This window comes from Pseudomonas sp. G5(2012) (assembly GCF_000408945.1).
Taxonomy (GTDB): domain Bacteria; phylum Pseudomonadota; class Gammaproteobacteria; order Pseudomonadales; family Pseudomonadaceae; genus Aquipseudomonas; species Aquipseudomonas umsongensis.
The window spans coordinates 57132-112249 of sequence record NZ_APIO01000063.1 but is presented as its reverse complement, the minus strand read 5'-3'; the positions used below and the strand labels follow the sequence as shown (position 1 = coordinate 112249).

The window sequence follows — 55118 nt, the reverse complement described above, 5'->3', positions numbered from 1 at the left end:
GTCGCCGCCGGGGGAATGCACATGCAAATTGATCTGTGACACGTCACCGAGGGCTTTCAGATCGCGGGCAAACTGGTTGGCCGAGATACCCCAAGCGCCAATCTCGCCGTACAACATCAGATCGACCACGCTGCGCTGACTGGATGCGCGCAACGTGTACCAAGTCTGAGCGGCCGGGTCAGTCGTCGTCGCCACCGCCCCGCGTGGACCCAGGACGGGCGGTCTTGGCCGTGGTTTTCGTTTTCTCATTGGGTTGGTTTCTCCCGTAATACTCGTGGTAGGCATCCGAACTGAACACCAGATCGTCTGCCCGGTTGGCGGCAATCTCAGACTTGCGAGACGCCTTAAGCTCGGACGGGTTGCGGCCACGCGAGCGCGCCATTTCCGCCTCGTCTCCGCCGCCGGCCTTGATGATCTTTTCCCAGGCGTCGGCCTCATGGACCGGGTTAATCCACGGCATCACTGGCCCTTGGTAAAAGGCGCCGTAGATGGTCCGTTGATCCACGTCCGCCGGCACTTTGAGCTGACCACTCAAGATCGCCATGCGCAGCCAGTTGCGGTACACGCGGCGGCACCAGTAGTCGATGAACTCATGCTGCAGCTGGTCGTAACCCAGCTGGCCCTCGACCAGCTCCTGGCGTTGCGCCGAGTAGGTGCCGTCGTAGCTGCGCGCCACGCTGGAATAGGTGCTGCGCGTACCGGCGGCCACCGCCTTGAGCTGTCCATTGCGGAACCCCTCAAGGAACGGGTTAGGCCGGTTGCTTTCGATCATGCCCACGTCTTCACCCGGCAACAGGGTGTCGACCACGATGCCAGGGGCAATGGGGAAGGTCCGTTCTGCGCGCGTCTCGCCCGGTCCGGCCGGCACGTAGTCGTCGGGCGTGCCCTTCTTGATGTACATGGCCAGCGCAGCACTGATCCGCGCTGCCACCCGCTCGCTTTCCTCGTAGTCCTTGATATCCGCCAGGCGCATCAGGACCGCATGCAACAGCGGCTGGCCACGGCTCTGACCAATGCGCTTGCGGTAGGCAATGTGAATCACCTGCTCGGCCGGCACGCGCTTGGTGTTCTGCGCCAAGCTGCCGCGAAGGCCAGCCGGGTGCGCTTTGTACAGGTGGTAAGCCAACACGCGACGCCACCCGTTACGCTCGATGCCCTGGACAATGCCCCTGGAGTCGTCGGTGTACTCGATCGGCAGATAGTCCGCCTCCAGCAGCTCCAGCGCATACGGCACGCCGTGCAGGTACTGATAGTTCGGCACCTTGCCCATCAGTTCCTGGGCTAAGGCCTCGCCATCGCGCAACCAGCTGCGCACCACCAGACGCTCCATCTGCGGCCGGCTCAGTTCGCCCGATGCCTCGGGCTTAAGCGACCACTCCCTCCACAGCGCGTTAATGGCGGCGGCAAACTCGCGGTGCACCGTGCCATCCAGGTGCAGCGGGATCGGCTCAACGGCAATACCCGCCCCACCCACCACGCGCTCCTCCAGGCGGTCAAACACCCCGGTGACAATGTCGTGGTCTTCGTCCAGCTTGCGGCTCTGCTCGCGCATCGACTTGAGCGTGTGATTTAGCGCGCGATCCGCGTTACCGGTCTGTTTTTTGGCCTTGTGGGTCCGCGATGGCTTGGCGGATTCAAACGCCATGATCACGTTACGCGCCCGCAGGCGCTCGGCCACCATGCCCGGGAACAGCGGCGCAAGCGCCCGATCCAGCAGGTTCATGCCGCTCAATCAAAACTCGCCAGGGCAAAGCCCGGGCGCCCCCCGCGCGCTTGAGCCGCCACCCGGCGCTCCCAGTACACGCGACCATCACGGATCTGGTTCAGCTCGGCATACACAAAGCGCCGACCGTTTAGTGTAACGTCCTTGCCGCCGGCCACCAGATCCGCCTCGGCCTGCATGTACAGCGCGACCATTTGCTGGGGGGTCAACGCTTCTTGGGCATCTATAGCCATCCGTTTGCTCCTGTCTCAATCCAACCGCCGGCGGCTGGCTGGTGATCTGATGGCGGCGCCACAGGCGCCGGCGGCGGTACTTCGGACGGCACTTCTGGCTCGTCCGGCTCGGCCGCAGGTGGTGGTTCTGCCGGCACCTCCCACACCCCCGTTTCGGGGTTCTGGCTGGCCAACAAGTCGAGGTCTAAACCGAACTTTTCTTGACTGATCCGCAACGCGGCCAGGGCGTACACAAAACAGTCGAGCGCTTCGTTACGCTTCTTGCTGGCATCCCAACGCAGCACGCGCCGACCTTTCGCCAAGATCCATTTCTTGGTTTCGCTGGTCAGCTGCTTAAGCTCGTCGTCATCACAGATCAGATCGTTGGCCGGGAAGTGAATCAGGCCCGGCACCGGACGATTGGCGTCCGGCTGCAGCTTGAGGCGGTTGTAAATGACCTCTTTGGCGTTGTCGGTGCCGACTTCGGTCAGGTAGGTTTTGGACTTTTTCTCTTTCTTGCGCGGGAAGCTGGCAATCGGCTTGCCGTAGGTGCTGGCCCCGAAAATCGGGATCACCCAATGCAAACCATGCTTGCGGCTCTGTGCCCTGACAGTCTCCGAGTGGTGACCGCCGGAGTCCCAGCACCAACGCATCACGCCCATTTTCGTGCCGTCGGCTCGAGTGAACTGCCTATGCAGCTCCAAGCCAACTTGGCGCAACAGCTCCAGGCTGGCCGGGTCACCCGTCAAAATCCGGCGGTAGACCAGCCAGGCCTCTTCATCAGCACCAAAGCCCCACACCCGCAATTCGTAGCGGTCGTCCTGGGTGTCGATGCCACCCATAAGCGCAACGCAACGTGCCGGCACCTGGGCGGCGTAGACTTCGCGGCGATCGCGCAACTGCTCCCAGTCGACTTTTTCGGTTAGGTCTTCTTCCCAGGGCTCGCCCAGCGTCGTGTTGACGAAGGTTTTCAGCTTGCCCCGGTCCTTGCCGGCCTTGACGCGTTCGTCGGCGATTTTCACCCAGGTGGTGAAGGTCGAATATATCGTCCAGATATGGAACGTCAGGCGGCGCGGCGTGCGAATCGGTGCGTCATCCGCCCCAAACCACTCCATGCCGTCGCGGGTCCAGACGCCGGTTTTCTCGCAGATGTAGCGGCCCGATGGCCCCGCCTCGATCATCTCGTGATGTTCAAAGGTGCAACCGTGGCCGGACTCGCACAGATACCAGGCCTTATCGACTTCGCCGAGCGCATCCTTGGACCACTTGAGCCCAAACGGCTCATCCGGCCCGCCCCACTTCAAGGTTTGTTCGGTGTGGCAATGCGGACAGCGGATATGGAAGCGCAACAAGTAGGCCGATTCCTCGGCGGCCCGCGTGATCTGGCAGCTACCCGCTAGCTTGGGGGTAGAGCCGCGAATCGACTTAGGAAAAGTCGCCCCTTCCAGGCGCTTGTCACCCAGGAAGGTCGGCGAGCCCTCATTGTTAATGTCCGCGTCGAAGCTCGACAGCTCGTCATAGCCGACCTCGTCCGGGCTCTTTTCCCGATAGTTGCCAGCGGCTTTGCCGCCCAACCACCACAGCACCTTGCGGTTTTCGAAGGTCTTTTGATCCTCGGTATTGTCCTTGTGCTTTTTCCCGAACCAGGGCGCCATAGCCTTGATCACCGGCACGTCACGGATCATCGGATCGACGTGTTTTTTCATGATGCCTTTGGCGTCGTCGTCGGTCGGGCTCCACATGCAGATACTGCGTTTTTTGTGCTTGAGCTTGTAGGCAATGTTCGCCATCAGCATCTTGGTGTAGCCGATCCTCGCCGACTTCGGCAGGTTCAGCTCATGCACTAGGTCGTTACCCATGGCATTCAGCAGCGCCACCTGAAAAAACTCGGTGGTCCATTTGCCTTCGCCATAGGACGACTCGGACGACATGTAGAAATATTTGTCGGCCCACTCCACAGCAGTCATGGGCGGATCAACTTCAAGGTTTTTCAGCCCGCGCCGGACAGCCTCAACCAGATCCCTCATCCAGGGTGGTGATGTACTCATCCAAAAGCTCCGGTATGCGATCAGCCAACCCGGCAGCCGCGTTACGCGTAACGGCAATCTCTCTCTCGACGGCCTCCAAGTGGCGCACGGCGATATCAGGATGTTTGCGCTTCACGTTTTTGTGAACGGTGTTTAGCGTTGAGGCCAGCTGCGCGGACAAACTGGCCAGCGCAAACACCATGAATCCGACCGGTACCAGCTCCTTTTCACCGACCTTGTTTTTGCGTGCCTGGGCGTCGGCTTGCTCCTTGGTCAGGCGCCACCGCTCGAGATCGATCTTGTAGCCAATGAGCGGATCGACCTCATCACCACCAGGTTGGTGTTTGCCGCTCTGATGCTGCAGGCGGTTATCCAGCACCGACCGAACGTCGTAGAACGACTCCCGGCCGATCTTTGCAACCGGCTGGACACCCCATTTATCAAGGGCCTGCACCGTAATGCCGAGGCTATCGGCCATGTTCTTCTTGTTCAGCCAGTACGGCTGTCGCGTGATCGTTGTGATCTTCGAAGACATAACAACAACCAACCCCTAGAAAAAGGTCATACGTAGCGAATGAGCGGGGCCCGAATTACCCCCTAGCCCCGGTGGGCCCGGGAGGACCCATAAGCCGGGGGGGATGGGCGGATCCGAGCGGGTCCGAGCCGTCTGCCCGGCCGGTGCCGGGGGTGTCCGCGCCGCACGCGACCTCACTTCGCTGTCAGGATCGAGTCACGCAACGCGTTTGCCAGCTCAGACTGTCCGTGCGCCTTACCGATGTTCTCGCCGATCTTGTAGAACGGGAAAATGACACGATATTGCGGGGCACCGTCGGTGTAGAGAAACACCGGCTTAACTTCCTTGCGCGCCTTGCGCTCCCACACGCCCGACTCATCGCCGATCGTGCCGGTGAAATAGCGCTGAGCATTGCCCTTGCGCTGACTGCGCTTGCTGTTCGTGGCGTTGGCTTGGTAGCCAAGCTCGGACTCGGCCGCCCCCAGACCCGACAAGATGCGTGTCATGGTGCCGCGTGCGACGTTGCCGTATTGGTTCAGGTAGTCACCGCTCGGCACGGCGTACTGCCCTGACTTCATCAGTCCTTGAGCAATCAACGACTTCTCAAAGCGCTTATGCGGTCGCGACCCGCCCTGCACTGCCTGCTGCAGGTACGCATCAGCGGGAATGCCCGTGGTCCACGAATCCTTAAACCAGACCTTTGCAGGACGGGTCTTGGTAGCTGCCTGGGCAAACAGGCTGCGCATGGTGGTTGGGGTCGGCCGGTCCAGGCGCTGCCCCATGACCTTGAGAATCCCGGGTTTGATCCGATTGGTGGCCAAGCGCGTTTGCGCGAGCACCAGGGCAAAAGGGATCTGCTTTCGCTGAATATCCGAGATTTCACGGGCCAGGGCCACGCTATCGATATCTAGTTTCAGGTCGAGCATATACCTACTCTCCGCCCCTCTTTTGCCCTGGCGATGGTTCCCTAACTCCTGCCCTCTTTGCCAAGAACTGCGTGTACAGACCACCAGCAACATCTGCGCCGATTACCGCGATAACGATGCCTAGTCCGGCTGCCAAATACAGGTTGCTCCAAAGCGCCATCGCGAGCAGCAAAGTGGCCATACCCAATAGACCAGATGCAAGAAATCGCAGAGCTACGCGCTGCATGATCTGCCGAAGGCCGAGGTCGGAGCCTGATGCCCTCAACATCTCCCCGGACAAACCGGCCATGCTCAACAACACCAACAGCCAAAGTGGCACGTCAGCAAGAGCCTGATGCTCAGTGTTCATCTGTTGTCCTCGAATAGGTTCGGCCTCCATGTCACTGTCATCCGCTTGAAGCAAAGAGCCAGGCATGGGGCCGAAAAGAAAAAGCCCCGCTCAATGGCAGGGCTTGTAAATGGGCACAAAAAAACCGACTCAAAGGCCGGGTTCTTGAAAGGCGTCTCGCTGCGTTCACAGCAGTTCACGCTGCTATGAAAACAAATCTATTCCGCGCGGAAAAGCTTTTCTTCCACGACCTACAAATGCCAGTATTCATGCCGTCGCCAAAGCCAACAACCTCCAACCTGAAACCTGTAGTACGACAAGGGCTAACACATGAGTAAGTTATACGAAAGGGACTTCCACAATTTTATATTCAAGAAAAAAGAGATGGAGCTACTCATAGCCGACCCTCTAGGGCTAGACGCGGAAATTGCAAGCACCGAAAGTCACCTCAACTACTCCTTCGACGAAATTTATAGCGCTGACGAATTAGAGTTCGAGCTCTGGAAAATAATAAAAAAACGCTGCCTTGAAAAAATCAAAACTCTTCATGAAAAAATCAAGTACGGACACCTTATAGGTAGCGACATAAAACTACCAACTGACAACACCAAGCCTATGGAAATGGATCTTCTCGGGCTTCACGAAGATGGGATATTTATCATTGAACTAAAAACCGATAGCTCAGCCGAGCGCAATTCCTTTACGGAACTTTTAGCATATAGCAACTACATCTCCGAAACCTTCCCTGCTTCTGGAAAAAAAGACACGATAAATGTCCTCATAGCAAGCCTACAACCAAAGATCACTAGAAATGCTTATCTCTATGACATAATCATAGCGGATCGAGAAACGATAGTTTATAAGCCAATTCTAAAAGATGGCCAACTAGAAACTCTACAACTTCACCTTCATATCCCGTCGGATGATGATTTCAAACATTTCACAAACACGCTGATATCCCATGACGCCTTCTCTGCGGTCGTACTGTCATTCAACGATATGCCTGGCTGGTTCGACAGCATTGAAATTGATAACAACCTAAAACCCACCACAGAAAAGAATCTCGCGATTATTAGTTCGCACACTGCCCAAATAATGGAAGCAGAACAACTGCACGGATTCTGCTTTATTAGAAAGCGCTGGGTTGAGCTAAACCAAAATTACCAATTTGAAAACAGCATAATAATCTGTGCAATAAACCCTTTTAAAAATTCTGAAGAAGAACAGCTTTGCAAATTGCTTGAACAGCTACCAGAAGAGCACATCAGCGACTTTATTGAGTTTCCAGAAAAAGGCTTCAATTCACGCCTCATAAAAATTGCCTTAAGAATCCATCAGGAGTGTTTAGACTCTCCCGCATGCACTGAAATATCGAATCGCGACTGGAATACATTAGTTCATGAATTCGAAGAAGTAGTTCAGACTCACAACATAGCATTTCATGCAACAGGCTTACTGAGGGAAGCCTATACAGGCTACCTTGATCAAATATATAAATTTGACAAAAAAAGTGAATACAAGGAGGACATCAGTAAATTCAAAGCATTTGAGCTTTCCAATTGGTTCCGCGCATGGCTGTTTATGGAGAAAATGTCACTCACCGAAGATGATTTGACTATCTGTGATGACTCAGAAAATTTGGATGACCATCCTGATTACGTTCAATACTGTGTGAGTTGCGAAAGGTTCGCGACAGACAAAAGCATGGCAGGATTGCCAAGTTGTGAGTTCCATATAGAACCATGGTCCGACCAAGAACCTCCTCCGTTCAAAGGGACAATACCTGATTGGGCGAATTGCTTCGAAGCAGGCTGCGCAGTGCCTCCAACTCGCATTACAGGCGGGCAGTGCTACTGCGCAGAGCATTTTAAGGAAGCTAAAAGTGGAAGGCGAACAAACAGATTGTTGTTTGGCGATTAAATATGGGTTGAAGCTGTCAATCACGATTGACAGCCATAACTCGAGCTCAAGCAGCTTCGCGCATACAGCTTAGAGCACAATCAATCCAAGCAGCACCTGCTCGGGCTAGCTCCCTAGCCTTCCCTTCACTGATTCCATAATGCTTGCCGACTCGGACCATTGGCCATTTAGCGCCGTAATACAGCCAAATAACGTCACCCATCTGCTGATCTCGGTGTGCTAATCGCGCCAAAGCGTTGTCAACAGCAATAGCCCAATCATCGGTAATACAGTAGTTTTTGCTTACTGCCGGTTGGGCCGCCGCTTGACGCATCAGTGCTAAGGTCGGAGACGTGTATCCAGATACAGCCATTCCATCCATCCGCCACCACCCCCACTGCTCAAGCAGATACTCAGTGTCACCCAACGGTCGGCCTGCCGGCTTACGAATCATCATGGTCTCAATCCCCTGTGTAATTTGTGCCGCCCGCCCCCAGGCGATTCGATTGATTGTGCTGTCGCTGGATTCCGGACACTTTGGCCGGTCCTTTCAGCGCCGCGATTTCACGTTGAGCCTCCTGCAATTTAAAGCTCAATTGAGTGACCAGTTCGTCTGAAGAAAGCACCAACTTGCTACCTCCAACAACCCAACCTGAGCCGTTGCAATAAATGCAAACCAGCTCGAAAAACACCCCATTTACTACTGCTTTCCCTTTGCAGATCGAGCAAGTCTCCAGTTCGATCCGTTCCCGCTCAAAGCCAGGCACTGGTCTTTTCTGCATGGTTTAAAACCTCGCCCTTAACAAATTGCGGAATTGACTCGCAGACCACGTCATTCAAGGCATCTACGAGGTTTTGCGAATCTTCATATCTAACGCCTGTCTGCTCATGGATCGCCTTGAAGCCACGCTCATCTAACCAGCTGTGCCACTTCACCAGTGCCAGCCGGCGCTGCTCCTTGGCCTGGGTGTTGATGTACGTCGAAGCAATCTTGCCCAAGGAGTGGTTCAACAGCATCTCGCCGATGTGACCGTCGACGCCGAGGTCAGTCCATGCGGTACGCGCTACCTTGCGCAGGTCGTGACTGGTCCAGGCGCCCTGCCCCAATCGGGTGAACACAGCGCTGGCTTGGTTAACGCTCAGCGGCTTGCCTCGGCGGGACGGGAACAGGAACGGTCCCTCATACCCCTGGGCGGCCTGCCGGTTGCGGTAGCGGCGCAGTAACGCGCAGACTTGCTCGGTCAGTGGCACCCGCAACTCGATCTTGCTCTTGGTGTGTTCGGCCGGCAGGAACCACTCACGCTCAGGCAGCGCGATGTCGGCCCAACGCGATTGGCGGGTTTCGCCAATGCGCGTGCCGTGGCACAGCATCATCAGGGCCAGCATGGCGTCACCTGGTGCAGTCTCGAATCGCACCGTCAGTTGCCCCATCAACTCGGGCACCTGCACATCGCGCAAGCGAGCAGGCTTGGGCAAGATGCGCGCCGTCGTGAAGTTGATGAATTTGAGCTCGGCCATCGGGTTGGCCGGAATCAGATCGAGCTTGCGTGCTTGACGAAAGGCCACCGCGAGCAGGCGGTACAACTGCTGGACGTACGACAGCGACAACTCTGCCTGAGCCGGCCACATCAGCAGCTGGTCCAGGGTCTGGGCATTGACGTCGCGAATCAGCAGATCACCCAAGCGCGGCTTGAGCTGGCAACTGATGGCGGACTTGCCTGCGGAACGGCGCTTGGCGGACAGCGCGCGCGATCGGGCCATGCGATCGCCGAACCAGTCCAGCAGTTCGCCGACGGTTACCCAACCCGAAACGCTGGCGGCCCCATCGGCCGCCACTCGCAAACGCACGGCCGGTAACGCTGCGACCACTTGCTTGGTGCTCAGGTCGGGAAAGCCGCCGATGCGGTACCAATGACGCTTGTTTAGCAGGTACCAGGAGCCGCGGGCGCGGTTTTTCGCATAACGGAAATGCAACGCCGGGTGACTGGCATCACGCAGGTCGCGCACATGCTCGAGCCTGGCGTTGCGCTGAATCTCGGCGTCTGACAGTTTCACGGTCAGGGTCTTGATCAGGGTGCTCAATCGGTCGCCTCCGGCTGGGCGAGACGGTCCACCACCTCAAACGTGGAAGGCCACATCCACGCACCATAACGCTTGGCCATCGCCTCATCGGCGAACAGGGCCAAGGCATGGTCCGGGGTGCTGCCCAACTCCATCTTGAAAGAGCAACAGAACACCGCGAAGCGGTAAGTGGCCGGATCGGGAACAGCGAGTCGCTGAGAGTCCATCAGAACGATTCCTTTTTTCGGTAACGGTTGGCCAGGCTGGTGACCTTTTCCGGTTGCTCAACCGGCTCTGGCTTCCACCCGGCGGCAAGGTTTTCAAAGCGGTTGTACTGCCCAAGAAACGCCGTGCGAACAGTGCCCATCTCGATGTCACGGCCCTTGCCGATGATGATTTCGGCAATGCCTTTGGCGTCGGTGTTTTCGTGATAGACCTCGTCGCGGTACACGAACAGGATCACGTCGGCGTCCTGCTCGATGGCACCGGATTCCCTCAAGTCCGAGGGGATGGGTCGCTTGTTCGGGCGTTCTTCGCATTTGCGCGAAAGCTGGCTCAGCAGCACGACGGGAATGCCGAGTTCCTTGGCGAGCAACTTGCAGCCGCGGCTGATACTGCTGACCTCTTCGGTGCGGTTGCCGCCCTCGCCTTCCAGCAATTGCAGGTAATCGATCATCAGCAGGTCCAGGCCGTAACGCATCTTGTGGCGGCGGGCCAGCGAGCGGATGCGACCAATCGACGAGCCGGCGCGGTCGGCGATGTACAGCGGCGCGCGGCGAAGCACGCCGGCCGCCGCAGAGAGTTCAGCGCCATGGCTCTGGCACGCCGTCCCGTTCTTCACCAAGGTGAGTGGAATACGCCCTTCGGAAGCCACAGCCCGATCCAGCAGTTGGCCTTTGTTCATCTCCAGGCTGATGACGAGTGCTGACTTGCTTTGGCGCACCGCCGCCTCGACAACAAACCCCATGGCAAGCGTGGTTTTGCCCATGGCAGGACGGCCAGCAACGATGTACAGGTGATCCGGCAGCAGGCCGCCCAGCTTTTCGTCTAAGTCCCGCAGGCCGGTCGATAAACCGATCAGGGTTTCACCGCGGGCGTGACGATCATGACGCTCCTGCCAGACCTCCAGTTGGTCGGCCAGCACGTCACCCACTTTGACGATGTCGTCATCACCCGATCCGCAGTCAATGGCCATGGCCGCTGCCTGGACGGCGGCGATTTTCGCCTGCACATCCTGATCGCTGTGCGCGATATCCATCGCCTGGCTGCCAAGGTCAAACAAGGACCGCTCGATGGCCCTCTCTCGCACGATCCCCGCGTAGGTCTTGGCGCTGGCAACGCTGGGAGTGCCGTTTACGATTTCGGCGCAGTAGGCAAACGCCGGGGAGCCCCCCGGCAAGACGCCGACGTGGTCACCCACGGTGAGGAAGTCGACGGATTTGCCGGCCGCGCGAACCGCTAGGATCCCCCGGTACACCTCGGCGTTTTCCGGAAAGTAGAACGATTCAGGGGACAGGTCGTCGCTCAGGGAGTCGATCAGTTCAGGGCGCTGCATCATCGCGCCCAATAGGCCGTGTTCAGCCTCGGTGTTGTAGGGATCACGCACTGTAATTGCCCTCCACAACCTTCACGAAGTTGCTCGGGGCGATCAGCCAATCGAAGTTGCAACGAAATGGATTGCCCCCCGAGGCTGCTACCTCCCCCATTAGGAATTTGCTCGAGCGCACCTGTGCGAAATACTCGGCCCAGAAGCCGAGGTCCTGGTGCACGTCGCTCTCGTTCCAGCGCGCATTGATCTTGGCGATCCGATCCTTGGTCAACATCACGACGCGAGGAAATTCCGGGATCGTCGCGTTGAACAAATCGACGATTGCCTGGGTTGGGCACTTCGACTTCGAAATTTTCGATGGTGGTTCATCGTCAACAAGAGGTGACGGTTCACTTGATGGTTCTATTACGGTTCTGGGTGCGGCTGCTGCGGGGGTTTCTGTCGTGAGCTGCGGGGGTGATGGTGCAGCTGCTGCGGGGTGCGACTCTTGCTGGGGTGCATATGCTGCTGGGGTCAAGGTGTACATCGTCGAGCGCCCCATCCGTTCGCGGACAGTCAACAGGCCAACCTGACCCAGCCACTTGATGGCCGTTTGCACGGTCCTTTCAGCAAGGCAAGTGCGTTCTGAAATACGGGCAACCGATGGCCAACACACGCCTTCATCGTTTGCGTTATCAGCCAACGAGATAAGCACAGCTTTCTGTGGCCCGCTCATCCCCTGAAGCGGCCAGCACAAGCTCATGATTATGGTGCTCACAGCTGATCTCCAGTCTCTGGTTCAACCGTGACAATGAGCCGTGACACATTTTTCGATTGCTCAAAAGGTGCCATTCCGCACCCGGTATTGCTTGAAGTAATGATCGTGTTCATAATGACCCCGCATTGTTTTACAAGTTGTTGAAGAAGCCGGGTCGCACCCCGGCTTTTTTGTGCCTGAAATTCAGGCGATTGCTTTTCCGCAGGCGCGACCCATCCCGCCGATTGAGCTACTGCCCTCAGCGTTCGATGTCCCCATACGTCCTGATGTATTACCGTCCATATCCTTTCCCTAAATGGTCTTCCTAGCGCGAGCGCGCCTGACTGCCGACTGCGCCTTCATTGCTCATCGGCCCCCGCCGACGTGTCGCGTTTGTTGCTCGCTACCGCAGCCCTACTACTGGATGAATTCACATCTATTTCGAGGCAGTGATATTGGCTCGCCCCTAGGCAGATAATTGCTTCCACCGAGGTGACAACCCTCGAATCAATTCGCCATCTCGGACCATGGAAAAGCTGGGCAAAGGTCTTCTTTTTTGAAGGATCCGCCGGTCAATGCTTCCGCCCGCTTTGCAATAACAGGAGACATTCCGTGCTTACTCCGGACCCAGCCAGAAACAGTGCTTTGATCGACCTTGAGTCGCTCGGCTGTGGCCTCTTGCGTTCCGAAGAAGGCAACAAGGTCTTTAAAGATGGTGTTCATTCCGCCCCTCATTATGTGAATACCCATATCGTAGATCATAGGCATGCCACTTTGCAACGATATGGGTTCGCCAGTAATAATCGGGGCATGGAATATAAAGAACGAATCAAGGCTGCTCGACGGCATGCCGGCTTAACCCAGGCCCAGCTAGCGAAGCTTGTGGGCATCGATCAGGCTTCTATTTCAGATCTTGAAAGAGGCAGATCCCAGCGATCCTCCTATAACGCCTCCATTGCTAAGGCGTGCGGTGTTTCGGCTATATGGATTGAAAGCGGGTCCGGTCAGATGGTCTCAGACCACCCTGAAGACGCCAACGTAAAGGACGTCGTTCAGCCACAGATGCTTTACCGGTATCCGGTGATTAGTTGGGTGTCTGCGGGATCTTGGGAGGAAGCAGTTCAGCCTTACCCAGACGGCTTCTCCGACAGATATGAAGTCTCCGACTACGACTCGAAGGGACCTGCATTCTGGCTTGAGGTTAAAGGGGACTCAATGACAGCCCCCGCAGGTGTTAGCGTGCCTGAAGGGATGATGATCCTTGTAGACACCGAAGCGGACGTCAAACCTGGAAAGCTTGTTATCGCCAAACTGCCTGCGAGCAACGAGGCGACCTTCAAGAAGCTGGTGGAGGACGGTGGAATTCGTTACCTGAAGCCATTGAACCCAGCTTACAAAATGGTCGAGTGCGATAAAGACTGCCGGATCATTGGTGTTGCGGTGCGCATGACAGGCAAGCTCTAAGAATTCGATTAGATTTTCAGATTCAAGACCCGCCCGCCCTCAGCGGGCTTTTTTGTGTCCGCCACCTTAAAGAGTACAAATGTACTCTACCCGTATTGCCGTTTGCCTTCGAATCAAATACTGTTTATTCATACAGTAGACCCAAGGAAGAGAAATGAGCACCGGCAATACAAGCATTACTTTCACCTCAAGCTCCTATGAACAAGTCGGTCGCCGAATTCAACGTATGGTGTCCGACCCGGGTGTACAAAAGGTGCAGGCAATTAAGATCACCAGGCGGGAAGACGAGCTTCCTGATGCTTGGGAGCGAGTGCTTCAGGAGCTTGATGATACGGACGGAATTACTGTCGACCGGCTGGAGGGTGACAGCGTAAGGATCGGCTGGCAGAAATACGTCGATCTGTAAAAAAAGCCCGCGCAATGCGGGCTTTTTATCGCTCGTCATAAATTTTATGGGCTTACCCATTGACACAAAATATGTGTGCACCTATATTTTGCCCATGCCGACACATAATCGGCTCAGCAGCGAAAGCCGCGTCACTCTTTAACAACCAGCGCACCAAACAACAGACCGCATTGCCTCTGTCGGCGACCGGCGAGCAGACAGACCCGAAAGCCTGCCAACGACAGGAACAACCTGGACGGCTGCTCGATGGTGAAACGCCAAAACCGTGTGAATGACCCGACAAGCAACGCGCTCCGCCTCTCCGGCGGCAATAGGACGGACAATTTCACTGATGCACCTGGTGGACCGGGTGGACCGGGTGCATTGGGAAAACAACCGGGAGTCAACGCGATGGAAACAGAAATCGTAAATGGCACATGGAAGGGTCACCTCGGACGTGGCCTGGCACCACGAGAACTTCAGTTCCTCTTATGGGTAGCCCTTGGGCTGACCGCGAAGGAAATCGCTCGGGAAGTCGGCATTTCGCCGGCTGCCGTGGCGAAACGCCTCACCAATGCAATGTTCAAGCTCGGAGTCACCCGCCGTGCCGCTCTGGTGGCCGAAGCGATGCGCCGCCAAATTATTTCTCCGATGTGCTTTGTTCTAGCAGCGCTGATCGCCATGCACGCAATTCTCGATGGCGACTCTATGCGCCGTGATCGCCGCGCCCCTGAGCGCCGTATCGCCCAGGTTCGGTCGGTAAAGCGCGCTGAAGCCTACGACCACCACGCATGACCTTGGAGAACTCAATGACGCACACATTTCCTGTCGATCTGCTTGACGCCTGTGCCACCAACTACGAACGCAACGCGATCATTCAGGAGAAGGAAGGCCGGTACGAAGACACGGCCAAGAGCCGGACTATCGCCTCTAACTACCGGAAGGCTATCGAAGCGCTGCAGGCTGACTGAGCATCACTTCTGCACCTTGGAGCCAGGGTGCAGCGGGATGTAGGTCTACATCAAGCGAAGGGCTCAACAGAGCACAGGTGACATCAAATGAAATAAGGAGTCGACAATGACTGTGGATATCAGCAATTTCATCATCGCCACCCCGCTTCCAATTTCCGACACGAACCCTATCTCCCTTGACTTGATCGGCTGGCGAGCGTTGATCGAATGCCCAAGCGTCATTTCGATGCTTCCCGACGGATCGCTGCAGATGACGGCGCCCACCCTTGGCGCCTCCAGTAAAAGCGTCCATCGAACTCGTTGTGAATGGAAAGAGCCTGGCTACTGGCTGTTTTCTAGCGCCGCAGACCATTGGTGCCGTCAAGAAATGCGGCTGACGAAGGTCAATTCGTTGCAGAAGGTCGTGATCGGCCAAATTCATGTGCAGGGTTCTGAACGCCCACCGGTAAAGGTGTTTTGGAACAAAGGCAAAATCACCATGGGGTTCCGGTCGAGCTACCTGCAAGACGATCCCGTGAATTCGACGGTGCTTGAAGACGTACCGCTCGGTGCGCTTTTCAAAATCAACATACACGCCAACTCCAGCGGTGCTGTTTCCGTATCGGCGAGCTATAACGGCGTCAAATCAACTTCCGCAATCATGCGCCTCGACAACACCTGGGACACGAAAACTCTCGCCTTCCACGGCGGCGTGTACAACCAGATCGATTACTCCGACACCACCGATCCCGAGGACGCTTCGATCTGCGTAATCAGCGATCTGTCCATCACTCATAGCTAAGGACAACCAGCGCCACGTCAGCCTGACGATAACTGCCCGAGCACCTGGTACTTCCCCAGCTCCAGGCCGCATCGGAGAGTGATCGAAGCGTGCCCAAGCGGGCTGCAGCGCTAGGCTCGCAAAGCCCCTAATCTCCTGAGCCGGATCTGCCGGCCAATACCCGAAACGCGGCGGGAAACAAGCAGGGGTAGCGTCCTGGTGTTTCGATCACTCTCCGATGCGGACGATTCTGCACCGCGCAAAGCGGCCCCCTGCATCCGGCGGGACCGGAAACAAATTGCACCTAACCGGAATGGTTTTTCCATCTCAAGCACGGAGGGTTTGCACCAATGCAGCATTAACCGCTTCACCTGCGTGGCGCAGTAAGCCTGAAGGCTGCGCCCTTCACCCTGGCAGGCAGCGGACATCTGGGCCGACGGTGTCACCGCGCACCAACCGAGCAACCGGTAGGCCACCCCAAGCTCCAGGTCACCGCTGATGATTTAAACCCAGGCTGCCGCCAGTAGCGGGCCTGGGAGGCGCTCACGTAGGGAGGTCTTCGTGACGCTAACAAAAGCCCGGTTTCGATCGGGCTTTTTTACGCCTGCCTTTATCCGCCAGCACTCTCCCCTGCGCCCAACGGCAACCAGCAAGAGGCCCGAGTGCTGACGAATACACGCACCCCCACCGAGGAATCGCCATGCATCCATCATTTCAACAGCGAGTCGACAGGGTTGCCGCCCCGCGTGCTCGTGCAAGCATCGCCACCGCCGCGTTCTACGCCATGATCGGCCAGGAGATGCCCGTGCAAAAGATTCGCTACCAGGTCGTCACCAAGGGCAAGGCGTACCACATCATCGAGTTGGCCACCCGCAAGGTAAAGGGCTTCCGCTGGACTTGGAAAGAAGCCGTGAACTTCGCCCGGCATCTGGAAGCGCGCGCCGACGGCTTCAAACTTTCACTGTCAGGGGTGGCAAATGATCGGCAAACCTCTTCCAGATTCCCGCGACGCTGCACTGGCCGATATTGAACGCAAGATTGCCGAGTTCTGCGGTTCCGACGGTAAGCCTACAGAGGCACAAGGCTTTGAAACCAAGCGGCCTCAACCAAGTCCGGCGCGGCAGAGCCAGACATTAGCCTGTTCTAAGTAACCTATTATTTTTAAAAGAGCGAAGTCCCTGAATAAAACTGCTTCAGGCGTTATCAAGGTACTGAAAGCCTGGAGCAGTTCTGTTACCTAAAACCTAAATGCTGGTTTAAGAAAAACAAAACGTAATGATTGACATGGCGATCTGAGCCCAGCAAGCCATATCGAAACCATTCTTTTCCAAAGTATTTTTGAGTGAGGATTTTTCGAGTGTGACCGGATTTTTGGTTGTTTGAAGTTCGCGAACCGCCTCCTCTACATCTTTAACAGGAACGTACTCAGGAATCCCCCACTCCCTAGCAAGTGCAACGAAGTCAATTTGGTCTCCCGCGATGATCACAGTCTTTTTAAAAGAGCTTCTGTCATTATCGAGGTCAATTCCAACGCCGTCGGTAACGATCCTAGTATCATCAAAACTTGAAGAACTATTTTTGCTTTTAATTCCAGTAGCCACTCTCTCAACACTCCCATGACAGCGTTTAAATTTTTTTCCAGAACCGCAATTGCAAGGTTTATTTCTACCAAGATTGAAAGGCAATGGACTTTTTGATGTAGATATTATTGTGGAGTTACCAAAGCTATTACCATAGCTATTTTTCACCTCAACACTGCCGAACATTACACAGTTATTAAAGCTGTAGCCTCCACCACCTTCAATATCTATAGCAGTACCACCAAAGCCAGATATTTCAGAGTTTTTAATAATAGCTCCTGCCATACTTTTCGATCCTCGGCTAGCATTAATTACCTAACTAGCAGTGATGTCGTTTTCTAAACGACTCCTTGCTAGTTAGCATTCTTAACTCATTCGAAACCAAATTGCCACCATGGCGCATCCGATCACGGAGGGCGGCACCTGCATCGGAGATCACCATGGACAACAACCCCACAGAAGCACAGATCGGGCTGCTATGGCACACCCTAGGCCTACGGCCAGAATGTCGCGACAGTCACCACGTTTACCGAAACCGTTTTCTCGCCGGGCCTGGGCACTATGACATGCCGGACTGGTTGCTCTGGGCCTGAAGCCGAAGCCTTGGTCGCAGCCAACGCCGCCGACATCATTGAGCTTTATCAACGCCTTGCAGCCTGAAACTTTTCACTTATGGCTTGGCAGCACCACCTTGAAACAGTTTTGTAAAAGCGAAATAGCCGATCGCAATTTCAGCGACTGCCATCACACCGAACTTTGCTCCAAATATGAACGAAGAGGCGATGAAACCTATCGCCACGATGGCTATAAAGCCTTGGATGATTTGTAGCGTTTTTTCTTCAAGTGAAAATTTGCCACTCAGAAACCAACCTGCGGCAAGACCGATAACAACTCCAACGATAATTCGCGCGAACATCATTCAACTCCCTTTGCTAAAGGCGGGGAGCTTACTCCAGAAATGAATCCAATAACGAGCCCTCCACGCCCGGGCATCACCCGGCATAGGACGCCCCATGCCCAAAGAAAACAAACTCGCCCTTAAGCGCCAGCGCACCGATCAGGTCAACCAGGTAATCCGGATTATCGCCGACCACGGCCGCCGGTTCTTCTACAGCCAGACCGTGAACCGCTACGCCTACATGGAAGTCGATAACCGCGGCAAGGTTTGGTTCATCGACGACTACAGCGGCAAGCGTGTCTTCACCCATGAAACGGTGTGGGGCGGCCGTTGGCGCGGTTTCACCCATGGTGGCACGCTGAAGAATGTGGTCAAAGCATTCCGGGACTACATATGCACCGGCGAACCGATGCACCCTGGCTACCTCGGGCCTGAGCGGTTCAATGACAGCAACATTTGGGGCTATGACGAAGAAAGCATGCGCGCTGTGCGTGAGCAGGCGGGCATCCTTCCCGTATTCCGCCAGCCCGTAGCGGAGGCAGCATGAAGCACCTCATCCGCCGCAAGCTCGAAGCCTGGTTGATCCTGCTGGCAGCGAAGATCCTGATCGGCCGCAACGTCCAACGCTCTGCAGTCGTATCGCGCCGAGACAACAACGACATGTGGGGCATGACCGAGCACCTCGAAGCCATCGCCAAGCGCATCCGCAAGAACTACCCGTAACTCCCTCCCCCTTCAAAGTCAGCCGCTATAGCGGCAAGGACGAAGTCATGCCTGAAGAAATCAAATTGATCCAGCCAGTACCGGTCGCGCGCGATGAAATGGGTTCGTTTCAGCACCCAGATATGCCCGACTTCGACGAGGGCGACGGTGACAAGTGCAAAGCATGGATTGCCGAACAGCGCCTGAAGGTGGCGATGCTAAGCCTTGAGTATGCCGACGAAGCCGTTGCCGATCGCTACTTCGAATCCGGCGACCCTGACTATAGCTACTGGGACCCGGACAAGCCAGAGGGCGAAGGCTGGTTCTGCCTGGCAATCCACGACGCCGACGACGGGCCGGTCTGCTGGTGGGCGCGCCGCGAGATGACGCCATGATCGCCCTCACCTGGTTCGCCTACGTGTACTGCTGCAAGGTGCCCCGGGGATGAACCGAAAGGCCAGCGCCTGCTCCTCGTAAATCGAAAGGGTCGCGCTGGCCTTCGACTGCAGATTTTCAACCCGCGGTGCTTCGAGAGTCGGACCCTACGGTGTGGCTAACGCGAGCCTTCGTATTCTTTGCTGAGTTTTCAGCTGCAATTTCCCGAGCTCGACACACACCTCTCGGTAGAGCTGTAGTCATCGTATCTTGGGGCAAGTAATCGTGGGCCTTCAAATACGGGGGCCCCTTCTTTGTCGTAAACACCGATGAATAACTGCGTCCTGCCCTTCCTAGAAAGTCTGGTTTGAACATAAATGAGAGTGCCATCACTTAGCATTTCATTGTGCGATCGACTGTGCAGCTCGCAATCGGGCCAAAGCCAATACGTGGAACCTCTACGCATCATCTCAGCGGCCTCCTTTCTGTTCGAACGTCAACAAAACGAACGCATTGAAAATATTTAGTACGACCAATAAGGAGCGTCCCCCCCCCCCCCCGAAAACTGCCGTTTGTCTGGCGATTTTCGGCGAGCGACTCCCCCATATCCACCTTCTACCGCCCCACGCGGCATGGAACATCATCATGGAAACCGAAATCCTTTCTGACGACGAACTGGCAGAGCTCACTGGCTACAAAGCGAGGGCCTATCAGCGACGCTGGCTGGTTGATCGCCAGTGGGTGTTTGTTGAAAGCCGCGGCAAGCGCCCTTTGGTTGGGCGGATGTACGCCCGGATGAAGTTAGGCATGTTCTCCCCATCCCTCGCTGACACAAACCCGCCCCCGGCGCGTCCGGCCTGGACGCCAGACTTCTCCAGAGTGAAATGATATGCGGCCCCGCAAGACAGAAAATAGGGATTTGCCGCCAGGTATGGTTCGGCGTAAACGCCCCCGCAAGAACGGGACTGTTTGGGTTGGGTATTACTACCGGGATGCGAACGGCAAGGAGCTGTCGCTTGGCAGTGACTTCGACAAGGCAAGGTTGAAATGGGCTGAACTGGAAGCCAAGGCCAAGCCTGCCGACCTGAAGATCATGAAGGGGATATTTGACAGATACGCGCGCGACATTATCCCGAAGAAGGCTCCACGCACCCAGAAGGACAACAGGGCTGAGCTCAAGTATCTACGTGATGCGTTTGATGACGCGCCGATCGATGCCATCACCCCGTCCATGGTTGCGCAGTATCGGGATGCAAGGACGGCCAAGACCAGGGCGAACAGGGAAATCGCCCTTCTGTCCCATGTGTTCAACATGGCGCGGGAATGGGGGTTCACCGACCGGGAGAACCCGTGCGCAGGCGTTCGGAAAAATAAGGAAAAGGTTCGGGACTACTACGCAAACGACATGGTCTGGGCGGCAGTGTATGGACAAGCTCCGCAGGAGCTGAGGGATGCGATGGACTTGGCCTATTTGACAGGGCAGCGCCCGGCCGACGTCATCGCAATGACGAGTGGAGACATCGAGGGAGATTACTTGACTGTGCAGCAAGGAAAAACCAGCAAGCGCCTTCGAATCCAGATGCAGGCCGATGATGTGAAAAATAGCCTGGGCCTTCTCATAGAGGAAATCATGGAAAGGAACAAACAGCAGAGCTCGCAGCACTTCATCCTCAGCAAGTCGGGGATGCGCGTTTCTCAGCAGATGTTGCGTAACAGATGGGATGACGCCCGGGAAGCGGCTCGAACGCTGGCGGTCAGAGAGGGTCGGACTGATGACGCAGAGAAGATCCGCCAATTCCAGTTCAAGGATATCCGACCAAAAGCAGCCTCGGAAATCACTGACATTGCGGACGCGAGCCTCCTGCTGGGCCACTCTGAACAGGAGATCACCAAACGTGTTTATCGTCGTATCGGGGCGATCGCCCAGCCGGCAAAATGAAATAGTTTCGGAACTCCACCCCCTAAAGTTTCGGAACTCCTTCGCTTTCCTGCGCCCAATAAAAAACCCCGCAGACGTTAATCTGCGGGGCTTTCAATAGTGGAGGCCGAGGTCGGAATCGAACCGGCGTAGGCGGATTTGCAATCCGCTGCATAACCATTTTGCTACTCGGCCTCAAAACATCTGCTGTCAGTAGCGCGACATCAAATGCGTAAAACTTGGAGCGGGAAACGAGACTTTAATCCAGCCTCTAACTCTTTGATTACTATGAGTTTTCCGCAACAACTGCCTCGGCAGCGGACGCAATTATGGACTTGTTTGTACGGCCAGGCAACCCCCACGTCAATTTTTCTTCCAAGGTGCGCTGGAGATGACCACCAACATCCAAGTGCCCGCCCCCGGTGGCTTAGGCCCAAGGACGTAAGACGCCGACTGCTGCTTCAGTACTGCCTCCCCAACAGCCCTTTGCTCTCCCCCGTCACACGATCACTCCATGACCAGTAAGTCTGAGATGAGGCGTACTTCTCAATTTTTCCAGATAGCATGGCCCATGTAGAGGGGGGGAATTGACATCGGCAGTAAACTCCGATGTCTGGTTCAGTCGCTATCAGGCAAGGGCCAGAAATCACCAAGAAAATTCGATGAGCGATCTTCAAATGATGGACTCTGCAGCCCGTGCTCGAGACGAAATGACGGCGTTCTGTCCCCATGGAGCAAATTGCAACACAGCAAGGAGGCTGTTTTATGAGGATACGTCACCTACGTTACTTTCTGGTCGTCGCCGAAGAGCTGAGCTTCTCGCGGGCCGCAACCAGAGTCCACATCGAGCCTTCTCCCCTCTCCCGTGCGATTAAGGAGCTGGAGTCTGAGCTGGGGGTCCGCCTGCTCCATCGCACCCAAGGGCGCATTTGCCTGACCTGGGCTGGTGAAGTCTTCCGAGAAGAAGCACGTCGTATGCTTCTACACATGGAGGGCGCACGAACCCGCGTACATGCTGCGGTGCGCGGGTATCGTGGATGGTTGCGCATAGGTCTAACCGATAGCCTTGCCCAGCCTCGACTGACCAGATTATTGGCCCGGTGTCGCGAGGAAGAACCCCTCACCGAAGTCAGGATCGTCGAAATGACGGTCAACGAGATGGTCAAGGCCCTGAATCACGACCAGATCGATGCCGGCTTCACCGTACATACCGAACTCAGCAGCGGGATCGTCAAAGAGGCGGTATGGACAGATCGTCCTGCCATCGCCATCCCCCGGAACCATCCCCTTCTCGCGCTCGACAAGATACCGCTCCACGAAGTTGCCCGACATCCGTTGATTCTCTGCCATCCTGAACGATGCTCGGGCGGGCACGATGTCATTCGCAGTTGGTTCTGCGACCCTGCATTGCCATCATTGAATGTTGCCGAGTATGTGTCAGGCCATGAACCAATGATGATGCTTGTGGCTGCCGGCTACGGCATTGGCGTAGGGCTTGCCTCGCAGATCACCCTGTATAGGCACTCCGATGTGATCATCCGTCCCATCACTGACGATGTACCCAGTACCGCGACCTTCATAACCATGCTCGACAGACCACCATCGGACGAATTGCGTCGGTTCGTCGCTCGTGCCCAGCAAATTGGCAAAGCAACGAACAGCTGATGGACTGCTCTCAAAACGGAAAGTGTGCCCTGTCGTTGGTTGTCAGGACCCTCTTTTTTCGGCAGTTCCCCGACCAGAAATGTCTCCTGACTGCGGAGTACACGTCAGGTCACACTGCGAAACAGGCCAGATGATCGCCGTCATCGCCCCATAGCCAGATGAGAACAGCTCCCACCTCCGTATGACTTTTTTTGTCACCTGGCTGACGAAAAGATTCGAATCTACCAACTCATCAATCACGCAAAAGAGTGCTGCTCCTTTTTGATCTTGAACGCCCTCTGGACGCTGCCAATAGTGAAACGCCTACGGGTCGGCTAGACGCTGTACGCCATCGAATCAGTAGAAATCGGATAAGCCGAATCTCATGGCTCTCCGATGAATCCGGTGGTCAGCACGATCCGATTGTTTGATGCGCCAACGGAGTGACGCTCTTCTACTACGGGTCACGCCTACGAGTGCTACCAAGCGTAAAGGAGTGACCACCATGTCCACTGAGCATATTGCTACTGCGGAGCGCCGTATCCTCCGCCGCGCAGAAGTTGAAGCCAAGACTGGATTCAAGCGCGCACACATCTACAACTTGATGAAAGAAGGTAAGTTCCCCAAGGCCTTACGCTTGGGCGTTCGTGCGGTCGGCTGGGACTCTGCCGAAATCGACAACTGGATCAGCGAACGCCTCAAAGAGCGCGCTTGACACCGCTCCACTACGGAAAAGGAGCGAGCCATGCACGTGATCGCGATCATTTCGACGAAGGGCGGGGTAGGTAAAACCACCGTCGCGGCGAATCTGGGAGGCTTTATCGCTGATGCAGGTCAGCGGGTACTGCTGATCGACCTCGACGTACAACCCACATTGTCGTCCTACTACGAACTCACCCACCGCGCCACCGGCGGCATCTACGAGCTGCTGGCATTCAATGCGCAAACCCTGGCGCAACTGGTATCGCACACAACCATCCAAGGCCTGGATGTGCTGCTGTCCAACGACGAGCACCAGCAACTGGGAACACTGCTGCTGCATGCTGCGGATGGACGCTTGCGCCTGCGTAACCTGCTGCCGCTGTTCCGACCGCACTACGACCTGGTGCTGATCGATACACAGGGCGCACGCAGCGTCATGCTGGAGATGGCCATGCTCGCTGCGGACATGGCCCTCTCCCCGATCACCCCCGAGATTCTGGCTGCCCGGGAACTGCAGCGAGGCACGCTGCAGCTTATCGATGCAATCACCCCATACCGCTACTTGGGTATCCAACCTCCGCCACTGCACTTGCTGCTCAATCGCGTGCAGGCCGTCTCGTCGAACGCCAGGCTGGTTCAGCAGACGCTGCGCCTGATTTTCCGTGAGCATAACGAGGTCCAGATACTGCGCACCGAGGTGCCCGCCATCGAGGCCTTCCCGCGCGCCGCGACGGCAAGCCAACCCGTACATAGGATCGAATACCGACGCCCGACCGGGCGTCAGGCACCGGCGGCCCTGGAGACCATGCGCGCCCTTGCGAGCGAACTTTGCCCGCAATGGCAGGAGCAGTTTGTCGGAGTGACCGGCCGAGCCGGCGGGAGACGTTCACATGTCGAGCGCTCATGAACTCTGCCGCGGCCACAAGCGGCTACTACCGCTGATTGAGTTCGCCCTGAGTGAAGGCTGGGAGGTCAGCCGCACGCCAGGGGGACATATGAAGTTCGTGAAGCCTGGCCTATCGCCGATATTCACCAGCTCGACGGCGAGCGATCACCGGGCAAGCCAAAACGCCTGGGCACGGCTGCGCCGAGCCGAACGGAACTAGCCGGGAGATTGGAATGGCCAATGTCACTCCCCAAGAAATGGCCGGCAAACTGATGGCCGAGGGGTTTTCCCGTTCCGGCCCTGCCGCACAGGCGTTGAGCGATCCGCTCACCGACACCCCGATGGTGGTCACGCTCGACGAGTTGCGCCCCTATGAGCTTGATCCACGCCTGACGCGCAACCCGCTCTACGACGAAATAAAAGCCTCCATCCGGGAGCGCGGCGTCGATGCCCCGCCGCCGATCACCCGGCGTCCGGGTGCCGATCACTACATCATCCGCAACGGCGGCAATACCCGCCTCGCCATCCTGCGCGAGTTATGGTCCGAGACGAAGGCGCAACGTTTCTTCCGTATACCTTGCCTATACCGTCCGTGGCCCGAACGCGGCGAAATCATCGCACTGACCGGGCACCTTGCGGAGAACGAGTTGCACGGCGGCCTGACCTTCGTCGAGCGCGCGCTCGGCGTTGAAAAGGCCCGCGAGCTCTACGAACAAGAAAGTGACAAGCCGCTGTCGCAATCCGAACTCGCCCGCCGCCTCAGCGCTGACGGCTACCCGATCCAGCAGTCCCATATCAGCCGCATGCAAGACACCGTGCGCTACCTGCTGCCCACCATTCCCAACGTGCTGTACAACGGGCTGGGGCGGCATCAAGTCGAGCGGTTGGCGGTATTGCGCAAGGCCGCCGAACTCACCTGGGAAAAATATGCGTGCGGGAAAGCGTTGGCCATCGATTTCGAGACGCTATTCCACGACGTCCTCGCACCGTTCGATGGGCAGCCAGACACCTTTTCCGTCGGGCGGGTCCAAGACGAACTGATCGGCCAAATGTCGGAGCTGCTCGATACCGACTACAACGTGCTGGAGTTGGATGTCGACAGCACCGAGCATCGCCAGCGGGCGGTAAGCAGCCCACCGCTGCTGCCAGTCGAGGCCGCGACCGTCGTCACCACCATCAAAACCGACGGTGCGTCCACTCCCCAGCCGGCTTCGACTCGCAACCATGGCACGGCAGCAGGGGTCGTGGGGGTTGCATCCAACGACACCACCGCCCCGCCTTCACCGGGACCAGGCGCTCCGCCTGGTGAGGGTGGTACCGAAGCGTGCCTGCAGGCTCACATCGTTTCACCTGCCGACAGCACCGAGCGACTGCAGGCCATCCAGCAACTTGTCGCCGAGCACAGCGGCGAGCCCCTACCGGCCTTCGCGGACAATGTGCTGCAGGCGATTCCCGTGCAGGCCGGTGGACTTTTCCCGATCAGCGACGTCTGGTACATCGAGCCGGGATTGGATTCGCCGGATCGTCTGCGCATCCACATTGCGCAGTTCGCGCAAGAAATCGCAGAGGAAGCCGAGCTGGCCGACTGCATCGAAGCGGTCAAAGCCGGTATTGGCTTCACCTGCCTGACAACCCGGCAAGGCACTCAGCCGTTTCTGTTCGGTCACACGGTGCTCGCGTTGCTCCGTGCATTGAGTAGCCACTACGTCGCCGAGCCTTCGCGCCTCGATCAGCGCGATATCCGGCTGGATGACAGCCTGGGTGCACTGCTGCGGGGAACCGATAGAGGGGACGCCCTGCCGCGCCTGAGCGATAACGGGTTGGTCAAGCTGTTCCGTCTGGTCCGGCTGGCACGCCGGCTTTGGGATCTGGAAGCCAATCCAGATGAGACCGACCACTGAAACCGGCCGGAGGGAACCATATGTCGGCACCTCATCCCTTGAACCAAGCGGTCGTCGCCCAAGCCTTGCACGATCTGCGCAACGGCCAACTGCGCCGTTGCCTGTCCATGGGCTTCAGCGAGCGCGAACTGGATGTACTGAAGCAGCCCGCGCTGGTCAGTCTGCTGGCCAATGCCCAGGTGCCGTGGTGCTCTGTGAAGGTGAATACGGACGTCCTCTGGCGCCTGGTCGGCCAGATGAACGACATCGAGCAGGAGATCGCCACGGTCGATCGCATGCTGCGTCTCGGTGCCAGTACCGAAATGGTCAGCAAGTTTTTCGGCCTGACCCATCAGGAAGTAGCCCTGCGCCGCGACATCATAGGGCTGCCCAAACGCCGGGGGCGGCATCCGGTTCTGAATGAAGAACAGGACACGACCCTGTGGAAACGCTGGAAATCCGGCATTACCGAGCGCGGCATCGCGCTGGACGATGACAGCGCGATGCTGGCGCTGACAATGGATCTGGCCGAAGCCCTATCTTTGCCCATGTCCGTGATCTGGGCTGCGATAGGAAGCTGGATCGACCAAGGCCTGGTGTGACCCATGGTCTCGCCGGCAGGCCCCGCCTCCCTTTCAACGCTGCTCGACAACGCCCTGCAGCACCTGGCACCCGCCAAGGACACCGACCCGGCCAGCGATGGCTTCCTCTACAGCGGCAATCGCCATGAAAGCGTACCCCGCGCGCTGTTTCTTGACAGGCGTTTGACGCCGCTGGAACGCAATGCCTGGCAGATCGTCCGGCTCTTGCTCAACGCCGATGGGGTGACGGCGTTCCCCACCTACGATCAGTTGCGCCGCTATCTGGCCTCGACGCCCTGCGCCGAACAGGCTTCGCATGAAACAGTGGCACGTGCGCTGACACTCCTGCGGCTGACGCGCTGGCTCAGCCTTGTGCGCCGTCGGCGCGACCCCAAGACCGGACGCATCAAAGGCAACCTCTACGTCCTCCACGACGAACCGCTCACCCCCTTTGAGGCCATGCAGCTCGACCCTGAATACCTGGGCCTGGTGAGCCATGCGCTCACCCATGCCAGCAAGGCCATTCAGCGCGTGGGTTACTGCGCCATCCGGGAACTCAGCGAAGATCCCATGCTCAGCGGCCGCGCACTGCCGACGCGGCTGCAGGTGCTGGCCCGACGCATGGCCCAGGGTGGCGTGAACCCCCTGGAAAGTTATCCACAGGAGCAGCCCGAACACGAATCCGAAGAAGGCGGCGATGCCCTTCTTCGGAATGGCGAACGGCCCGCTTCGGATTCCGAAGCAGGTGAAAACCCCAGCAAAACCGCCCTTCTTCGGAATCCGAAGCAGGACCGTACTGAAGTACTTAGTAAATCAGTAAGTACAGTACTGCGCGCGCGCGAGCTCCAGGATCTTCGACTGCCCGAGCGTTTTTTGGCGTTGAAGGATGAACAACAGGCCGGTGCCCTGGTGGCTCTGCAGCAGGTGGACGCCGAACTGCGGCAAGCCGTGCTCGACGAATGGGCCGCGCGCTGTCGCAGTAGCGAGGTGCGCAAACCCGCCGGCTATCTGTTCGGCATCATCCAGGCCGCTATCCGCGGCGAATTCAAAGCATGGGCTGGACAGGGGCAGAGCAACGCCGTCGCCATCGAGCTGTCCCCCGCAACCAATCCCCGACCGGCGAACCCCGAGGTCGTCCAGGCACACCTCGCCCATCTGCACGCCCTGCTGAACCAGAAATGACGGCTAGGGAAACGTCCCTGGATCACCCTAGCGCTATCCCCAGGGGATAGTTGCAACAGGCAGCCTTCCCAGCTTGCACAAGCAGGCATCTCCCATCGCGGCGTCAGGCTAACCGGCTGGATCTCCATGGAACTATCCCCTGGGGATAGTTGCAACAGACAGCCTTCCACCATCAACAAACCGGGCAGGCATCGGGTGCGGTTTGTTGACTGACCACCTTCCGTCCGCTGTCCAAGCTGGCGACTCGTTCCTCCACCGCGAGTCGCCGCCATGGCCACCGACAACGCCTTGCAACTGAACCTCGGATCGCTGCGCAGCGCAATGTCGCTGACGCTGCACACCCATCACGCCTCACGCATCTGGCACGGTCGAGCGGCCAGCGACGGGAAACCCGGCATCGTCGGTTTGAACGGTTTCATCGCCATCGCCAACAAGATCAAGCGCGGCTCCGAGCAGGACGACCCTTACTCGGACTGGTGGATGCTGAGGGTCGAGGAAAAGTTGTCGCAGACCAAGGACACGTTGCTGGCCTTGCGTGAACAGGTCGACCAGGCCCTGTCCGACGTGCCACCAGCGCTGTCGCTGGGCGAGAACATGAACGTGCAGCCGGTGAAACTGCCGCTGTTCGTGAACGCGCAGCTCGGCTTCCTCGCGGTGTACTTGCTGGCCGACTACGACGACCTGGCGCGCAAGCTGATCCTGGCCCACCACACGGCGCTGATTGATCGCAGCACGCTCGAACGCTGGCTCAACGAAGGCGCCCACGCGCTGCGCAGCCTGTTCTCGCTTGCGCAGCAATATCGCTTCTCGGGCTGCACCCGGGATGACTTCGCCGCCAAGAATGCCGCAGCCAGGGCCACCATCGAGAAATACGGTGAACTACCCCAGGACGTGTTCGAAGGCACCCGGCGCTCCCGCTACGCACCGCCCATCATCCGTCGCTCGGCGCTGGCAGTGCCTGCAAGCCAAGGGACAGCGGACGCCAGCGACGACGATTTCCAGACTGAAACCAGTGAAAGCGCGGTTGCTGCGGCAGCCGACGAGGGTGAGCCAGCATGACGACCATTCCGGCATCTGGGCCAACTCGCCGCTTTTACCCGCTGGAACAGGCTGACTTCCAGCGCTTGGAACACGCAGCCTCTCTAAAAGGCCTTTTGAAGCCTTTTAAAGGTAAGGGGACGCTTACCGAGTGGGCCAGCCAGTGCCACGCGCTGCGCGACGGCTTGATCGAGCTGGCGCAGCGGCGCGTCCTGGCACAGGCGGACGCCTACCCCTTCCGTCTGCTGCCCGTGCAACTGGCCCAGCAGACCACTGGCGCAGGCACGACCTTCTTGCGCTGGCGCAAACCCGACCGTTCGGCAATGGGCGTGGCGCTGTGGCAAGAACTGATCACCAGTAACGCCACGCCCGACACGCTGGTCGAAGAGCTCTACGCCATGGAGCTGCAGCGCATCGTCCTCAACATGCAGATCAGCCTGCTGCACACGCTGGGCCGCCAGGCCCAGGAATGCGCTAGCAAAGTGGCCCAGGCACACGCCGCCTATCTGCTCCGGTGTGACGGTGCCACCTCTGAACGCGAGTACGGCCCACAAACCAACTGAGCACACCCACCTCCTCCCGCCTGCGCCAACCGCTCTCGGCGCAGGTCATTTCACCCCAACCAAGGAGTTACCCCATGAGCACGTTCTTTATCGGTGAAGGCAACATCGGATCTGCGCCGGAGTTCCACGAGTACCCCAACGGCAACGAAGAACCACGTCGGGTCTTGCGTCTGAACGTGTACTTCGACAATCCCGTTCCTGCCAAGGACGGCAGCTACGAGGATCGCGGCGGCTTCTGGGCACCCGTCGACTTGTGGCATCGGGACGCCAAACACTGGGCCACGCTGTTCCAGAAAGGCATGCGTGTCGTCGTCCAAGGTCGCGAGGAGCGCGACGACTGGAAGGACGACAACGACAACTCACGGACTACCTATCGGATCAATGCCCGTAGCGTGAGCATGCTGCCCTACCGCATCGAGGCTGTATCGCTCAGTGCCAAGCCGGGCAGCTCAGAACCGGAACCTCCGGTCGAACAAGCCGCCCAGTGACCAGCCGCCTCTCGGTGGACCTATACCCTGGGGATAGGTCCACTGGATTCCATTGAGTTCCAGCGCACACAAGATGAAGAAGCGGATACACCAGAAACGAAAACCGTGAGTTCTTTCTGCAGAATCAGTTGCCCCACTCTTCCGGGTAAGACCTGCACCGTTCTTCGAACTCATGAGCAAAGCATTGCAGCCTTGTACAGCCCAGCCGCATGCCTTAGGTCAATTCAGCTCCAAATCCAGATTGGCTGCAATATGAGCGACCAACTCCAACGGTTTCTTGGATTCGGAAATCTGGAACATCAAGTCGCGCTTACTCCGTGGCAGCAACTTGGCGCAGCGTTTTGCCGTGCTACGCACCGCCGCGTCCGTACCATGGATCTTGGCCGCCAGGAGCACAGCCAAGGTGGCATCCGAAATCATCATCACTCAACCACCCATCAGCGGAGCAGGCACTGCATCCAGCTAGTTTTCTCAAGCCCATACAGGCGCGCTCAAAAAGCCAAACGATACTGATAGGACGTTTTCAGCAAAGCAAGACTTTCGGCACGCCCTATCGATAACCGTCCTCCACCCAATACGGCGACTTGGGATTCGGTTTATCACACTCAACCGCGTTTGGATCCTGCGATCTTGCAGCCAGCTCTTCTAGGCCCTGCATCATAAAGGTCATTCCGTGCGCGTATTTCTTTGCGAAAAGCCCTCCCAGGGCAAAGACATCGCTCGTGTGCTGGGTGCCGGCCAACGCGGCAACGGCTGCTACAGCGGAGCCGGCACCGTCGTGACCTGGTGCATTGGTCATCTGATCGAGTCTGCACCACCGGAGGCCTACGGCGAGCAGTACAAGCGCTGGTCCATCGAGCAGCTTCCCATCATTCCCGAGCGCTGGCGCGTCGAGCCGAAGGCCACAACCGCCGCGCAATTCAAGATCGTCAAGCAACTCGTCGGCCAGGCCAGCGAGCTGGTGATCGCAACCGATGCCGATCGCGAAGGCGAGATGATTGCTCGCGAGCTGATCGACCTGTGCGGCTACCGCGGGCCGATTCAACGGCTGTGGCTGTCGGCACTCAACGATGCGTCAATCCGCAAGGCGCTGAGCGCGCTGAAGCCGTCGAACGAGACGCTGCCGCTGTACTACTCAGCGCTCGCTCGTTCCAGGGCGGACTGGCTGATCGGGATGAACCTGAGCCGGTTGTTTACCGTGCTCGGGCGTCAAGCCGGCTACGACGGCGTGCTCTCGGTCGGTCGGGTGCAAACTCCGACGCTGGCACTGGTGGTAGCCCGCGACCGCGCGATCGCCCGCTTCGTTTCGGTACCGTATTGGGGCGTCGAGGTCGCGCTATCGGCGGGCGGGCAATCCTTCCTCGCCAACTGGATCGCACCGGACGGCTGTACCGATGACGCCGGTCGCTGCTTGCAGCAGTTGGTGGCACAGCAAGCAGTCGATCGCATGCGCGCTGCCGGCAGCGCCCAGGTGGTGTCGGTCGAGACGGAGCGGGTGCGCGAAGGCCCGCCGCTGCCATTCGACCTGGGTACACTCCAAGAGGTGTGCTCTCGGCAACTCGGGCTGGACGTGCAGGAGACGCTGGACATCGCACAGTCCTTGTACGAGACGCACAAAGCCACAACATACCCACGTTCTGACTCGGGCTACCTGCCCGAAAGCATGTTCGCCGAGGTGCCGGCCGTGCTCGATGCCGTGCTCGCCACCGATCCCAGCCTGCGCCCATTGCTCGACCAGCTCGACCGTACTCAGCGCTCACGCGCCTGGAACGACAGCAAGGTGTCGGCCCACCACGGCATCATTCCGACCTTGGAACCGGCCAACCTGTCGGCCATGAGCGACAAGGAGCTGGCGGTCTACAAGCTGATCCGCGCGCACTACCTCGCGCAGTTCCTGCCGCATAACGAGTTCGACCGCACGACGGCCCAGTTGCTGTGCGGCGGCCAGAATCTGCAAGCCATCGGCAAACAGGTGATCGTCTCCGGCTGGCACCAGGTGCTGGCCGTACCGGACGCGGACGACGCGGACAGCGAATCGGCACCGCGCAGCCAGGTGTTGCCAGCCTTGCGCGACGGGCTGTCCTGCCAGATCGGCCAGGTCGCTCTGAAGGCACTCAAGACGCTGCCGCCCAAACCCTACACCCAGGGCGATCTTGTCAAGGCCATGAAAGGCGTCGCCAAGCTGGTCACTGATCCCCGACTGAAGCAGAAGCTCAAGGACACTACGGGCATTGGTACCGAGGCGACGCGTGCCAGCATCATCAGCGGCCTGCTTGGCCGCGGCTATCTGCTGAAGAAGGGCCGCGCCATCCGTGCGTCGGATGCCGCATTCACACTCATCGATGCAGTGCCAACGGCCATCACCGATCCCGGTACGACCGCAGTCTGGGAACAGGCCCTGGACATGATCGAGGCCGGCGGCATGACGCTGGACACCTTCGTCGAAAAGCAATCCATCTGGATCACGCAGCTCGTGCAGCAGTATCGCGGCACCAGCCTGTCCATCAAGCTGCCCGAAGGACCGGTCTGCCCGCTGTGCGGTGGTGCCACTCGACAGCGCACGGGTAAGACCGGTGCCTTCTGGTCCTGCCGCAGCTATCCCGATTGCAAGGGCACCCTTCCTGTCCAGAAGGGCCAGCAGGCCGGCGTAAAACCCAGAGCGGCGCGCAAGCCGCGACAGATTTCGACATAGGCCGGATGGCTCATCTCCCCCATCGTATCGACTACGGTTGATGCGCATACCTCGCTCCCGCGGGGAACCCAGCACGCACATCCTTCTGCAACGTGTGCCCGTCGCCGGCGTTTCGCCGGCCAGACGAGAAGGCGGATTCATCCGCAGTCCGTACCTCACGGACACTCTGATCTGTGTGGTTTCCGCAGCCCCGAAGGGTCCCCTGGCGCCTTGTCTCGATGACAGGACGAGCCGCCAGGAGATCCTTCGGGTCGAACGGTATTCAGTGCCGGCACCCACCGGCGAAACAACGGGTTCCTTTTGTACGCAGATGCGTGCCAAAGGATTTCGGCCCCAGCCACGACAAGGGTCGAGTGCAATCGCTGCGACAGCGGACGGCTTTGACGACGGCCAATCCCTGAATCAGCTCACAGGTGGTTTCTTCCTCGACAGCCGAAGGCCCAGGCCTTCGGCGCCTTTCTCCTGCCTGCCCGAAATCGCCGGCTCGACGAATCCTCGTCGAGCCCATAAACGAATGCACCCTCTGACCTTCCCCTCCCGCAATCGGGAGGTCGCCGGTTTCCCATTTCCCGCTGACTCACTCCCCTACGCAACTCGATGCTGCTCCGCATGTGTCGTCGGCCTCGGTCGGCACCATGCCAGCAGCACGGATCCTTGGCTGCACCGCGGAATCCCCCGCGCTGATCCGACCAGTCCGCTTCGCACCACCGTGCGGACGAGCGCCAGCAAGGCGTCGGTGCCTTGTTCCATTCCAGCCAGGAGGCTCTTCCATGTCCCATGCACCTTCCGCGTCGCCCAGCGCCACCCAGGCCCGAGCCGAATCCGTCGGTTATCTGGCCCTGACCTATGTAGGGAAACGCCTGCCCCTGCAGGTACGCCACAGCGCCGCCGGCTACTTCATCGGCACCACCGACGAAAACGGACCGGTCTCGCGCGAGTCCTTCGATTACTTCCGCTCGTATCAGGCTGCCGACCAGGCCCTGGCCACTGGGTGCTGGCAACAGCGCCTCCACCCCTGAATCCAATTCATCGGGAGAACGCCATGAACCAGTCTTTCCCCCAAGACGTACTTGATCAGATCGCGCGGGAGATCCTGCACTTCGACAATGCGCCTGCAGCCTTTTTGGAAGCCTGGAAACGAGGCATCCAAATCGCCGGCGTCGAATGGTTCGGCGATGGCACCCACGCAGGGCTGCAGCAAGCCAGGAGCAAGTGGGAGCTGCGGCCGAATTTGCCGAGAGTCAACGACGCCCTGGGTGTTCTGAGCAGCGGCCAGCGGATGTTTCTGTCCGCCATGGTCAGCTTTTACAACGCCGCTGAAGGCGGCGCGCTGCTCAAACGCTGCCAGTTCGAGGGGCTTGCCGATCTCGGCGGTCTCGATCTCGAGCGCCGCAAGGTCATCGCCGACCTGCTGCTCCACTACCACGGCTGGTAAGCCTGCTCTAAACCGCCATTTTTCTCACACCCCACGAGGGACATGCGTCCCTTGGGGCCATGTCCCTCTTTTTCGACAGGAGCGACAACATGTCCCCTCATCCCAACCCCTTCCTCCGCGACTACCAGAATCTGCACATCAGCCGCAGCCTGTTCATCACCTACGAAGACGACTGCCCTCCGGCCTGGCGTCCGCTGCACCCTAGCCAGGCGCACCTGTCCGACGATCAGGTCGCGCATTTCCCCTGCTTCTTCAACGACGACTTCGCGTTGATCACCGAGGGCCAGGAAATCCCTGATGAGCTGGAGGCTCAGTGCCAGAGCGAGGGTGTGGTCCGAACCGTAGTCTATGCCGTCAACGGCGACGACTTCGGCCAACCTGTCCATGTCGGTGATACCTACGCCGAAGACGCCGCGCGTGAAGTCGTGCGGCGGCTTCGCTTCGAGACCGGCCACTACAGTCGCTGCTGGGAGATCAGCACCGCACATATCACGGAGGATGCGAATCGCTACCTGGAAGAACTGGCGGACATCGCCACACCAACCGGGTTCCTGTTTGTCGCCTTTCGCATTCCGTACAGTCCCGCAATTGGCGTGAAGCTGATCGCCACGCCCTGGACCGACACCAATCTGGAATACGTCGAAGGCATCTCCACCGAGCAGCTGCGGCAGGAACACTTGAGCAAGTGCATGCCGGAATCCCTCGTCGAGGTTCTTCACCTGGCCGCACTGGCTGATGTGCGAATGCTGGTGTTCGATGCCGATGCATCGAATCTGGATGGACTGAAGCTCTACGACGAATAGCCCTTTCGAGCCCCACCCGGGGCTCTTCTTATTTGTGGAACCCGGTAGTGGCGCGTTACCGATTTCCGGACGACTGCCACCGAAGCGTACCCCACGCTGGCCTCATGTTCGCTGGCGTAGCCGGCAGCATGCCCAGGCAGTCGAGACCTTCGAGACTGCGGTGCGGTTCATCGCACTGGTTGCTCTGTTGCTCCAGCGCATGTCGTGCCATCCACCCAACCCACAGGGGACATCCTCCCTTGCGGGCGGGAGTCCCTTGTTTTCATCAAGGAGTCTCCAATGGATACCCAAGCCATCCGCGCAAAAATGCCCGTTCTGGTTGCCGGTCATGTTCCGCGCAATGTCCGCTCGTTCAAGTTCAATATCTTCGACGGCCAACCCAAGGTCTCGACGTTGGGCTTCCACATCGATCCCCGACCGTTCGAGGGCAAGGTGATCGCCGCCACCGGTGAGGCCATCATCGTCAAAACCGGCCGTGCCGAATTCGCTGTGCTCGATCGCGCACTGCTGACCGAAGTGCCTGACGAGGGAACCAAGGTACAGGTCCAGCCGTATGCCCGACGCCGTTTCGACGGTCTGCGCGCGGACACGCCGGAAGAACGCACCGAGTACACCGCAGACGGAACGCCCTATACGGTGCAAACGCACATCATCGGTTCAGCACCGGCCAAGCTGCCGATCCCGCAACCACGCTGCCCGGAGTTGCAGGAGCTCATCAATCAGCTTGAACAGTTGGCTGCTCCGGACGGCTTCCGCCGCGTGACCCACTTGCTGGTGGATGCCGGCGCACGGGACTTCTCCTTCGTCGACCCGCTGCCCGACGACATCATCAAGACGCCTCCGGCAATCAGCTTCACCGTTGCAACAGCGAAGTTCCAGGGGCAGGTCACCGTGCTGTACGAACGTGCCGATGATCTCTATGCGATCGAGCTGAAACGCGACGGGGAACTCGTCGAACGTGTCGATCAAGTGTTCTTCGACTCGCTCGGCGAAACGCTGGAGCGACTTATCGACGACGGTAGTTGGCGGCGCATCCACGTGCAGTGCCTGTCTGGACCCAAACCTGTCCGTCACTGAGCAGCAGGAGATCAACCATGTCCCTTCGATTCAAAGGCGCAGAACTGCGTCCCGTGCTTGCCGAAGCGGTTGCCAACCAGTGCCGCGTGGTCCTGGCCAAAGACCAGGGCGTGTACTTCCTTGCCGAACGCCGTCCTGAGGACGGGTGCCAGAAGCTGCTCGTCTACGCCGTCGGCTGCAACCCTGACGTCGACCCATTCGACGACTGGTGGGAGCTGGCCAGTGCCGAGCTCGGCGGCGATGACTTCGGTGAGTTCTTCGACGCGCAGGCCAGCGTGTTCGCACACATCCTGAACAGCGAGGACGACCTGGAGCTGTCCGCTACCGCCACACACCTGTCCCTCAAGCCAGTACCGCCGACGTCAGGCGGCAACTGATCCTCTCCACCACAGCCCCCGCTCGCGGGGGCTTCTTCTGTTTGCACCGCCCCCTCGTTCGCGTACACACCGTATCCAGACCGCACTGGTCTTCCTCGCCGACTGACGCCGGCCTGACCCAGGAGACGCCTGCATCCGCGACCCGCTCAAGGTCGACCACCTCACCTGCATCAGCTCAGTGGCGGCCGCACCAATACCTGCATGCGCTGACGCTGCTGCAGGCCAGCAACGGATTACCCCGGACACCATGGTCTGTTTTCGGTCAGCGGCAACAGGCAAGAAAGTAAAGACCACCTTACGCTTGGCACGACTGCGCCGAACGCTGGCAGGGGGAATCACGAGAGAGAAGCAGTATCCTCCAAGCCACTCAGGTGAGCTGCGGTCTGCTGTGCTTTTTCCAGATCGAGATACATCGTTGCGAACGACTCCATAAGCAGCTCGGGAGGCAGCGCCCAATCCCACTTTTCCCTGATCATATTTTGCACGTCCCGGAGGACCGTACTCGCCTTAACCTCCTTTAAAGCCGCAACCTCTCGAAGCTTGCTCTCAAGCAACGCCCCTCCCCCCTGCACTTCGATGACCAGTCCTGAGCTCTCATTGGGCAAGCCGACATATTCGAGAAGAATGGCCAAGGCATCATTGGTCCAATCTCCCTGCCAGGTGAAAAGGTAGGTTCTGCCTCCACTCTCAATAAAGTTGTTCTGATGGCCCAGCCCAAGATCAGCAAAGTTTTTCCGGGCCTCCGCCAGCAGCCGTTGTGCCACTAGATCGAGGTAGGGATAAGCCTCCGTTTCCTGCAGTACGGTTTTCATCTCTTGCCGAACATTGTCGTGAACTCGAGCAGCCAAACCGTCGAAAGCCGGGGGGGCTCCTCCCGGGGAGGGCTTGACGGCGATCACTTTGCCTTCCGTATCAACATCAATCACCTGCCAGCGACGCCCGGCGAAGATGATGCGCTGCTCAGCACTCAGAGGTCGTGAGACAGGCAGAGCGCCAAGAGGTCTTCCATCGCAAACAACTCGGAACTCTTCATTGCTGGTGAATGCACTGTAGAAGTCGTAGTGATTGATCAGCCGCTCACCCAACTCACCAGGCAGCAAGAGCCCGGCCTGCTCCTGAACGATCAGATCTCGTTCACCCAAAGCACGCAGGAGGTTCAGAAAGCTGTCCCGCTCGACAGCCAAGAAAGGGCCATTGCGTACTAGCGTTCCCCATAACTCTGCCGCAGTGGCACCACCTCGTTGCGCAATCACCGAGAGGCATTGTTGCACCAGGGTCGACAAATGCAGGCCCTGTGGTCTTGGCGGTTCAAACCATCCCCTCATCAGTAGCCGGATCATCGCGATGCTTTGTACCAATCCTTGGCGCAAGCGATCTGACATTGGAGAATCATCCGTCAATCGACGCTCCTTGCAGTATCCACGCAGGATGGCTGCCTCTCCTGGGCGACGTCCAGAGCGTCCAAGACGTTGGCGCAAACTGGCAACTGAAGGCGGCGGACCTATCTGCACAACGGTTCTGATGCTGCCAATGTCGATGCCCAGCTCCAGCGTGGTGGTACAGATCGCAGTCGCCGGTCGGTCTCCCGTCTTGAGGGCCCGCTCGGTATCTTCCCTGATATCTTTCGACAGGCTGCCATGATGTGGCCAGAACTCATTAGGTACACCATCTTGCTCGCAGCGACGCCGTAGCTGATCAGCAAACCATTCGACCTGAGTCCTGCTGTTAGGGAACACCAAGTTGTTGCTTCCCCGCAGCACCTGGAAGAGGTGCTCGGCAATTGTGTGATCTGAATCCGATTCGTCTTCTGGGCTCTCCTCCTTTTCGGGCTGTTGGGGTGTGTCTTTCTCTGGCTCCTGAATGCCTCTGATCTGAATTTTCAGAATTTGTCCCGAACCTTTCGATTCGATCACCGTCACCTTGCTCGGGGCAGCTGGGCGCAAGAAGGTAGCAGCCAGCATCATGTCGCCCAATGTGGCTGACAAACCTATCCTCGGGAGAGGACGTCCGATCACCTGCTCCACCCGATGCATCAAAGACTGAAGTTGCTTGCCTCGCTCACTGCCGATAAAGGCATGCAGCTCATCGATCACGAGGTAGCGCAGGTTCGCGAAAATTCCGGGCAGGCTCGTCCCCCGGTTCACGAACAGTGCTTCAAGAGACTCCGGGGTGATCAACAGCACGCCTTCAGGGGATTTGAGAAAGCGGTGCTTGCGGCTCGACGAGATATCGCCGTGCCAGGCAATGACGGGAATCTCGAGTTCGTCGCATAGCGTGCTCAATCGCTCCCATTGGTCATTAATCAGTGCCTTGAGCGGACTGATGTAAAGCACTGAGCCTGGCGGTTCCTGCTGCTTCAGCAGGTTCGTCAGAATGGGTAGGAATGCGGCCTCGGTTTTACCGGCCGCCGTCGCCGCGGCGATGATGACGTCCTGATCCGCACCGAGTAGTGCGGGGATGGCCCGCTCCTGGGCATCACGTAGTGAGGTCCAGCCTTCCATCCAGATCCAGCGCTGAATTCGGGAGTCAAGAAGGCTCAAGCCCTCCGACTCAGAGCTGGAAGGTTGCAAGTTCATCGTCGGCATTTACTTGAGTATCGGCCTCGCCGCCTCTATCCGGGCTCAGCTCCACAGCCCCCAACAAATGTCTCCAGTCCGCGCCCGGGTTCTGCTCCAGCACGGCCAGCAAGTTGATGAATGCAGTGATAGTGGTGCGGGGTGTACGGAAATAGGCATCCCCCAACCGTTGGTTGCAATGCGCCATGAACAAAGGCAGCGCCTCGTCAGGCAGGAGGTAGCGTGCGCTGTCGCCCGAGGCGTAGACATGGCGCAGCTTCTGGAGAAGTACATAGAAGTCTTCGGGTGTCAGGCTCGCCAGGCGGATGACCGGTCCTGACAGGTCCACCAACCCAGACTTGGCGAAACTGTTTTCGGCCAGACGCGACTGCAAAGCCGGATAGCTGTACAAGCCGCGGCGGGTATCCATCAGGAATTCGGGGGTGCCTCCGAGCACGAATCCAAGGCCTTCGGCAGAACCCTGCAAGGAGTCGTTGAGGATGCGCAGGATCTGTTCGTAGTTGGCGTTACGTGCCTGGGTATTAGCTAGCTTATAGAGATTGACCAGCTCATCCAGGCAAACCATCAACCCCTCAAAGCCTGCCAAGCGGACAAACCGAGCCAGGAGTTTGAGCTGATCATAGACGGAAGCATCGTCGATGATTGTGCGTACACCCAAGGCAGCGCGCGCGTCGGTTCTTGTGGTGAACTCACCTCGCAGCCAGCGGATGGCATCGGCCTTGAGCTGTTCGTTGCCCTCCTCGAAGCCCTTGCAATAGGCCGCGATCACATCAGCGAAATCATAGCCGTTGACCATCTCGGTCAATTGGCCCAGTTGTTCGCGTATCACAGTCTCGCTGTCCTTACCGGACGCCTTGGCCTCGCTCTTGGCTTGGGATATGAACCTTTCGACAATGCCCTGCAAGGCTCCGCCATCAGGCTTGGTACGCGTGGACATGTTTTTCGCCAACTCGGCATAAAGCGAGCGAGCCTGGCCACCGGAGGCATGGAGCCGGCGATCGGGATTCAGATCCGCATGCATGGTCACGAGCTTGCGCTCCATCGCAATGGCGCGCACAAGATTCAGGAAAAAGGTCTTTCCCGCGCCGTACTCACCAATTACGACTCGAAACGCTGAACCGCTCTCGGTCAAGCGCTCGACATCACGAATGAGCGCTTCCAGCTCACCAACCCTACCCACCTGGATCAGGTGTTGACCTGCTCGAGGAACGACTCCCGCACGAAGGGACTGAATAACCGCATCGCGATCTTTAGCTCTGATGCTGCTCATAACGGTAGTTTTCCCATGATGTCAGGATTGATCTCGAGGGGATCTTCACCTTCGGTAATAGGCATATCGAAATGCTCGAAGGCCATGTCGTTAATGTGCTCAAGCGCGCCATCGAGCATGAGATCCATATCGCTGGCCACCGCTTCCAACTCCTCTCGTGACCATTCCATCCGAGAGACAAGCAAGCGAAGGAAGGCCGAGTGATCAGCATCCAGCCCACAGATGCTACTGGTGTCATCCGAAGCGCCACTGTTATCGGGCTCCTCAGGCTCGACGATTTGCTCATCTACGAAAACTTGGGCCAGCAACGCCGACACCTGCTCGGTTTCACGTTGTAGTTGGGCAATCCGCTCATGATCCAGCGTGAAGCCAGTCATCGACGCTGACGATGCGGAGGAAGGTGATATCGACGCAACCGTAGGAGCAGTGCTCGTCGACGCGGCACTAGCTGCCACATGGAGGTCTCCGTATAGGAGCTGAGAGTCCAGTTGAAGAACCTTGTAGACACGCTCAAGCAACTTTACTTCCGCAGGGCTCACCTCCCCATCCGCTTGAGCTAGGTGGGCAAGGAACGCCGCCACAGTTCGCTTCGCCGAAGTGGTCAGCGGTTCCAGCTTTTTCTTCAGGCTTTGCAAGGTCGGCGGCTGGTTGAGTTTTAGACGGAGGTGGGCCTTCAGGCGCTTGCGATGCGCCCCACTCAAGTGGCTCCAGGAATCGACGTGACGGGACAGCAGCATGATCTCTTCTGGAGATGTGTCGCCATCCGCCGCAGCAACGGCACAGGCTAGATCCAAGGTGACTGAGGCGGCATTGTAAGCGGGAGAAGCTCGTAGATCCCCGTCTTCTATCTGGGTGGCAAACAGCGCTACGGTATCTTCCGCCTTAGGTGTTTTGCTGCCGGCTAATACATCCGGTTCAATGCCGATATGCAATGACTCCAACGCGCGCGCCAGCGCGATCACCTTGTCCCGCGAAAGAGCTCCGGCACTTTTCAGTCGCCCCGCCAGTTCGCCGAAACTCATGACCACCATGCCGTCGCCTATGCGCTGCTTCAGCGCATCCAACTCGGCACGCGCAGCCGCCGGCCACAGCATGATGGGAAGCTGCAGCAAGCCTTCCAAAGCATCGGGGGTATCGGGATTACGACCTAGGTATCGGCTGTAGGGCTCCAGCTCCGTCGTGCATTCGTCGACTATCTGCTGAAGTTTTTTACGGGGTGTTGAAGTTGCTGTTACGTCGGGGATATCACCGAACCCCTCGAGCGTTTGAGCCGGCAAGGCAGCCGACGCTGTGTTGTACTGCAACTTCAACCTGGTCTTGTTCAGCGGCAGAACCATGCCGTCGCCATGAAGCTGCTCATACTTGATCTTGAACAACGCGGCGAAGGCGTCCTGGCAACGGCTCACAGGCGTCCGTTTGCCAATACTGTGATCCGCCAGCGCCCAGGACAAGGCCCATGTGGCAGGCACACGCTGCTTGTCGGTAGCTAGTTGCCCCAGACCAATACGCAATTCCATGGGCATTTCATAACCGTAGGCCTGGTTGTCCGGAGGCGGTGCCAAATAACGTTTCGGTGGGGTCTCACCCATGCGCAGAAACGCGAGAAACCGGCCAGCGTAGTTGCTGAATGAACCGCTCCCCCCATAGATGACAAGAAGGCGCTCGACTTCCGACACGATGCCGGGGATTTCGGAAGCGACATTGGGATCGTTCTTCGCATCAACGAATACACGCCGCTCAAGGCCGTAGAAGAACAGGAATACGTAGCCGATATTGGTATGAGGTGCTTTCCGCCCACTGGACAGCCATTGCAAGTAGGCGCGACGCGCCTCGGCGGAAATCGAGTCGTAACTGGACCAGTAGCCAGTCAGCCGCTCGGCGATGTCGATAACACCACGCGCAATCTTGAGTTTGGGGTTGATCAAAGATGGCTCGGGTGCAGCATAACGATCAGCTCGCCCAGTACCGACATAGATCATGCCGCCTGGAATCTTTTCTCCGGCTACCTCAACGAATTCACCAGCCGGAATCCAGCGGACATTTTCATCCATCAGTGTCGCCGGCGCACTCGGCAGGCGATATGAGGATGGCTTCGAGACCTCGAGGGTAACCGTGAAAAATTCTGTGTCCGCTAGCCGCCTGACTTTCTCCTCCGCAGCAGGTGCCAGTTCCTGGGGGCTGCCTGTATAGGCCTGATCTTGGATTTCGACCTCGTCCAGAGAGAACACTAGGCCACGATTTGGATCAGCCTCTAACGCTCTCGGCCGATTTCTTGAAGATGGAGGGCGGTGCTGTTGATGCGCCACAGGGGGAGGGGTTTTGGGTGCGTTGCTGTTGGCCTTTACGGTCAGCCAAACACCGAAGCCGATAATCCCGATTCCAGCAAGAGCAATCCAGGCTTCTTTAGGGATAGAGGCAATCGCTCCCAGGAACAGGACTCCGAGGATAGCCACCCCGGAAATTTCAGATTTGTTTCTTCGCTTCCTTGCCATCAGATCTGATCGCCTCTCTAAATCAATACTGGCCCATTGTCAGTATCGGTAATTTAAGCCCAACAGCCAATCTTTTTGATCCCGGGGATGCTGCCTCGTGAAACACTTTTGCTTGCGTCTCCAGCTCGCTTTTGGTGGCGAATCGTTCGGAGTCTGCTATTGCGGCGACTGACGAATAAGGTCACCGGCAGTAGCCGATTCCCCCTGGCCGGGGACATCGCACAGCGCCAGGCTCACCTCATGTTCCGCTGACGTCGTCAGCGACATGCCAGGCAGCTTCGGTCTTCAAGGCTGCCCACGGTTCCCCCGTGTGACCGACCCCGTTCGCACCGCATCCCTCGCGCGAACAACTACCGGCTTGCCGATGGTGGATGCAGATGTTCCTCAACCCACCGCGGGGTTACGCACCTCCCCGCCTTGGGTCGGTGTGTCTTCGCTTTCTTGTTCTCAAGTCAATGGAGATTCACCATGACCCACACTGCTTCCAACCAGAAGTCGTACTTCGATATCCACACCTCCGGCATCGGCTACATCCAGCGTGCCCGTGAGGTTCCGGTGAATGGCGGCCGCAAGGCGCAACCCTTCCTCGCCTGCACCATCGCCGCGCTGGTCGGCCCTGCCAAGGACCCGGTTCTGCGCTACTTCGACGTGAAGGTCTCCGGGGCCGAAGCCAAGAAACTGGTCCAGAACTACATCGGTGTCGATGATCCCAAGCATCGCCCGCTGGTGCGGTTCCGCCTGGGCGACCTCTGGGTCGATCCGTTCATCCGTCCCAGCGGCGAGCACAAAGGCAAGGCCGCTGCCAGTCTCAAGGCCCGTCTGCTGAAGGCCGAGTTGATCGACCGCGCCGAGCTGGCACAAGTCGAACAGCATGAGCTGATCACCCACGGGATCGGCTACCTGAATCGTCCCAAGGACGTCACGCCTAAGGATGGTGATCCGTTCCTGGCGTGCTCCATCGGTGCGCTGGCCGGGCCAGTCGATGATCCGGACTACCGCTACATCGAGACCATCGTCACCAACACGGATGCCCAGCACCTGGTGCGTCGCTGCGTCCAGGCCGTCGAAGCCGAGAAGAAGGTGCTGATCGCCTTCAAGCTCAACGACATGCGGGCCGATCCGTACCTACGCACCAAAGGCGAGAAGGCCGGTGAAGCGGCTGCCACGCTGGAGTCCAAGCTCATCCACATCGGCCTGGTCAAGGTCGATGGCGAGCAGGTCTACCCGCTGAAGTCCGAGGCACCCGTCACCGAAGACGCACCTGCGCCCGAAGAAACGGTTGCCGCCGAGGACGAAAACGAGGGGCCGCAATCCAGCGAACCCGAGCAATCACCTGTCGAGGAGCCCGCTCTGGCGGCTTCGTTCTAGCCCGCGAGGCCCGTCCTGGGCCTTGTCCTTCATCCCTCGTCCATGCCCCGGCACCTCGGTGTCGGTGGCATGCGATCGAGCTGTTTTCCACCCCGCCCCGCTCGCGGGGCTTTTCATCCCATGCAATCACCCGTGCCGGGCTGCCCGCCTCCACGCGCCGATTGCCGCATTGTTCAAGGAGTCAGCCATGCAACTCGCATCTCGTTTTGCACCCCGTTCTCCGATACTGCGCGCGGACCGTCCCCTGTCGGACGATCAGATTCGCTCGGTGGTCCCGTCAATCTTCGCGGAAACCCCGCATGAAAGCCGATCCGAGCGTTACAGCTACATCCCCACCGCCTCCGTGCTCGCCGAGCTGCGCAGCGAAGGATTCCTACCCTTCATGGTGTGCCAGACCCGCGTGCGCCATGAGGACCGCCGCGAATACACCAAGCACATGCTGCGTCTTCGCCACGCCAGCCAGATCAACGGCGACGAAGCGAATGAAATCATCTTGCTGAACTCGCACGACGGCACCAGCAGTTACCAAATGCTCGCCGGCATGTTCAGGTTCGTCTGCCACAACGGACTGGTCTGCGGTGACACCCTGGCCGACGTGCGCGTGCCCCACAAAGGCAACGTCGCGCACCAGGTGATCGAAGGTGCCTACGAAGTCCTGAAAGGCTTCGAGCGGATTCAGGAGTCCCGCAACACCATGCGCATCATCACCCTGGACGAGGGCGAGCAGGAAGTGTTGGCCCGCTCTGCACTGGCGCTCAAGTACGACGCGCCCGACAAGGTGACGCCGATCACCGAGGCTCAGGTGCTGACGCCCCGACGCTTCGACGACCGGGGCGGCGACCTGTGGTCCACGTTCAATCGCATCCAGGAAAATCTCATCAAAGGAGGTTTGAACGGACGCAGCGCCCAGGGTCGACGCCAACGTACCCGGCCGGTCCAGGGGATCGACCAGAACCTGCGGCTCAACCGCGCGCTGTGGATGCTTGCCGAAGGCATGCGCCAACTCAAGGCCTGACGCCGCTTCCTCGTTCCATCAACGGCACGCCACCTGGTTCCTGACCAGGTGGTCGCCTTTCTTCATCCCATCCACACAAGGAGAAACACCATGGATTCCACGGTAGCCCCCAGGGCAGCCTCACCCATCATAGTTCCGGGCCAGCTCACGCTGCGCACGATTCGCGGCCGCAACGGCCCGTTCACGGTCGGCCGCCTCACCACGCACCTCGGTGTGTTCGAGGTGAAGGATGCAGAACTGGAGCAATACCCCGAAGGCAAGTACGACGGGGAGTTCGTCATCCGGTACATCTACCCGAAGGCCTACCCCACCGGCGGCGGCATGCGGTTCGAGATCCGCGCCAACCTGGATGGAATGACACTCTCAGGCCTCGACAAGCTGAGCCGCTACGAAACACGCGGCTTCGCCTCCAGGACGTCGATCCGCTCGATGAAGAGGCCTCTCGCCGTGGGGGCTGGATCGCCGAGCAGCTGGACCGCGGCATCAACGTGCCCATCACCAATTCCGAGCCGGTCAAGACTGGGCTGGACCTGTTGGAGTTCCCGACGATCGTGCTCCTTCAGTCGGGCTACCACGTGTACTCGTTGCAACAGGCCGCGCGGCGCTCATGGCGTATCGGTCAAAAGCAGCCGGTCAAGGTGATCTACCTGGGCTACGCGGCCACCTCGCAGATGACCTGCCTGGAGCTGATGGCCAGGAAGATCATGGTGGCACAGAGCACGTCGGGAGACGTGCCTGAATCCGGGCTCGACGTCCTGAATCAGGATGGCGACTCGGTGGAGGTAGCACTGGCACGGCAGCTCGTTGCGGCCTGATCTACCTGCGTATGCCGGCGGCCTATCGGGCTGCCGGCCTCCTATCATCACGGCCTCTCCACAGGGGCAAGAATCCCTCCCCCCCAGTCCACGGCCCCTAGCGGGCCGTTTTTGTGCGTTGCTTTAGTCTGGTATATCAGGCTCATTGCCCCATATAGCTGACCCAGCTCGTTGAGCTTTTGCCGTTCCGGCACGGCCTGCTGATGCAAAGGGAGAGCTGACTCCAGCGCTATGCGTGGAGCGGTACACAAGGCGATCACCGATGATAGTTCCCACATAGCGCCCGTCAATGCCATAGACCTTTTCGCCTTTAATGCGACCCACTACCTTTCCAGAGCGGCTATAAACTGTGTTGCTTGACACTTGGAGGGGCTTTCCATTTTTCGTGTAAAGATCCAAGTCTTATCTCCGTTATTGCAACTATGCCTCTGTGTTTACGAACACTTTTTTTGCTGCCCTGCGCTTCTGGCCTCGCTCGTTTTCGAATTTCCCCTTCGCTTTCTTGGCGAATTGGACCAATGCTGTGGTTGATTCAACGTCTTTGATCAACTGGTCTGGTTCAGGGATCGGGAGCTGATGCTCACCGTTGGTGTCGTGAGCATCCGTCGCCTCGCAACACCTGTCGTAGATATCCATGAGTTGCTCCCATTCCTCTTGCGACTGATAGAACACTGCGCCATAGCTATTGACGGACACCTCATCCGAGAATGGGAGGATGGTTTCGTTCATATACACCTCACGAACCGCTCGCTCGATAGTTCCTCTTAGCTTCGTGTAGCAATCCTTCGTACGGTTTTTCAGCGCTTCGCTCAGGTAGTCTCCCGCTTCAGCCTGAATCTCTTTAGCAGCCCCTCCTACCTCATCCAAGCGAGCTTTCCAGTCCGCCGTTTCCCACGTCATGCCTTCCTTCACATGACCTGGATACTTCCCATCCCAGCCTATCGTGAGGTAGTGAGCTGGCTGTTGAGCTTTAATTATGGTTCGGCCCAAGTCGCCCAGAAAGACCGCATCGTGCGTAAAAATGATGAGCTGCCGTTCTTTTGCGAGTTGAGTCAAGCGGTTCGCAATACTCCGGCGATGGTGATGATCCAGCGACGTGGTGGGATCATCAAACACGATGGTAGAGGCATGACCTTGCAAGCGCGACTCAGCCAGGAAAATGGCTAATCCCATCACTCGTTGCTCGCCCTCCGAAAGCACCAGATGTGCCCCGTTTTCACAGTCCTTTAGCTTCAATGTGACCATGGTTTGGCCGGCATCAGCATTCGTGCGGCCAGAAATGAGCGCTTCTACTCGACCTCTGAATCCTAGCGCACGTAACTCTTCATTCATGCTGTCGGCCAATGCGTTGGTCACATGCTTGGTTGCAAAGGCGGTAGCTTTTCTAGACAAGCCTCGGCTGTCTAAAGATGCGTAGCAGTCCGATAGCTTTTTGTGGGCTTGCGCATCGCCGACATACTTAAGCACCTCCTGAATCCGCCCAGACAATCGTTCCCGTGCCTGAAGTTCAGTCCTCTCCTTTTCCAATTGCTTCTTGGCTTCTTGGTCCAGAGCCTTTCGGAATTCTTGGGCGCGGACTCGCAACTGTTGTACTTTCCCGGAAAGTCGAACGTCCAAAGTTTCCCCCTCTGGGAGGGCCGGACGCGGGGCGTCCCAGATTCCAGTGTGAACCGCCTGCTGTGCCCAATCACGCCGAGCATTCCATTGGCAGACTGACGTCGCAGCGAACAAGGCCAACACTGGATCAATTTCGTTCAACTGTTGTGCCGTGATTTGATCAAGCGGGACGAAATTGGCCTCTGCAATTTTCTTCATGGTGTCATCCATGAATTCGGCGGCGCTCTGTACGTTGCGCGAGGCTTCGTTGGCAATGTATTCCGAGAATCCTCTCAGGCGCGCCTTCGTATCCTGCTCCAGCGACGTTTGACAAAGAACGCACTTGGCGTCATCGCCAAGATAGGGGTGATCATGTCCAACGTAAGCATGCTCCGTTGAGAACTTGGCTGCTGCCTCAAACAGCAATTTCCATGCATCGTTGCCCGTTCCTGTAAGAAGCTCCGCTTCCTGCCCATTTTTTCGATGGTGGAGTTGTTGCTGTGCCAAGCTCCAAGCTTCCCGGGCTTTCAGAAGACGGTCGTGGCGGTTCTTTACTTCGTCTAGGGCTGCATCTGTGACATAGCGTTGAGCGGCTCGCGCGGTAATGGAAGATGTTTCCAGTCGCTGAGCTAGCTGCTCGGCTCTTTTGGCTTCAGGCTCGGGGTCCATAGTGGCGAGAATCCCATTGAGATCGACAAGTCGCTGGGCCTCCCCTTCAGTTACCGTAGCGAGCTGTTTTAATCGATCTCCATCACTGCCAGAGCCTAGCTGTGCAACGATGGCCCCGACTTCGTGATTGCCCAGAAGGTCATTAAAGGCTGTCTTGTCCAAGCGGATTGCATCGCGGTCTCGACCAATCTGGGCTTGGATTTCACGCTGTACCGCAATGAAGCGGTTCAGCTGCGGTAGGCCGTATGGCTGATATTCACTCGCACCTTCTTTTGCCAGATAGTCACTACCACAGGCGCTGTCATAAACAGCCACCTTGGCCAAGGCTGAATCAACGTCTTGACCTTGTACCCATTCAACCTGCCTTGGATTGCCGTCCTCCAAAAAGACCATACTGGCCGATGGAATTGGTCGAGGTTTCGTGCCATCGAATGCGTTTGGAAGAACCGCCGTTCGATGGCGCGCACGGCAGATGTTCTTCAAAACACGGGCGAAACCCGACTTGCCTGCACCATTCTCGCCGAACAGTATGTTCAGCCTATCGGGCATCAGTTCCAGTCGTCGACCTTGAGGGAAGCGGTTGACGTTCTGCATGTTCTCCAGATAAAGCAGTCGAACGCTGCCACTTCCAGCCACCGCGGGGAGATGGCCCGCGTTGAGGGGGATCGGACGTGCATCGGTCTGCGGGCCACAACCATGCTTTTCTTTGACAAGATCAATCAGTTTTTGAACTTCCGCTGGGGAAACATTTCCGTCAATGAAGACACGGCGGAGGGCGTCGCGCTGCCATTCCTCCAGTCCCTGGGACCATTCCAGAATCTCATTCAGTAATTCCATTTCACTCTCTCTTGACCACGCACCCAAGCAAGGTAGCAAAATGCCATAAAACCTTCCACTTACCCCCTGTCGCACGCTGATTGTGGAGACGTCGCGCCTAGTCGTTTCTTTCCGGTACATAAGGACGCACTTTGTGTTTAGCCATGTAGATCATTGCGATTGGCCGGTGTGAACTGAAGGAAATCGGCAACACAGCAATTCCCTTTGTTTGCTGATATAGCCTCGCAGGATGGCGATGGTGTCGGCTCGACCTTGCAGAGAGCCGAGCCATGCACGCCGCCCTTTCCTACTGCAGTTGCCTACTGCTGGCCGTACTGGCGGCCGGCTGCGCAACGCCCCCACCACCTCCCGCCCCCGATGAGGTGGCAGCTCCGGCACCGGAGTACATTCCGGTCGTCCGCTACGGCCGCTACACCCTTGTCGAACTGACCCCGACGGCCGCCCAGCAGGATCTGCTGTTGCAGGTAGTCGACGTGTCCATTCCCGACACCCTCAACGCGAACGTGGCCGACGCGCTGCGCCATGTGTTGCAGCGCTCCGGCTACCAGCTCTGCAACGGACGTGAAACCGATGCGCTGAACAGCCTCCCGCTGCCGGCAGCGCACTACCACCTCGGTCCGCTGCAACTGCGCGATGCCCTGCTGATCCTGGCCGGGCCGGCGCGGACACTGCACGTCGATCACGCCACGCGCCGCGTCTGCTTCAACCAGCCCCTCAACACGCCTGCCGAACCGACGCCCGCCACCGCGGATACCGCTCCCCTGGAAGGCCCCTTCCCTGCCGTGGAGGAGCCCCAGCCATGACGACGATGCCAGGTAGTGGGCAACACCGGCACAGCACGCTGATGCGCGTCGCCGCGATCACCTGGCTGCTGCTCATCAGCACCGCCGTCGTGATCGATCACGTAGCGCTGTCTGGTCTGGCAGCACAGGTCGAAACCAGCGCGCCCGGCCTGCAGGTCGCCGTGCTGGAAAAGCGGCTGGCCGAACTGGTCCAGCAGGTCGAGCAAACCCAGCAGCAACCGGCAGCACTACCCCAGACGCGCTATGAGGTCGAGCAGCAGGTGTTGGAGCAGCGGCTGAACACGATTGAGCAGGCACTCGGCAGCCGCCCGACAGCGGAAAACCTGCTGCCGCTGCAAGCCCGCATCGAGCAGCTGGAAATGCGGCTCAGCGCGCCTCGCCCGACGCCAGCGGCCACGACCCGACCACGAGGTGCCGCCCCCGCCAAACCGAAAGCCGCCAAGTCGCCATTCCGGGTGATCGGTGTCGAGCTGCGCGCCGGAGAGCGGTTCCTCGCGATTCTGCCATCCGCCTCGAGCGAGCTCTCGCAGGTTCGTTTGCTGCGTCCCGGAGAGGCGGAAGCCGGCTGGCGCCTCGAAACCACCGAGTGGAGCAGTGCCGTGTTCCGGCACGGCGACGACACCCGCCGCCTGCCCGTTCCCGCGCAGTAGGAGGGGCAAATGAGGCAGCGCCATATCGTCCCCGCACTGATTGTCCTGCTGACCAGCGGCCTCACCCAGGGTACGGAAAACCTCGCCACCAACAATATTCTCAGCCACGAGCGGCCGGTGGTCACCGAACGCGGTGACGAACAGCATGCGCGCGATTGGGGCCTGAGCGCCGAGGAATGGACACGCTACCGGGATCTGATGCAAGGGCCCCTGGGTGTCTATTCGCCGAACATCGATCCGCTCACCGCGTTGGGCATCGAGGCACGCTCCGACCAGGAACGGCACCGCTATGCTGAGCTGCAGGTCGAGGTCGAAGCCAGCCGCGTCGAAAAGCTGCTCGCGTACCAGCGGGCTTACGATGCCGCCTGGCAGCGGCTCCACGCCGATATGCCCCGCGTCATCCTGCCCGACGCCGAGGCGGCATTCTCGCCGGTTGTGCCAGCAGCGAACGGACGGATCACCGTATTCGTCAAGGACGCCTGCCCCGCCTGCGATCAATCCACGCTGCGACTGCAGGCAGCCGGCATGGAATTCGACATCTACGTCGTTGGCAGCCGCGCCGATGACGCCCATATCCGTGCCTGGGCACAGCGCATCGGCATCGACCCGGCCAAGGTTCGCGGCGGCCAGATCACACTCAATCACGACTCGGGACGCTGGCTATCGCTGGGCCTGCCCGGCGACCTGCCTGCGGTCGTGCGCCAGGTCGGCGGCCAATGGCAGCGGCAGCCGTAATGTCGCGCCAAGCCGTGCTCATGCTGCTGGCCTGCGTACTGGCCGGCACCGCCCAGGCGCAGGAAATCCCACCGCCGGTCTATCAAGTCGCCGCGCAGCACGCCGGCATTCCCTCGACCGTCTTATACGCCGTCACGTTGCAGGAAAGCGGCATCCGCTTACGTGGCCGCCTGGTGCCATGGCCGTGGACGCTTAACGTCGCCGGCAAAGCGCAGCGCTACGCCACCCGCGCCGAGGCCTGCGCAGGGCTGCGCCAGGCACTCAGGCGCACACCCACCACCCGCATCGACGCCGGTCTCGGCCAGGTCAATCTCGGCTACCACCCGCAGCGCTACGCACGGCCCTGCGACCTGCTTGATCCCTACCGCAACCTGGCCATCGCCGCCGAAATCCTGCGTGAGCAGCACACCCCAGGCGACGACTGGCTGCTCGCCATCGGCCGTTACCACCGCCCCGCTGGCGGTGCGCCGGCCGCGCGCTACCGCCACAGCGTCGGCCAGCACCTGGCCCGCGTGCTGGGCAAACCCCGGTTGGAAATCACCTCCCGAAGGAACCTGCCATGAAATCCCTGCCCACCCTCGCCGCCTTTCTCTCTCTGCCGTGGCTGCCGGTAACTGTTCAGGCCGACACGTTGATTGTCGTCGCAGAACGGGGCGGCACCTCGGCCTTGCGGTACTACGAAGCGCTGAACCTGCAACCTCGTAGCAGCATGGTATCGCCACGCATCGAGATTCCGCGCCCGCCAGCCAAAGTATTCAACGAGTCCGACATGCTGCCGGTGCGCTCGATGCGGCTGTCGCCGGGCGATGTGGCGCGTCGGGTGATCGAAGCGCCGGGACTGCCGCCGTTCTTTCTCGTCGGCGACGACGAACGCTCGCGTGCCTGGCTGCGCCAGCGAGCACTGCGCCTGCGCGAACTCGACGCGGTAGGCCTGGTGGTCAACGTTGCCTCGGCCGAGGCCCTGGCCGCGCTACGGGCGCTGGTGCCCGGACTGCCGCTGGCACCGGTTGCAGGCGACGACCTCGCCGAGCGCCTTGGCTTGCGTCACTACCCGGTGCTGATCACGGCGACCGGCATCGAACAGTGAGGCGCCGGCCATGGCCCAGCCCCACGCGATCGAGGTGCTGCTGCGACCAGCGGTGGAGCTGTACACCGTGGCGGTCTGCGCCGCCGCCGCGTTGCTGTCCGTGGCGGCACCCTGGTCGCTCGCGCTGAGCCCATCGATTGGCCTGGGCAGCGCACTGGCCTTCCTCGCCTTCGGCGCGATCCGCCTGCGTGATGCCATGGTCATCCTGCGCTACCGGCGCAATATCCGCCGACTGCCGCGCTACGTGATGACCAGCCGCGATGTGCCGGTCAGCCAGCAACGGTTGTTCATCGGCAAAGGCTTTCGCTGGGAACAACGGCACACGCACCGCCTGACGCAAACGTTCAGGCCCGAATTCCGCCGCTATGTCGAGCCCACGCCTGCCTACCAGTTGGCGCGCCGCCTGGAGGAACGGCTGGAGTTCGCGCCGTTTCCGCTGTCGCAACTGGCCAAGCTCACCGTCTGGGACATCGCGCTCAACCCGGTGCGCCCGCTGCCGCCGGTCGGTGGTCTGCCGCGACTGCACGGCATCGAACCGAACGAAGTCGACGTGAGCCTGCCGCTCGGCGAACGGGTCGGGCACTCGCTCGTGCTGGGCGCGACGCGGGTCGGCAAGACCCGCTTGGCCGAATTGTTCGTGACCCAGGACATTCGGCGACGCAACACTGCAGGCGAGCACGAGGTGGTGATCGTCTTCGATCCGAAGGGCGACGCGGACCTCTTGAAACGCATGTACGTGGAGGCCAAGCGCGCCGGGCGCGAAGGCGAGTTCTACGTCTTCCACCTCGGCTGGCCGGACATCAGTTCGCGCTACAACGCGGTGGGCCGCTTCGGTCGAATCAGCGAGGTGGCCACGCGCATCGCGGGGCAGCTTTCGGGTGAGGGTAACTCGGCCGCATTCCGGGAATTCGCCTGGCGCTTCGTCAACATCATCGCGCGTGCCCTGGTCGAGCTGGGGCAGCGGCCCGACTATCTGCTGATCCAGCGGCATGTCGTCAACATCGACGCGCTGTTCATCGAATACGCGCAGCAGTACTTCGCCAAGCACGAGCCGAAGGCCTGGGAAATCATCGTCCAGCTCGAAGGCCGGCTGAACGACAAGAACATCCCGCGCAACATGATCGGTAGGGAAAAGCGCGTCGTCGCGCTCGAGCAGTACCTGTCTCAAGTCCGCGTCTACGACCCGGTGCTCGACGGTCTGCGCAGCGCCGTACGCTACGACCGGACGTACTTCGACAAGATTGTCGCCTCTTTGCTGCCACTGCTGGAAAAACTCACCACCGGCAAAACCGCGCAACTGCTCGCGCCGAACTACTCCGACTTGTCCGACCCGCGGCCGATTTTCGATTGGATGCAGATCGTCCGCAAACGCGCAGTGGTCTATGTCGGTCTCGATGCGCTCTCGGATGCCGAGGTCGCCGCGGCTGTCGGCAACTCGATGTTCGCCGACCTGGTATCGGTCGCCGGCCATATCTACAAGTTCGGCATCGACGATGGTCTGCCCGGTTCGCTGGCGGGAGCCAGAGTCCCGATCAACGTCCACGCCGACGAGTTCAATGAACTGATGGGTGACGAATTCGTGCCGCTGGTCAACAAGGGCGGCGGGGCCGGGCTACAAGTCACGGCCTACACCCAGACGCTCAGCGACATCGAAGCTCGCGTCGGCAACCGCGCGAAAGCGGGCCAGGTCATTGGCAACTTCAACAACCTGTTCATGCTGAGGGTGCGCGAGACCGCGACCGCGGAACTGCTCACCCGCCAGCTGCCGAAAGTGGACGTCTACACCACGACACTGGTCAGCGGAGCAACCGACAGCTCCGACATCCAGGGCCCGACCGACTTCACCTCCAACGCGCAGGATCGCATCAGCACCGCCAGCGTGCCGATGATCGAGCCCGCGCACGTGGTCGGCCTGCCGAAAGGCCAGGCGTTCGCGCTGCTGCAAGGCGGGCAGCTCTGGAAAATCCGCATGCCGCTGCCCGCCCCCGACCCTGACGAAATCATGCCCGACGACCTGCAGCAACTCGCCGGCTACATGCGTCAGCACTATGCCGAGGCCGGAGACTGGTGGGATAACCAGGACCTGCCAGGCCTGCAGGATCAGCCGCTGCCCGACGACCTTGTCGACGGCTTCCGCCACCTGGTCGACACGGACAATACCGCCGACAGCGAGACCCGGCCATGAGGGAGCCGGCCGCCACCACGCAGCGCGAGCAAACCCGCCAACAAGGTTTTTTCGCGAGTGTAGTCAGCCTGCCGCTGCGCATGCTCGGCGTGCTGATCGGCTCGCTGCTGCTGTCGATCATCATCGAGTGCGTCGGCATGCACCTGTTCTGGCCGGAGCAAGGTTGGCACCACGCCCAAGGCATGCTCAACTACGAGCTGAACCACCTTTCCAACCACTTCAGCCGTAGCGCCGTGGTGCAGGAACCAGGTCGAACTGCGCACCAACTGGTCGAGGGCACCTACGAATGGATCTTCGTGAAGAGCGGGCTGCTCGACTGGATGAGCCAGGCATCGGCGCGCGCCCGCGCACCCAGCCATAGCCATGCCCGGGACTTGCGTTACTACATCAGCCAGGTCTACGTCTGGAGCGAGAACTACCTGATCGCCGCCGCATTCACGACGCTGACGTTCATCGTCCGGTTGCTGGTCCTGGTGCTCACGCTGCCGCTGTTCGTACTGGCGGCCTTCGTTGGGCTGGTCGATGGCCTGGTGCGGCGCGACATTCGCAAGTTCGGCGCGGGCCGCGAGTCGGGCTTCGTCTACCACCGCGCCAAAGCGAGCCTGATGCCACTGGCCGTCCTGCCGTGGATCATCTACCTCACC

The 55118-nt window shown here is 59.0% G+C and carries 58 protein-coding genes, 1 tRNA gene and 3 pseudogenes (2 of these 62 cut by a window edge); 39 read left to right on the top strand and 23 right to left on the bottom strand.

Annotation, left to right across the window (positions count from 1 at the left end; genetic code table 11):
* The 7 genes from PG5_RS20135 to PG5_RS20105 all read right to left on the bottom strand — a co-directional run.
* Window positions 1–249: the 5' end (the start) of a ClpP-like prohead protease/major capsid protein fusion protein gene (locus PG5_RS20135; RefSeq protein ID WP_371106614.1), read on the bottom strand. It extends 1827 nt beyond the left edge of the window; only the first 249 of its 2076 coding nucleotides appear in the window; its start codon is at window positions 247–249; its stop codon lies beyond the left edge, outside the window.
* Window positions 179–1723, bottom strand: coding sequence for a phage portal protein (locus tag PG5_RS20130; RefSeq protein ID WP_020798957.1), 1545 nt, complete (start codon window positions 1721–1723; stop codon window positions 179–181). Before PG5_RS20130 ends, PG5_RS20135 begins: the two co-directional genes overlap by 71 nt.
* Before the next feature lie 5 nt (window positions 1724–1728).
* The gene (locus PG5_RS20125; protein ID WP_020798956.1) at window positions 1729–1956 is read right to left on the bottom strand and encodes a hypothetical protein; all 228 of its coding nucleotides are present in this window, start codon (window positions 1954–1956) and stop codon (window positions 1729–1731) included.
* On the bottom strand, window positions 1947–3983 hold the full coding sequence (locus tag PG5_RS20120) for a phage terminase large subunit family protein (RefSeq protein WP_020798955.1): 2037 nt from the start codon (window positions 3981–3983) through the stop codon (window positions 1947–1949). The genes PG5_RS20125 and PG5_RS20120 overlap by 10 nt, the downstream gene beginning before the upstream one ends.
* Complete coding sequence (locus PG5_RS20115; RefSeq protein ID WP_020798954.1) at window positions 3946–4497, bottom strand: terminase small subunit; 552 nt, start codon at window positions 4495–4497, stop codon at window positions 3946–3948. Before PG5_RS20115 ends, PG5_RS20120 begins: the two co-directional genes overlap by 38 nt.
* A 173-nt stretch (window positions 4498–4670) precedes the next feature.
* Window positions 4671–5402, bottom strand: coding sequence for a hypothetical protein (locus tag PG5_RS20110; protein WP_020798953.1), 732 nt, complete (start codon window positions 5400–5402; stop codon window positions 4671–4673).
* Window positions 5403–5406: 4 nt separating this feature from the next.
* On the bottom strand, window positions 5407–5751 hold the full coding sequence (locus PG5_RS20105) for a phage holin family protein (protein WP_042955565.1): 345 nt from the start codon (window positions 5749–5751) through the stop codon (window positions 5407–5409).
* A gap of 309 nt (window positions 5752–6060) precedes the next feature.
* On the opposite strand from PG5_RS20105, the gene PG5_RS20100 reads away from it, so the two are divergent.
* A complete protein-coding gene (locus PG5_RS20100; protein ID WP_020798952.1) occupies window positions 6061–7650 on the top strand; it encodes an NERD domain-containing protein in 1590 nt (529 codons plus the stop codon).
* Window positions 7651–7696: 46 nt separating this feature from the next.
* Here the strand turns inward: PG5_RS20100 and PG5_RS20095 are convergent, their stop codons facing one another.
* Genes PG5_RS20095 through PG5_RS33710 form a run of 6 tightly spaced genes read right to left on the bottom strand, consistent with a single transcriptional unit; the run spans window position 7697 to window position 11996 of the window.
* Window positions 7697–8086: an antiterminator Q family protein gene (locus PG5_RS20095; RefSeq protein WP_177326146.1), complete on the bottom strand. Its 390-nt coding sequence runs from the start codon at window positions 8084–8086 to the stop codon at window positions 7697–7699.
* Window positions 8087–8090: 4 nt separating this feature from the next.
* Window positions 8091–8411, bottom strand: coding sequence for a hypothetical protein (locus PG5_RS33715; protein ID WP_081648172.1), 321 nt, complete (start codon window positions 8409–8411; stop codon window positions 8091–8093).
* Window positions 8383–9711 carry a site-specific integrase gene (locus tag PG5_RS20090; protein WP_020798949.1) on the bottom strand — a complete coding sequence of 443 codons (1329 nt, stop codon included), beginning with the start codon at window positions 9709–9711 and terminating at the stop codon, window positions 8383–8385. Before PG5_RS20090 ends, PG5_RS33715 begins: the two co-directional genes overlap by 29 nt.
* Window positions 9708–9917, bottom strand: a complete 210-nt coding sequence (locus PG5_RS20085; RefSeq protein WP_020798948.1) for a hypothetical protein — start codon at window positions 9915–9917, stop codon at window positions 9708–9710. Before PG5_RS20085 ends, PG5_RS20090 begins: the two co-directional genes overlap by 4 nt.
* A complete protein-coding gene (gene dnaB, locus PG5_RS20080) occupies window positions 9917–11296 on the bottom strand; it encodes a replicative DNA helicase (RefSeq protein WP_020798947.1) in 1380 nt (459 codons plus the stop codon). The genes PG5_RS20085 and dnaB overlap by 1 nt, the downstream gene beginning before the upstream one ends.
* Window positions 11289–11996 carry a helix-turn-helix domain-containing protein gene (locus PG5_RS33710; RefSeq protein WP_155943729.1) on the bottom strand — a complete coding sequence of 236 codons (708 nt, stop codon included), beginning with the start codon at window positions 11994–11996 and terminating at the stop codon, window positions 11289–11291. The genes dnaB and PG5_RS33710 overlap by 8 nt, the downstream gene beginning before the upstream one ends.
* A 591-nt stretch (window positions 11997–12587) precedes the next feature.
* On the opposite strand from PG5_RS33710, the gene PG5_RS20065 reads away from it, so the two are divergent.
* From PG5_RS20065 to PG5_RS20045, 6 genes are all read left to right on the top strand, one after another.
* On the top strand, window positions 12588–13439 hold the full coding sequence (locus PG5_RS20065) for a LexA family transcriptional regulator (protein ID WP_020798945.1): 852 nt from the start codon (window positions 12588–12590) through the stop codon (window positions 13437–13439).
* Between the two features lie 154 nt (window positions 13440–13593).
* Window positions 13594–13845, top strand: coding sequence for a DUF1654 domain-containing protein (locus PG5_RS20060; RefSeq protein WP_020798944.1), 252 nt, complete (start codon window positions 13594–13596; stop codon window positions 13843–13845).
* Window positions 13846–14235: 390 nt separating this feature from the next.
* Window positions 14236–14619: a response regulator transcription factor gene (locus PG5_RS20055; RefSeq protein ID WP_020798943.1), complete on the top strand. Its 384-nt coding sequence runs from the start codon at window positions 14236–14238 to the stop codon at window positions 14617–14619.
* Between the two features lie 14 nt (window positions 14620–14633).
* Complete coding sequence (locus tag PG5_RS34250) at window positions 14634–14795, top strand: hypothetical protein (RefSeq protein ID WP_020798942.1); 162 nt, start codon at window positions 14634–14636, stop codon at window positions 14793–14795.
* 106 nt (window positions 14796–14901) lie between these two features.
* On the top strand, window positions 14902–15576 hold the full coding sequence (locus PG5_RS20050) for a polysaccharide lyase family 7 protein (protein ID WP_020798941.1): 675 nt from the start codon (window positions 14902–14904) through the stop codon (window positions 15574–15576).
* A 679-nt stretch (window positions 15577–16255) separates the two neighbouring features.
* Window positions 16256–16585 (top strand): hypothetical protein, encoded by a 330-nt coding sequence (locus PG5_RS20045; RefSeq protein ID WP_020798940.1) that lies wholly within the window; start codon window positions 16256–16258, stop codon window positions 16583–16585.
* Between the two features lie 226 nt (window positions 16586–16811).
* On the opposite strand, the gene PG5_RS33705 is transcribed toward PG5_RS20045, so the two are convergent.
* Both PG5_RS33705 and PG5_RS20035 read right to left on the bottom strand, forming a co-directional pair.
* On the bottom strand, window positions 16812–17420 hold the full coding sequence (locus PG5_RS33705) for an SEC-C domain-containing protein (protein ID WP_081648171.1): 609 nt from the start codon (window positions 17418–17420) through the stop codon (window positions 16812–16814).
* Between the two features lie 385 nt (window positions 17421–17805).
* Window positions 17806–18051 (bottom strand): hypothetical protein, encoded by a 246-nt coding sequence (locus tag PG5_RS20035; protein WP_042955540.1) that lies wholly within the window; start codon window positions 18049–18051, stop codon window positions 17806–17808.
* A 97-nt stretch (window positions 18052–18148) separates the two neighbouring features.
* Between PG5_RS20035 and PG5_RS20030 the strand changes: the two genes are divergently transcribed.
* Genes PG5_RS20030 through PG5_RS20020 form a run of 3 tightly spaced genes read left to right on the top strand, consistent with a single transcriptional unit; the run spans window position 18149 to window position 19130 of the window.
* Complete coding sequence (locus tag PG5_RS20030; protein ID WP_020798937.1) at window positions 18149–18580, top strand: hypothetical protein; 432 nt, start codon at window positions 18149–18151, stop codon at window positions 18578–18580.
* Window positions 18577–18756, top strand: coding sequence for a hypothetical protein (locus PG5_RS20025; RefSeq protein WP_020798936.1), 180 nt, complete (start codon window positions 18577–18579; stop codon window positions 18754–18756). The genes PG5_RS20030 and PG5_RS20025 overlap by 4 nt, the downstream gene beginning before the upstream one ends.
* Before the next feature lie 47 nt (window positions 18757–18803).
* A complete protein-coding gene (locus tag PG5_RS20020) occupies window positions 18804–19130 on the top strand; it encodes a hypothetical protein (protein ID WP_020798935.1) in 327 nt (108 codons plus the stop codon).
* Window positions 19131–19248: 118 nt separating this feature from the next.
* Here the strand turns inward: PG5_RS20020 and PG5_RS34980 are convergent.
* A pseudogene (locus PG5_RS34980) lies at window positions 19249–19579 on the bottom strand (hypothetical protein).
* 176 nt (window positions 19580–19755) lie between these two features.
* Here PG5_RS34980 and PG5_RS20015 point away from each other — a divergent pair.
* Together PG5_RS20015 and PG5_RS20010 are read left to right on the top strand one after the other, a co-directional pair.
* Entirely contained in the window at window positions 19756–19998 is a 243-nt protein-coding gene (locus PG5_RS20015) for a DUF4224 domain-containing protein (RefSeq protein WP_020798934.1), read from the top strand.
* Window position 19999: 1 nt separating this feature from the next.
* A complete protein-coding gene (locus tag PG5_RS20010; protein ID WP_042955539.1) occupies window positions 20000–21049 on the top strand; it encodes a tyrosine-type recombinase/integrase in 1050 nt (349 codons plus the stop codon).
* Between the two features lie 100 nt (window positions 21050–21149).
* On the opposite strand, the gene PG5_RS20005 is transcribed toward PG5_RS20010, so the two are convergent.
* Window positions 21150–21223: transfer RNA gene (locus tag PG5_RS20005), tRNA-Cys, on the bottom strand.
* A 534-nt stretch (window positions 21224–21757) separates the two neighbouring features.
* On the opposite strand from PG5_RS20005, the gene PG5_RS20000 reads away from it, so the two are divergent.
* The 10 genes from PG5_RS20000 to PG5_RS19960 all read left to right on the top strand — a co-directional run bounded on the left by PG5_RS20000 (window position 21758) and on the right by PG5_RS19960 (window position 29992).
* Window positions 21758–22693, top strand: coding sequence for a LysR family transcriptional regulator (locus PG5_RS20000; RefSeq protein ID WP_371106613.1), 936 nt, complete (start codon window positions 21758–21760; stop codon window positions 22691–22693).
* A 484-nt stretch (window positions 22694–23177) separates the two neighbouring features.
* Window positions 23178–23387 carry an AlpA family transcriptional regulator gene (locus PG5_RS19995; RefSeq protein WP_020798931.1) on the top strand — a complete coding sequence of 70 codons (210 nt, stop codon included), beginning with the start codon at window positions 23178–23180 and terminating at the stop codon, window positions 23385–23387.
* Window positions 23388–23417: 30 nt separating this feature from the next.
* Window positions 23418–24281: a ParA family protein gene (locus PG5_RS19990; RefSeq protein WP_020798930.1), complete on the top strand. Its 864-nt coding sequence runs from the start codon at window positions 23418–23420 to the stop codon at window positions 24279–24281.
* A complete protein-coding gene (locus PG5_RS34975) occupies window positions 24265–24480 on the top strand; it encodes a hypothetical protein (RefSeq protein WP_077748606.1) in 216 nt (71 codons plus the stop codon). The genes PG5_RS19990 and PG5_RS34975 overlap by 17 nt, the downstream gene beginning before the upstream one ends.
* A gap of 13 nt (window positions 24481–24493) precedes the next feature.
* On the top strand, window positions 24494–26161 hold the full coding sequence (locus PG5_RS19985) for a ParB family protein (protein WP_020798929.1): 1668 nt from the start codon (window positions 24494–24496) through the stop codon (window positions 26159–26161).
* A 20-nt stretch (window positions 26162–26181) separates the two neighbouring features.
* Entirely contained in the window at window positions 26182–26742 is a 561-nt protein-coding gene (locus PG5_RS19980) for a DUF2857 domain-containing protein (RefSeq protein WP_020798928.1), read from the top strand.
* A 3-nt stretch (window positions 26743–26745) separates the two neighbouring features.
* Window positions 26746–27903 carry an STY4528 family pathogenicity island replication protein gene (locus tag PG5_RS19975; protein WP_020798927.1) on the top strand — a complete coding sequence of 386 codons (1158 nt, stop codon included), beginning with the start codon at window positions 26746–26748 and terminating at the stop codon, window positions 27901–27903.
* Between the two features lie 270 nt (window positions 27904–28173).
* Window positions 28174–28962, top strand: coding sequence for a PFL_4669 family integrating conjugative element protein (locus PG5_RS19970; RefSeq protein WP_020798926.1), 789 nt, complete (start codon window positions 28174–28176; stop codon window positions 28960–28962).
* Window positions 28959–29504, top strand: coding sequence for a DUF3158 family protein (locus PG5_RS19965; RefSeq protein WP_020798925.1), 546 nt, complete (start codon window positions 28959–28961; stop codon window positions 29502–29504). The genes PG5_RS19970 and PG5_RS19965 overlap by 4 nt, the downstream gene beginning before the upstream one ends.
* Before the next feature lie 74 nt (window positions 29505–29578).
* Entirely contained in the window at window positions 29579–29992 is a 414-nt protein-coding gene (locus PG5_RS19960; protein ID WP_020798924.1) for a single-stranded DNA-binding protein, read from the top strand.
* 219 nt (window positions 29993–30211) lie between these two features.
* Here the strand turns inward: PG5_RS19960 and PG5_RS19955 are convergent, their stop codons facing one another.
* Window positions 30212–30415 carry a hypothetical protein gene (locus PG5_RS19955; protein WP_042955536.1) on the bottom strand — a complete coding sequence of 68 codons (204 nt, stop codon included), beginning with the start codon at window positions 30413–30415 and terminating at the stop codon, window positions 30212–30214.
* A gap of 250 nt (window positions 30416–30665) precedes the next feature.
* Here PG5_RS19955 and PG5_RS19950 point away from each other — a divergent pair, with 250 nt between their 5' ends.
* From PG5_RS19950 to PG5_RS19925, 6 genes are all read left to right on the top strand, one after another.
* Window positions 30666–32684 (top strand): DNA topoisomerase III, encoded by a 2019-nt coding sequence (locus PG5_RS19950; protein ID WP_020798922.1) that lies wholly within the window; start codon window positions 30666–30668, stop codon window positions 32682–32684.
* Window positions 32685–33454: 770 nt separating this feature from the next.
* Window positions 33455–33703 (top strand): hypothetical protein, encoded by a 249-nt coding sequence (locus tag PG5_RS19945; protein ID WP_020798921.1) that lies wholly within the window; start codon window positions 33455–33457, stop codon window positions 33701–33703.
* 23 nt (window positions 33704–33726) lie between these two features.
* Complete coding sequence (locus PG5_RS19940; protein WP_020798920.1) at window positions 33727–34119, top strand: hypothetical protein; 393 nt, start codon at window positions 33727–33729, stop codon at window positions 34117–34119.
* An 89-nt stretch (window positions 34120–34208) separates the two neighbouring features.
* Window positions 34209–34922, top strand: a complete 714-nt coding sequence (locus tag PG5_RS19935) for a hypothetical protein (RefSeq protein ID WP_020798919.1) — start codon at window positions 34209–34211, stop codon at window positions 34920–34922.
* Window positions 34923–35201: 279 nt separating this feature from the next.
* Entirely contained in the window at window positions 35202–35999 is a 798-nt protein-coding gene (locus PG5_RS19930) for a hypothetical protein (RefSeq protein ID WP_020798917.1), read from the top strand.
* Between the two features lie 17 nt (window positions 36000–36016).
* Window positions 36017–36376 carry a DUF3085 domain-containing protein gene (locus PG5_RS19925; RefSeq protein WP_020798916.1) on the top strand — a complete coding sequence of 120 codons (360 nt, stop codon included), beginning with the start codon at window positions 36017–36019 and terminating at the stop codon, window positions 36374–36376.
* Window positions 36377–36711: 335 nt separating this feature from the next.
* Here PG5_RS19925 and PG5_RS19920 read toward each other — a convergent pair whose 3' ends face one another.
* The 3 genes from PG5_RS19920 to PG5_RS19910 are packed head-to-tail and all read right to left on the bottom strand — an operon-like array spanning window position 36712 to window position 42714.
* Window positions 36712–38952 (bottom strand): DEAD/DEAH box helicase, encoded by a 2241-nt coding sequence (locus PG5_RS19920; protein WP_042955535.1) that lies wholly within the window; start codon window positions 38950–38952, stop codon window positions 36712–36714.
* Window positions 38927–40222, bottom strand: coding sequence for an ATP-binding protein (locus PG5_RS19915; RefSeq protein ID WP_020798914.1), 1296 nt, complete (start codon window positions 40220–40222; stop codon window positions 38927–38929). The genes PG5_RS19920 and PG5_RS19915 overlap by 26 nt, the downstream gene beginning before the upstream one ends.
* Window positions 40219–42714, bottom strand: coding sequence for a TerB N-terminal domain-containing protein (locus PG5_RS19910; protein WP_020798913.1), 2496 nt, complete (start codon window positions 42712–42714; stop codon window positions 40219–40221). Before PG5_RS19910 ends, PG5_RS19915 begins: the two co-directional genes overlap by 4 nt.
* 468 nt (window positions 42715–43182) lie before the next feature.
* Here PG5_RS19910 and PG5_RS19905 point away from each other — a divergent pair, with 468 nt between their 5' ends.
* The 4 genes and pseudogenes from PG5_RS19905 to PG5_RS34965 all read left to right on the top strand — a co-directional run.
* Complete coding sequence (locus PG5_RS19905) at window positions 43183–44082, top strand: DUF3577 domain-containing protein (protein ID WP_020798912.1); 900 nt, start codon at window positions 43183–43185, stop codon at window positions 44080–44082.
* A gap of 187 nt (window positions 44083–44269) precedes the next feature.
* Entirely contained in the window at window positions 44270–45097 is an 828-nt protein-coding gene (locus tag PG5_RS19900) for a DUF932 domain-containing protein (RefSeq protein ID WP_042955534.1), read from the top strand.
* Window positions 45098–45187: 90 nt separating this feature from the next.
* A pseudogene (locus PG5_RS34970) lies at window positions 45188–45534 on the top strand (DUF3275 family protein); the annotation flags it as partial.
* Window positions 45532–45912, top strand: a pseudogene (locus PG5_RS34965) (DEAD/DEAH box helicase); the annotation flags it as partial. The pseudogenes PG5_RS34970 and PG5_RS34965, both read left to right, overlap by 3 nt.
* A gap of 123 nt (window positions 45913–46035) precedes the next feature.
* On the opposite strand, the gene PG5_RS35385 reads toward PG5_RS34965, so the two are convergent.
* Together PG5_RS35385 and PG5_RS19885 are read right to left on the bottom strand one after the other, a co-directional pair.
* On the bottom strand, window positions 46036–46311 hold the full coding sequence (locus PG5_RS35385; RefSeq protein ID WP_077748605.1) for a 4-fold beta flower protein: 276 nt from the start codon (window positions 46309–46311) through the stop codon (window positions 46036–46038).
* Between the two features lie 21 nt (window positions 46312–46332).
* Window positions 46333–49014: an AAA family ATPase gene (locus PG5_RS19885; protein WP_042955531.1), complete on the bottom strand. Its 2682-nt coding sequence runs from the start codon at window positions 49012–49014 to the stop codon at window positions 46333–46335.
* 269 nt (window positions 49015–49283) lie between these two features.
* On the opposite strand from PG5_RS19885, the gene PG5_RS19880 reads away from it, so the two are divergent.
* The 7 genes in view from PG5_RS19880 to PG5_RS19850 are tightly spaced (at most 10 nt apart) and all read left to right on the top strand, a layout consistent with a single transcriptional unit that may run on beyond the window.
* On the top strand, window positions 49284–49817 hold the full coding sequence (locus PG5_RS19880; RefSeq protein ID WP_042955530.1) for a PilL N-terminal domain-containing protein: 534 nt from the start codon (window positions 49284–49286) through the stop codon (window positions 49815–49817).
* On the top strand, window positions 49814–50467 hold the full coding sequence (locus PG5_RS19875) for a hypothetical protein (RefSeq protein WP_020798907.1): 654 nt from the start codon (window positions 49814–49816) through the stop codon (window positions 50465–50467). Before PG5_RS19880 ends, PG5_RS19875 begins: the two co-directional genes overlap by 4 nt.
* Before the next feature lie 9 nt (window positions 50468–50476).
* Window positions 50477–51202, top strand: coding sequence for a TIGR03759 family integrating conjugative element protein (locus PG5_RS19870; protein ID WP_020798906.1), 726 nt, complete (start codon window positions 50477–50479; stop codon window positions 51200–51202).
* Window positions 51184–51765, top strand: coding sequence for a lytic transglycosylase (locus PG5_RS19865; RefSeq protein ID WP_077748604.1), 582 nt, complete (start codon window positions 51184–51186; stop codon window positions 51763–51765). Before PG5_RS19870 ends, PG5_RS19865 begins: the two co-directional genes overlap by 19 nt.
* Entirely contained in the window at window positions 51762–52289 is a 528-nt protein-coding gene (locus PG5_RS19860) for an integrating conjugative element protein (protein WP_020798904.1), read from the top strand. The genes PG5_RS19865 and PG5_RS19860 overlap by 4 nt, the downstream gene beginning before the upstream one ends.
* Before the next feature lie 10 nt (window positions 52290–52299).
* Window positions 52300–54474 (top strand): type IV conjugative transfer system coupling protein TraD, encoded by a 2175-nt coding sequence (traD, locus tag PG5_RS19855; protein WP_020798903.1) that lies wholly within the window; start codon window positions 52300–52302, stop codon window positions 54472–54474.
* Window positions 54471–55118, top strand: partial view of a TIGR03747 family integrating conjugative element membrane protein gene (locus tag PG5_RS19850; protein WP_020798902.1) — the 5' portion only. It continues 102 nt past the right edge of the window; 648 of the gene's 750 nt are visible here — the first part of the coding sequence; it begins with the start codon at window positions 54471–54473; its stop codon lies off the right edge, out of view. The genes traD and PG5_RS19850 overlap by 4 nt, the downstream gene beginning before the upstream one ends.

What these genes read in the sequence shown, in the direction of transcription:
- PG5_RS20115 (WP_020798954.1), bottom strand. Translation starts at nt 4,497, where the DNA reads ATGTCTTCGAAGATCACAACGATCACGCGACAGCCGTACTGGCTGAAC.
- PG5_RS19920 (WP_042955535.1), bottom strand. Translation starts at nt 38,952, where the DNA reads ATGAACTTGCAACCTTCCAGCTCTGAGTCGGAGGGCTTGAGCCTTCTT.
- PG5_RS19870 (WP_020798906.1), top strand. Translation starts at nt 50,477, where the DNA reads ATGAGGCAGCGCCATATCGTCCCCGCACTGATTGTCCTGCTGACCAGC.
- traD (WP_020798903.1), top strand. Translation starts at nt 52,300, where the DNA reads ATGGCCCAGCCCCACGCGATCGAGGTGCTGCTGCGACCAGCGGTGGAG.
- PG5_RS20085 (WP_020798948.1), bottom strand. Translation starts at nt 9,917, where the DNA reads ATGGACTCTCAGCGACTCGCTGTTCCCGATCCGGCCACTTACCGCTTC.
- PG5_RS20100 (WP_020798952.1), top strand. Translation starts at nt 6,061, where the DNA reads ATGAGTAAGTTATACGAAAGGGACTTCCACAATTTTATATTCAAGAAA.
- PG5_RS19970 (WP_020798926.1), top strand. Translation starts at nt 28,174, where the DNA reads ATGGCCACCGACAACGCCTTGCAACTGAACCTCGGATCGCTGCGCAGC.
- PG5_RS19965 (WP_020798925.1), top strand. Translation starts at nt 28,959, where the DNA reads ATGACGACCATTCCGGCATCTGGGCCAACTCGCCGCTTTTACCCGCTG.
- PG5_RS19975 (WP_020798927.1), top strand. Translation starts at nt 26,746, where the DNA reads ATGGTCTCGCCGGCAGGCCCCGCCTCCCTTTCAACGCTGCTCGACAAC.
- PG5_RS19945 (WP_020798921.1), top strand. Translation starts at nt 33,455, where the DNA reads ATGTCCCATGCACCTTCCGCGTCGCCCAGCGCCACCCAGGCCCGAGCC.
- PG5_RS19990 (WP_020798930.1), top strand. Translation starts at nt 23,418, where the DNA reads ATGCACGTGATCGCGATCATTTCGACGAAGGGCGGGGTAGGTAAAACC.
- PG5_RS19930 (WP_020798917.1), top strand. Translation starts at nt 35,202, where the DNA reads ATGGATACCCAAGCCATCCGCGCAAAAATGCCCGTTCTGGTTGCCGGT.
- PG5_RS20055 (WP_020798943.1), top strand. Translation starts at nt 14,236, where the DNA reads ATGGAAACAGAAATCGTAAATGGCACATGGAAGGGTCACCTCGGACGT.
- PG5_RS19925 (WP_020798916.1), top strand. Translation starts at nt 36,017, where the DNA reads ATGTCCCTTCGATTCAAAGGCGCAGAACTGCGTCCCGTGCTTGCCGAA.
- PG5_RS19935 (WP_020798919.1), top strand. Translation starts at nt 34,209, where the DNA reads ATGTCCCCTCATCCCAACCCCTTCCTCCGCGACTACCAGAATCTGCAC.
- PG5_RS20105 (WP_042955565.1), bottom strand. Translation starts at nt 5,751, where the DNA reads ATGAACACTGAGCATCAGGCTCTTGCTGACGTGCCACTTTGGCTGTTG.
- PG5_RS19875 (WP_020798907.1), top strand. Translation starts at nt 49,814, where the DNA reads ATGACGACGATGCCAGGTAGTGGGCAACACCGGCACAGCACGCTGATG.
- PG5_RS19910 (WP_020798913.1), bottom strand. Translation starts at nt 42,714, where the DNA reads ATGGCAAGGAAGCGAAGAAACAAATCTGAAATTTCCGGGGTGGCTATC.
- PG5_RS19980 (WP_020798928.1), top strand. Translation starts at nt 26,182, where the DNA reads ATGTCGGCACCTCATCCCTTGAACCAAGCGGTCGTCGCCCAAGCCTTG.
- PG5_RS20030 (WP_020798937.1), top strand. Translation starts at nt 18,149, where the DNA reads ATGCCCAAAGAAAACAAACTCGCCCTTAAGCGCCAGCGCACCGATCAG.
- PG5_RS20130 (WP_020798957.1), bottom strand. Translation starts at nt 1,723, where the DNA reads ATGAACCTGCTGGATCGGGCGCTTGCGCCGCTGTTCCCGGGCATGGTG.
- PG5_RS20060 (WP_020798944.1), top strand. Translation starts at nt 13,594, where the DNA reads ATGAGCACCGGCAATACAAGCATTACTTTCACCTCAAGCTCCTATGAA.
- PG5_RS19960 (WP_020798924.1), top strand. Translation starts at nt 29,579, where the DNA reads ATGAGCACGTTCTTTATCGGTGAAGGCAACATCGGATCTGCGCCGGAG.
- PG5_RS19860 (WP_020798904.1), top strand. Translation starts at nt 51,762, where the DNA reads ATGAAATCCCTGCCCACCCTCGCCGCCTTTCTCTCTCTGCCGTGGCTG.
- PG5_RS19880 (WP_042955530.1), top strand. Translation starts at nt 49,284, where the DNA reads ATGCACGCCGCCCTTTCCTACTGCAGTTGCCTACTGCTGGCCGTACTG.
- PG5_RS20050 (WP_020798941.1), top strand. Translation starts at nt 14,902, where the DNA reads ATGACTGTGGATATCAGCAATTTCATCATCGCCACCCCGCTTCCAATT.
- PG5_RS33705 (WP_081648171.1), bottom strand. Translation starts at nt 17,420, where the DNA reads ATGGCAGGAGCTATTATTAAAAACTCTGAAATATCTGGCTTTGGTGGT.
- PG5_RS20095 (WP_177326146.1), bottom strand. Translation starts at nt 8,086, where the DNA reads ATGATGATTCGTAAGCCGGCAGGCCGACCGTTGGGTGACACTGAGTAT.
- PG5_RS19885 (WP_042955531.1), bottom strand. Translation starts at nt 49,014, where the DNA reads ATGGAATTACTGAATGAGATTCTGGAATGGTCCCAGGGACTGGAGGAA.
- PG5_RS20120 (WP_020798955.1), bottom strand. Translation starts at nt 3,983, where the DNA reads ATGAGTACATCACCACCCTGGATGAGGGATCTGGTTGAGGCTGTCCGG.
- PG5_RS19995 (WP_020798931.1), top strand. Translation starts at nt 23,178, where the DNA reads ATGTCCACTGAGCATATTGCTACTGCGGAGCGCCGTATCCTCCGCCGC.
- PG5_RS20020 (WP_020798935.1), top strand. Translation starts at nt 18,804, where the DNA reads ATGCCTGAAGAAATCAAATTGATCCAGCCAGTACCGGTCGCGCGCGAT.
- PG5_RS19915 (WP_020798914.1), bottom strand. Translation starts at nt 40,222, where the DNA reads ATGAGCAGCATCAGAGCTAAAGATCGCGATGCGGTTATTCAGTCCCTT.
- PG5_RS20125 (WP_020798956.1), bottom strand. Translation starts at nt 1,956, where the DNA reads ATGGCTATAGATGCCCAAGAAGCGTTGACCCCCCAGCAAATGGTCGCG.
- PG5_RS20045 (WP_020798940.1), top strand. Translation starts at nt 16,256, where the DNA reads ATGCATCCATCATTTCAACAGCGAGTCGACAGGGTTGCCGCCCCGCGT.
- PG5_RS33715 (WP_081648172.1), bottom strand. Translation starts at nt 8,411, where the DNA reads ATGCAGAAAAGACCAGTGCCTGGCTTTGAGCGGGAACGGATCGAACTG.
- PG5_RS34250 (WP_020798942.1), top strand. Translation starts at nt 14,634, where the DNA reads ATGACGCACACATTTCCTGTCGATCTGCTTGACGCCTGTGCCACCAAC.
- PG5_RS19955 (WP_042955536.1), bottom strand. Translation starts at nt 30,415, where the DNA reads ATGATGATTTCGGATGCCACCTTGGCTGTGCTCCTGGCGGCCAAGATC.
- PG5_RS20035 (WP_042955540.1), bottom strand. Translation starts at nt 18,051, where the DNA reads ATGTTCGCGCGAATTATCGTTGGAGTTGTTATCGGTCTTGCCGCAGGT.
- PG5_RS19905 (WP_020798912.1), top strand. Translation starts at nt 43,183, where the DNA reads ATGACCCACACTGCTTCCAACCAGAAGTCGTACTTCGATATCCACACC.
- PG5_RS19900 (WP_042955534.1), top strand. Translation starts at nt 44,270, where the DNA reads ATGCAACTCGCATCTCGTTTTGCACCCCGTTCTCCGATACTGCGCGCG.
- PG5_RS20015 (WP_020798934.1), top strand. Translation starts at nt 19,756, where the DNA reads ATGGAAACCGAAATCCTTTCTGACGACGAACTGGCAGAGCTCACTGGC.
- PG5_RS19940 (WP_020798920.1), top strand. Translation starts at nt 33,727, where the DNA reads ATGAACCAGTCTTTCCCCCAAGACGTACTTGATCAGATCGCGCGGGAG.
- PG5_RS20110 (WP_020798953.1), bottom strand. Translation starts at nt 5,402, where the DNA reads ATGCTCGACCTGAAACTAGATATCGATAGCGTGGCCCTGGCCCGTGAA.
- PG5_RS20000 (WP_371106613.1), top strand. Translation starts at nt 21,758, where the DNA reads ATGGAGCAAATTGCAACACAGCAAGGAGGCTGTTTTATGAGGATACGT.
- PG5_RS19865 (WP_077748604.1), top strand. Translation starts at nt 51,184, where the DNA reads ATGGCAGCGGCAGCCGTAATGTCGCGCCAAGCCGTGCTCATGCTGCTG.
- PG5_RS20010 (WP_042955539.1), top strand. Translation starts at nt 20,000, where the DNA reads ATGCGGCCCCGCAAGACAGAAAATAGGGATTTGCCGCCAGGTATGGTT.
- PG5_RS20025 (WP_020798936.1), top strand. Translation starts at nt 18,577, where the DNA reads ATGAAGCACCTCATCCGCCGCAAGCTCGAAGCCTGGTTGATCCTGCTG.
- PG5_RS34975 (WP_077748606.1), top strand. Translation starts at nt 24,265, where the DNA reads ATGTCGAGCGCTCATGAACTCTGCCGCGGCCACAAGCGGCTACTACCG.
- PG5_RS19985 (WP_020798929.1), top strand. Translation starts at nt 24,494, where the DNA reads ATGGCCAATGTCACTCCCCAAGAAATGGCCGGCAAACTGATGGCCGAG.